At 69.1% G+C, this 57671-nt stretch carries 44 protein-coding genes and 1 pseudogene; 24 read left to right on the forward strand and 21 right to left on the reverse strand.

Annotated features, from left to right (window positions below):
• Positions 1 to 444 (forward strand): annotated as a pseudogene (locus D7X12_RS03520) (aquaporin); the annotation flags it as partial.
• Positions 445 to 461: 17 nt separating this feature from the next.
• On the opposite strand, the gene D7X12_RS03525 reads toward D7X12_RS03520, so the two are convergent.
• Together D7X12_RS03525 and D7X12_RS03530 are read right to left on the reverse strand one after the other, a co-directional pair.
• Positions 462 to 1958 carry an ATP-binding protein gene (locus tag D7X12_RS03525; RefSeq protein ID WP_120623847.1) on the reverse strand — a complete coding sequence of 499 codons (1497 nt, stop codon included), beginning with the start codon at positions 1956 to 1958 and terminating at the stop codon, positions 462 to 464.
• Positions 1955 to 2674: a GTP-binding protein gene (locus D7X12_RS03530; RefSeq protein WP_120623848.1), complete on the reverse strand. Its 720-nt coding sequence runs from the start codon at positions 2672 to 2674 to the stop codon at positions 1955 to 1957. Before D7X12_RS03530 ends, D7X12_RS03525 begins: the two co-directional genes overlap by 4 nt.
• A gap of 276 nt (positions 2675 to 2950) precedes the next feature.
• On the opposite strand from D7X12_RS03530, the gene D7X12_RS03535 reads away from it, so the two are divergent.
• From D7X12_RS03535 to D7X12_RS03555, 5 genes are all read left to right on the forward strand, one after another.
• Positions 2951 to 3487 carry a GNAT family N-acetyltransferase gene (locus D7X12_RS03535; RefSeq protein ID WP_120623849.1) on the forward strand — a complete coding sequence of 179 codons (537 nt, stop codon included), beginning with the start codon at positions 2951 to 2953 and terminating at the stop codon, positions 3485 to 3487.
• 178 nt (positions 3488 to 3665) lie between these two features.
• A complete protein-coding gene (locus D7X12_RS03540; RefSeq protein ID WP_120623850.1) occupies positions 3666 to 5483 on the forward strand; it encodes a type IV pilus twitching motility protein PilT in 1818 nt (605 codons plus the stop codon).
• 1 nt (position 5484) lies between these two features.
• Positions 5485 to 6591 carry a type IV pilus twitching motility protein PilT gene (locus tag D7X12_RS03545; protein ID WP_120623851.1) on the forward strand — a complete coding sequence of 369 codons (1107 nt, stop codon included), beginning with the start codon at positions 5485 to 5487 and terminating at the stop codon, positions 6589 to 6591.
• Between the two features lie 119 nt (positions 6592 to 6710).
• The gene (locus D7X12_RS03550; RefSeq protein WP_120623852.1) at positions 6711 to 7130 is read left to right on the forward strand and encodes a DUF5684 domain-containing protein; all 420 of its coding nucleotides are present in this window, start codon (positions 6711 to 6713) and stop codon (positions 7128 to 7130) included.
• A gap of 160 nt (positions 7131 to 7290) precedes the next feature.
• Positions 7291 to 9618, forward strand: a complete 2328-nt coding sequence (locus tag D7X12_RS03555; RefSeq protein WP_439329343.1) for a TonB-dependent receptor — start codon at positions 7291 to 7293, stop codon at positions 9616 to 9618.
• On the opposite strand, the gene yoaA is transcribed toward D7X12_RS03555, so the two are convergent.
• The 3 genes from yoaA to D7X12_RS03570 form a co-directional block, all read right to left on the reverse strand.
• The gene (gene yoaA / locus D7X12_RS03560; protein ID WP_120623853.1) at positions 9572 to 11569 is read right to left on the reverse strand and encodes a DNA repair helicase YoaA; all 1998 of its coding nucleotides are present in this window, start codon (positions 11567 to 11569) and stop codon (positions 9572 to 9574) included. The genes D7X12_RS03555 and yoaA overlap by 47 nt on opposite strands.
• Positions 11570 to 11701: 132 nt before the next feature.
• A complete protein-coding gene (locus tag D7X12_RS03565; protein WP_120623854.1) occupies positions 11702 to 12475 on the reverse strand; it encodes a hypothetical protein in 774 nt (257 codons plus the stop codon).
• Positions 12472 to 13476, reverse strand: coding sequence for a site-2 protease family protein (locus D7X12_RS03570; protein ID WP_120623855.1), 1005 nt, complete (start codon positions 13474 to 13476; stop codon positions 12472 to 12474). Before D7X12_RS03570 ends, D7X12_RS03565 begins: the two co-directional genes overlap by 4 nt.
• 213 nt (positions 13477 to 13689) lie before the next feature.
• Between D7X12_RS03570 and D7X12_RS03575 the strand changes: the two genes are divergently transcribed.
• The 3 genes from D7X12_RS03575 to D7X12_RS03585 all read left to right on the forward strand — a co-directional run bounded on the left by D7X12_RS03575 (position 13690) and on the right by D7X12_RS03585 (position 15697).
• Positions 13690 to 14037 carry a hypothetical protein gene (locus D7X12_RS03575; protein WP_120623856.1) on the forward strand — a complete coding sequence of 116 codons (348 nt, stop codon included), beginning with the start codon at positions 13690 to 13692 and terminating at the stop codon, positions 14035 to 14037.
• Between the two features lie 77 nt (positions 14038 to 14114).
• Complete coding sequence (locus D7X12_RS03580; protein WP_120623857.1) at positions 14115 to 14936, forward strand: hypothetical protein; 822 nt, start codon at positions 14115 to 14117, stop codon at positions 14934 to 14936.
• Between the two features lie 47 nt (positions 14937 to 14983).
• Positions 14984 to 15697 (forward strand): HAD family hydrolase, encoded by a 714-nt coding sequence (locus D7X12_RS03585; RefSeq protein ID WP_120623858.1) that lies wholly within the window; start codon positions 14984 to 14986, stop codon positions 15695 to 15697.
• A 75-nt stretch (positions 15698 to 15772) separates the two neighbouring features.
• Here D7X12_RS03585 and D7X12_RS03590 read toward each other — a convergent pair whose 3' ends face one another.
• Positions 15773 to 16207 (reverse strand): transcriptional regulator, encoded by a 435-nt coding sequence (locus D7X12_RS03590; protein WP_120623859.1) that lies wholly within the window; start codon positions 16205 to 16207, stop codon positions 15773 to 15775.
• Between the two features lie 302 nt (positions 16208 to 16509).
• Here D7X12_RS03590 and D7X12_RS03595 point away from each other — a divergent pair, with 302 nt between their 5' ends.
• Positions 16510 to 17430 (forward strand): lipid kinase, encoded by a 921-nt coding sequence (locus D7X12_RS03595; RefSeq protein ID WP_244224327.1) that lies wholly within the window; start codon positions 16510 to 16512, stop codon positions 17428 to 17430.
• Between the two features lie 20 nt (positions 17431 to 17450).
• On the opposite strand, the gene hrcA is transcribed toward D7X12_RS03595, so the two are convergent.
• On the reverse strand, positions 17451 to 18482 hold the full coding sequence (gene hrcA, locus D7X12_RS03600) for a heat-inducible transcriptional repressor HrcA (RefSeq protein WP_120623860.1): 1032 nt from the start codon (positions 18480 to 18482) through the stop codon (positions 17451 to 17453).
• Positions 18483 to 18690: 208 nt separating this feature from the next.
• Between hrcA and yedA the strand changes: the two genes are divergently transcribed.
• The 3 genes from yedA (at position 18691) to D7X12_RS03615 (ending at position 21303) form a co-directional block, all read left to right on the forward strand.
• Positions 18691 to 19584 carry a drug/metabolite exporter YedA gene (gene yedA, locus D7X12_RS03605; protein ID WP_120623861.1) on the forward strand — a complete coding sequence of 298 codons (894 nt, stop codon included), beginning with the start codon at positions 18691 to 18693 and terminating at the stop codon, positions 19582 to 19584.
• Positions 19585 to 19759: 175 nt separating this feature from the next.
• On the forward strand, positions 19760 to 20392 hold the full coding sequence (locus tag D7X12_RS03610; protein ID WP_244224328.1) for a hypothetical protein: 633 nt from the start codon (positions 19760 to 19762) through the stop codon (positions 20390 to 20392).
• Entirely contained in the window at positions 20389 to 21303 is a 915-nt protein-coding gene (locus D7X12_RS03615; protein ID WP_120623863.1) for a type VI immunity family protein, read from the forward strand. The genes D7X12_RS03610 and D7X12_RS03615 overlap by 4 nt, the downstream gene beginning before the upstream one ends.
• On the opposite strand, the gene D7X12_RS03620 is transcribed toward D7X12_RS03615, so the two are convergent.
• Entirely contained in the window at positions 21293 to 23242 is a 1950-nt protein-coding gene (locus D7X12_RS03620; RefSeq protein WP_120623864.1) for a sulfatase-like hydrolase/transferase, read from the reverse strand. The genes D7X12_RS03615 and D7X12_RS03620 overlap by 11 nt on opposite strands.
• A gap of 296 nt (positions 23243 to 23538) precedes the next feature.
• On the opposite strand from D7X12_RS03620, the gene D7X12_RS03625 reads away from it, so the two are divergent.
• Positions 23539 to 24792 carry a type 2 periplasmic-binding domain-containing protein gene (locus tag D7X12_RS03625; protein ID WP_208718801.1) on the forward strand — a complete coding sequence of 418 codons (1254 nt, stop codon included), beginning with the start codon at positions 23539 to 23541 and terminating at the stop codon, positions 24790 to 24792.
• A gap of 84 nt (positions 24793 to 24876) precedes the next feature.
• Here D7X12_RS03625 and D7X12_RS03630 read toward each other — a convergent pair whose 3' ends face one another.
• The 3 genes from D7X12_RS03630 to D7X12_RS03640 all read right to left on the reverse strand — a co-directional run bounded on the left by D7X12_RS03630 (position 24877) and on the right by D7X12_RS03640 (position 35443).
• The gene (locus D7X12_RS03630) at positions 24877 to 26853 is read right to left on the reverse strand and encodes a hybrid sensor histidine kinase/response regulator (protein WP_120623865.1); all 1977 of its coding nucleotides are present in this window, start codon (positions 26851 to 26853) and stop codon (positions 24877 to 24879) included.
• Positions 26854 to 26971: 118 nt separating this feature from the next.
• Complete coding sequence (locus D7X12_RS03635) at positions 26972 to 34399, reverse strand: HAMP domain-containing protein (protein ID WP_120623866.1); 7428 nt, start codon at positions 34397 to 34399, stop codon at positions 26972 to 26974.
• 201 nt (positions 34400 to 34600) lie between these two features.
• The gene (locus D7X12_RS03640) at positions 34601 to 35443 is read right to left on the reverse strand and encodes a hypothetical protein (RefSeq protein ID WP_244224329.1); all 843 of its coding nucleotides are present in this window, start codon (positions 35441 to 35443) and stop codon (positions 34601 to 34603) included.
• 295 nt (positions 35444 to 35738) lie between these two features.
• Between D7X12_RS03640 and D7X12_RS03645 the strand changes: the two genes are divergently transcribed.
• Entirely contained in the window at positions 35739 to 36488 is a 750-nt protein-coding gene (locus D7X12_RS03645) for a hypothetical protein (protein WP_120623868.1), read from the forward strand.
• 78 nt (positions 36489 to 36566) lie between these two features.
• Here D7X12_RS03645 and D7X12_RS03650 read toward each other — a convergent pair whose 3' ends face one another.
• The gene (locus D7X12_RS03650) at positions 36567 to 37304 is read right to left on the reverse strand and encodes a MerR family transcriptional regulator (RefSeq protein ID WP_120623869.1); all 738 of its coding nucleotides are present in this window, start codon (positions 37302 to 37304) and stop codon (positions 36567 to 36569) included.
• Positions 37305 to 37664: 360 nt separating this feature from the next.
• Here D7X12_RS03650 and rsgA point away from each other — a divergent pair, with 360 nt between their 5' ends.
• The 4 genes from rsgA (at position 37665) to D7X12_RS03670 (ending at position 43861) form a co-directional block, all read left to right on the forward strand.
• Positions 37665 to 38756, forward strand: coding sequence for a ribosome small subunit-dependent GTPase A (gene rsgA / locus D7X12_RS03655; RefSeq protein ID WP_120623870.1), 1092 nt, complete (start codon positions 37665 to 37667; stop codon positions 38754 to 38756).
• Positions 38757 to 38968: 212 nt separating this feature from the next.
• Positions 38969 to 40795: a hypothetical protein gene (locus D7X12_RS03660; RefSeq protein WP_147443510.1), complete on the forward strand. Its 1827-nt coding sequence runs from the start codon at positions 38969 to 38971 to the stop codon at positions 40793 to 40795.
• Positions 40796 to 40847: 52 nt separating this feature from the next.
• Positions 40848 to 43079: a hypothetical protein gene (locus D7X12_RS03665; protein ID WP_120623872.1), complete on the forward strand. Its 2232-nt coding sequence runs from the start codon at positions 40848 to 40850 to the stop codon at positions 43077 to 43079.
• On the forward strand, positions 43076 to 43861 hold the full coding sequence (locus D7X12_RS03670) for a hypothetical protein (protein WP_120623873.1): 786 nt from the start codon (positions 43076 to 43078) through the stop codon (positions 43859 to 43861). Before D7X12_RS03665 ends, D7X12_RS03670 begins: the two co-directional genes overlap by 4 nt.
• 60 nt (positions 43862 to 43921) lie before the next feature.
• Here the strand turns inward: D7X12_RS03670 and D7X12_RS03675 are convergent, their stop codons facing one another.
• The 3 genes from D7X12_RS03675 to D7X12_RS03685 form a co-directional block, all read right to left on the reverse strand.
• Positions 43922 to 44467 carry a hypothetical protein gene (locus D7X12_RS03675; RefSeq protein WP_120623874.1) on the reverse strand — a complete coding sequence of 182 codons (546 nt, stop codon included), beginning with the start codon at positions 44465 to 44467 and terminating at the stop codon, positions 43922 to 43924.
• Positions 44468 to 44583: 116 nt separating this feature from the next.
• Positions 44584 to 44814, reverse strand: a complete 231-nt coding sequence (locus D7X12_RS03680) for a hypothetical protein (protein ID WP_120623875.1) — start codon at positions 44812 to 44814, stop codon at positions 44584 to 44586.
• Positions 44815 to 44843: 29 nt separating this feature from the next.
• The gene (locus D7X12_RS03685; protein ID WP_120623876.1) at positions 44844 to 45686 is read right to left on the reverse strand and encodes a 2-oxo acid dehydrogenase subunit E2; all 843 of its coding nucleotides are present in this window, start codon (positions 45684 to 45686) and stop codon (positions 44844 to 44846) included.
• A gap of 76 nt (positions 45687 to 45762) precedes the next feature.
• Between D7X12_RS03685 and D7X12_RS03690 the strand changes: the two genes are divergently transcribed.
• On the forward strand, positions 45763 to 46719 hold the full coding sequence (locus tag D7X12_RS03690) for a DUF1684 domain-containing protein (RefSeq protein WP_120623877.1): 957 nt from the start codon (positions 45763 to 45765) through the stop codon (positions 46717 to 46719).
• Between the two features lie 25 nt (positions 46720 to 46744).
• On the opposite strand, the gene D7X12_RS42785 is transcribed toward D7X12_RS03690, so the two are convergent.
• The 3 genes from D7X12_RS42785 to D7X12_RS03705 all read right to left on the reverse strand — a co-directional run bounded on the left by D7X12_RS42785 (position 46745) and on the right by D7X12_RS03705 (position 48916).
• Entirely contained in the window at positions 46745 to 46984 is a 240-nt protein-coding gene (locus tag D7X12_RS42785) for a hypothetical protein (protein ID WP_158619948.1), read from the reverse strand.
• A gap of 116 nt (positions 46985 to 47100) precedes the next feature.
• Positions 47101 to 47937: a hypothetical protein gene (locus D7X12_RS44030; protein ID WP_244224330.1), complete on the reverse strand. Its 837-nt coding sequence runs from the start codon at positions 47935 to 47937 to the stop codon at positions 47101 to 47103.
• Between the two features lie 400 nt (positions 47938 to 48337).
• Complete coding sequence (locus D7X12_RS03705) at positions 48338 to 48916, reverse strand: type 1 glutamine amidotransferase domain-containing protein (protein ID WP_120623878.1); 579 nt, start codon at positions 48914 to 48916, stop codon at positions 48338 to 48340.
• 165 nt (positions 48917 to 49081) lie between these two features.
• On the opposite strand from D7X12_RS03705, the gene D7X12_RS03710 reads away from it, so the two are divergent.
• Positions 49082 to 50254, forward strand: coding sequence for a PQQ-dependent sugar dehydrogenase (locus D7X12_RS03710; RefSeq protein WP_120623879.1), 1173 nt, complete (start codon positions 49082 to 49084; stop codon positions 50252 to 50254).
• Positions 50255 to 50258: 4 nt separating this feature from the next.
• Here D7X12_RS03710 and D7X12_RS03715 read toward each other — a convergent pair whose 3' ends face one another.
• Positions 50259 to 51062: an ABC transporter permease gene (locus D7X12_RS03715; protein ID WP_120623880.1), complete on the reverse strand. Its 804-nt coding sequence runs from the start codon at positions 51060 to 51062 to the stop codon at positions 50259 to 50261.
• Positions 51059 to 51820 carry an ABC transporter ATP-binding protein gene (locus D7X12_RS03720; RefSeq protein ID WP_120623881.1) on the reverse strand — a complete coding sequence of 254 codons (762 nt, stop codon included), beginning with the start codon at positions 51818 to 51820 and terminating at the stop codon, positions 51059 to 51061. The genes D7X12_RS03715 and D7X12_RS03720 overlap by 4 nt, the downstream gene beginning before the upstream one ends.
• A gap of 180 nt (positions 51821 to 52000) precedes the next feature.
• On the opposite strand from D7X12_RS03720, the gene D7X12_RS03725 reads away from it, so the two are divergent.
• From D7X12_RS03725 to D7X12_RS03735, 3 genes are read left to right on the forward strand one after another with little or no spacing between them, the layout of a single operon-like run.
• Positions 52001 to 53590 carry a cation:proton antiporter gene (locus D7X12_RS03725; protein ID WP_120623882.1) on the forward strand — a complete coding sequence of 530 codons (1590 nt, stop codon included), beginning with the start codon at positions 52001 to 52003 and terminating at the stop codon, positions 53588 to 53590.
• Positions 53587 to 54729 (forward strand): NAD-binding protein, encoded by a 1143-nt coding sequence (locus D7X12_RS03730; RefSeq protein WP_120623883.1) that lies wholly within the window; start codon positions 53587 to 53589, stop codon positions 54727 to 54729. The genes D7X12_RS03725 and D7X12_RS03730 overlap by 4 nt, the downstream gene beginning before the upstream one ends.
• 28 nt (positions 54730 to 54757) lie before the next feature.
• Complete coding sequence (locus D7X12_RS03735) at positions 54758 to 55819, forward strand: SDR family oxidoreductase (RefSeq protein ID WP_120623884.1); 1062 nt, start codon at positions 54758 to 54760, stop codon at positions 55817 to 55819.
• Positions 55820 to 55974: 155 nt separating this feature from the next.
• Here D7X12_RS03735 and D7X12_RS03740 read toward each other — a convergent pair whose 3' ends face one another.
• Positions 55975 to 57507 (reverse strand): Fic family protein, encoded by a 1533-nt coding sequence (locus D7X12_RS03740; protein ID WP_120623885.1) that lies wholly within the window; start codon positions 57505 to 57507, stop codon positions 55975 to 55977.
• Between the last annotated feature and the right edge of the window lie 164 nt (positions 57508 to 57671).

Below are 57671 nucleotides of genomic sequence, written 5' to 3' on the forward strand. Positions count from 1 at the left end.
GCCCCCGCCCCCCTGGAGACCGTCGTCTTCGAGTGCGCGGAAGCCGGCCCCGCGCACCTGGCCGCCGCGCTCTTCAACACGCTGGCCCACCCGGAGCGCGCCCGCGCGGTGGTGACGCCTCCTCCGGACGGCGAGGAGCGGGTGCCCCCCGCCGTGGAGGCGCTGATGCGCGACCTGCACCTGCGCCCCGCGCCCCCGAGGGACAGGAGCGTGCCCGCGTCCCACTACGTCCTCCTCGAGGTCGCGGGCCAGGCGCCGGGCATGGACGCGCGCGTGCGCGAGCGCTGGCCGCTGCCCGCGCTGTCGCTGTTGGACGAGGCGAGCGCGCGCGCGTTGCAGGCGGCCCTGCGGCCCCGGCTGCACCAGCTGCTCGCGCGCCGGGGGTGGGAGCGGCTGCACGTCGTCAGCGGCCCGGCCCCGGAGGGCCCGCGCGCCTTCACCTGAAGGCCGCCCCGCGCTGGCTAGAAGCGGTCCGGCTCCGGCATGGGCGGCGCGGCGGACAGCCCGCGGTCCGCCATGGGCGGGTGCAGGGGCAGCATCACGATGAAGCGCGAACCGTGGCCGTATTCGCTCTCCACGCGCACGCGCCCGCCGTGCCCTTCCACCAGGCTCTTCACGATGGCGAGCCCCAGCCCCGCGCCGCCGAACTCGCGCGTGGAGCTGCCGTCCACCTGGTAGAAGCTCTGGAAGATGCGGTCGAACTCCTCCGAGCGGATGCCCACGCCGGTGTCCTCCACGCTGATGCGGTAGCCGGGCACGCCCAGCTCCTGCTGCATCGCCGCGTCCGACAGCGTCACCTTCACCCGGCCGCCGGACGGCGTGAACTTCACCGCGTTGGCCAGCAGGTTCACCACCACCTGGCGCAGCTTGTCCAGGTCGCCCGCGAGCCGGGGCTGGGGCGTGTGCGGCAGCCGCACCTCCAGCTCCAGGCCCTTCCTCTGCGCCTGCGGCAGCACGCTGGAGACCGCCGTCTGGATGATGTAGCCGGGGTCCACCGGCGCCATGGACAGCCGCAGGCGGCCGGCTTCAATCTGGCTCAGGTCCAGCAGCGAGGAGATCATCGAGAGGAGCGTCTCGCCCTTCTCCACGATGGTGCGCACGTACTGGAGCTGTTCGGCGTTGAGGGGCCCCGCCAGCCCCTCCGCCATCATCTCCGAATAGCCGAGGATGGACGCGAGCGGCGTGCGCAGCTCGTGGCTCACCGTGCCCAGGAAGGACGACTTCAACCGGTCCAGCTCCTTGAGCCGCGCGTTGGCCTGGATGAGCCGCGCGTTCTGCGCCTCCAGCTCGCGGTGCACCTCCAGCGTGGACTCCAGGTGCAGGTGCGTGGCGAGGTACGCCTTCTGGCCGCTGGCGACGAGCGCGCCCAGCACCTGACCGAAGTGGCCCAGCACCTGGGCCGCGGTGCGCTCCGGCACGCGGCGCACGCGCGCCAGCAGCTCGTGCGCGCGCTCCAGGTCCAACCCCTGGATGCCGGTGAGCGTGGCCGGGAAGTCCGTCAGCTCCTCGGGCGTGAAGGGCCCCAGGATGACGCGGCCCAGGAAGTCGCCGTCCCACCGCACGGGCATCACCACGTAGCGCAGGCCGGTGAAGCACGGCAGGGCGATGAGCCCCGAGCCCTCCGACAGGTCGCCCTCCGCCACGCGCGCGCCGGCCTCCGGGAGCACGGGGCCGTTCTTCACGCGGCCCACCATGGCGGTGCACGCGTGGCGCCCGTCCGGGAAGGAGAAGACGTAGGCGCAGAAGTCGCCGTGCCCCACCTTCACGTCCGCCAGCTTGGTGCCGCGCGCGTCCAGCACCTTGATGCCCACGCGGTACAGGTCGCTGAAGCCCTTCACCACCTCCGCGAAGGACGGCAGGTCCAACAGGTCGCCGAGCGCCAGCCGCCGCTGGAGGACGGACTCGCGCCGGTGCGAGCCGGACGTGTCACGGGGTCCTCCCATCGGCGGGCCGCTCATGGAGGGCTCCCGCTCGCGCCGCCACCGGGCAGGATGCGGTAGCGGCCCTCCAGCGCCGTGCCCGTCAGGTCCACCTGGCGGAAGATCTGCCCCAGGAACTCCTCTTCCGTGAGCCCCACGTTGCGCGACAGGTGGGCGCGGTTCTCCAGCGCGCGCCAGGCCGCCTGCGCCACGGCGTGGAAGGTCTCCACCACGCCCTCGCCCCGCACCGCCACCGACCCGACGACGGGCTGGGTGCCCTTCTTCTGGATGTCCGCCAGCTCGGCGTCCGTGAGGCTGTCCGGCAGGTCGCGCTTGTTGAACTGGATGACCACCGGCACCTGCGCGGGGTCCAGCTCCATCTCGCGCAGGTTCTCCTGGAGGTTGCGCCAGTAGGCGTTGTTCTCCTGCGACGCGTTGCGCCGGCTGTCCGCGATGAACACCACCGCGTCGGTGCCCTGCAGCACCACGCGCCGCGTGGCGTTGTGGATGACCTGGCCGGGGACGGTGAAGAGCTTCACCTTCACCTTGAAGCCCGCGGAGGTGGAGAAGAAGACGGGCAGCAGGTCGAAGAAGAGCGTCCGGTCGTCGTGCGTGTCCACCGACAGCAGGCGCCCCCGCACGTCCGGCCGCGCCCGCGCGTGCAGCTTGCGCAGGTTCGTCGTCTTCCCGCTGAGCCCGGGGCCGTAATAGACGATCTTGAGCGTCAGCTCGCGCTGGGCGTGGTTGAGTTGCAAGAGGGGGGCTCGAAACCCGAGGGGGAACCGGACCTTCTTTTTATAATGGGCCCACGCTCCGCGCGGAAGGCCGGTTGCACGCCGGACGGCGGAGCGGAGCGAATCCTTCCTCCCGGAATGACGTCCCCCCGGGTGGCGTTTCGAGAAGTTCCCGCTCCTCGACCCAAGAGGAGGACGTCTCCCCACACGGAAAACAGGACACTGTGCGCGGAATGATCGCGTGCACGGGTAAGGGGGGACCGGTTAGGATCGCGGACGCGACGGAGGAGCAAGGCGATGACGATGAAGCAGGTGGAACCAGGCGTCGAGGTGGCCCCCACGCCAGTGATGGACGTGGCGACCCTCTCCAACGAGCTGGTGAACGGGGTCAAATTCGGTGTGGCCACCGACGAGGACCTGACCACGGTGTCGGCCCTGCGCTCCAACTCCGAGCCCTGGAAGGGCCGTGGGGAGAGCCAGGAGGACAGCCTCAAGGCTCTCACCCAGCTCAAGCCGTACCTCCACGTGGCCCGGCTGCAGAACCAGATCGTGGGTTACGTGACGGTGGAGCGCGACGGCCCGGTGCCCGGCGCCGCCTACCTGCGCAACATCGTGGTGAAGCCGGAGCTGCGGCGCCACGGCCTGGGCGCGCTGCTGCTGAACAAGGCGCTGGACGCGGCCCGTGACATGTACCGCAAGACGATCGCGCTGCGCGTGGATCCGGCGAACGCGCCCGCGGTGGGCTTCTACCGCAAGGCGGGCTTCACCACGGTGGCCACGGTGGTGTCGAAGAAGTCCGGCAAGCTGCGGCTCCTGATGTCGCGCGAGCTGTAGTCGCACGTCCGTCACAGCCAGTGGTAGCACCCGACGGGAGGGGCCCTCACACGGCCGCTCCCGTCGTGCGTTGGAGACAGGCCCCCCGGGTGTCCCGGCGCGCGGCGGTCGACTATCCTTCCGCGGGCTCCACCCCGCCGGGCCTGACGCACGGCAGCGGTGGGGCCACCCCCTCGGCATGAAACCGCTCGCAGAGCTGCTGCGTCACCTGTCACGTCCCGGAATCACCGAGCTGGCCCTGGCCAGTGGCCGCCCGCCCATGGTGCGAAACGCCACCGGCTATGAGCCCGTGGATCCCGGCGCCCTCACCACCGACGATCTCGTGAAGGCCCTGCAGGCCATGGTGGGCCTCGCGCGCGCCTCCACGGTGTCGGAGACCCCCGTGCAGTGGACGGTGAACGCCACCGGCCTGGGCTCGCTCAGCATCGCGGCGGTGCGCCGGGGTGATCTGATGAACGTGCGCCTCACGCGCGCCACGGAGGGCGCCACGCAGGCGGCTCCCCCAGCTCCGGCGGCCTCCGCGGCTCCGGCGGCTCCCGCGGCCCCTGGCCGGACGCCCTACGCCGCGACGCCCGGTGCGTCCGCTCCGGCCGACGCCGTGGCCCGCACCGCCCAGGCCGGTGGGCCTGCTTCCGTGGAGGCCCCCGCACGTACGGCCCCCGTGGGAGCGGCCTCCGTGCGAGGCGTCCCCGTGGGCTCGGTCACGGCGCCCTCTTCCGCACGCGCACCCGTGGCCGACGCGGCGCCCGCGCGCCCGCCCCCCGCGAGCGCGCCGTCGTATGTCGCCGACGCGGCGCCCGCGCGCGCCATCCCCATCTCGCGGCACACGCCCGCGCCGGGCCGCGACCTGGCCGTGCTGCTGGAGCAGGCGCGCAGCATGCACGCCAGCGACCTGCACGTGGTGGCGGGACGGCCTCCGCTGTTCCGCCTCGCCGGAGAGCTGCAACCGCAGGACACGGTGCTGGCGCCGGAGCTGGTGGAGCGGCTCTTGCTGCCCATCATCCCGGAGCGGCTGCGCCACGTGCTGGAGCGCGACGGCAGCGTGGACTTCGCGCTGGACTCCGAGGAGACGGGGCGCTTCCGCGTCAACGTGGGCCGCCAGCGCACGGGCCTCAAGGGCGTCTTCCGCGTCATCTCCCGCGAGATCCCGACCCTGGAGTCGCTGGGCCTGCCGGCGGACATCGCCAAGGCGACGCACCACCACCAGGGCCTCATCGTGCTCACCGGCCCGTCCGGCCACGGCAAGACGAGCACGCTCGCGGCGCTGGTGGACATCATCAACCGCGAGACGACGCACCACGTGCTCACCGTGGAGGACCCGGTGGAGTACGTGCACCCGCGCAAGCGCGCCCTCATCAGCCAGCGCGAGGTGGGCACCAACACCCGCACCTTCGCGAGCGCCCTCAAGGGCAGCCTGCGCGAGGACCCGGACGTCATCGTCGTGGGCGAATTGCGCGACACGGAGACGGTGCGCATGGCGCTCGCCGCCAGCGAGACGGGCCACCTGCTCATCAGCACCATGAACACGCCCAGCGCGGCGAAGACCATCGACCGGCTCATCGACCTCTTCCCGCCGGCGGATCAGCAGCAGGTGCGGCTGTCGCTCTCCAGCGGCCTGCGCCTCATCGTGAGCCAGCGGCTGATGCCCTCCACGGACGGCAAGCGCATGGTGGCCGCCGCCGAGGTGCTCACGGGCTCCGTGGCGCTGGGCAACCTCATCCGCGACAACAAGACGTATCAAATCCCGTCGCTCCAGCAGCGCGGCAAGTCGCTGGGCATCATCCGCTTCGAGGACTCGCTGTCGGACCTGGCGCGCTCGGGCAAGGCGACGCTGGAGACGGTGAAGGGCTTCGCGGAGAACCCGGACGAAATCGAGGCCATGGTGACGGGCAAGCGGCCCGGCGCCGCTGGCACCGTGCCCCCACCCGCCACGCCCCAGGAGGGCGCGCGGATGCTGTCCAAGGTGGGCTCACTGCTTGGCAAGAAGGGCGCCTGACATGACGGAAAATCCCCGCATCGCCAGCTGGTTCGACGTGCTGCTCGACAAGAAGGGCAGCGACCTGCACCTGGGCGTGGGCTACCCGCCCCTGGGCCGCATCCGCGGCGAGCTCGTGCCCTTGCGCGAAGAGCCCCTCACCCAGGAGGAGCTGGAGCCGCTGCTCTTCGAGATCTGCTCGCCGGAGCAGAAGCGGCAGATCACCGAGGAGCTGGACCTGGACTTCGCCTATGGCTACGGGACGAAGGCCCGCTTCCGCGCCAACTACTTCTACAAGATGACCGGCATTGGCGCCGTCTTCCGCACCATCCCCAGCAAGGTGCTGACGCTGGAGGACCTGAAGACGCCGGAGGTGGTGCGCAAGCTGGCGGACCGGCGCAGCGGGCTGGTGCTGGTGACGGGCCCCACGGGCAGCGGCAAGTCCACGACGCTCGCGGGGATGATCAACCACATCAACAAGACGCGCGCCTCGCACGTGCTCACCGTGGAGGACCCGGTGGAGTTCGTGCACGAGTCCCTCAAGGCCCAGGTCACCCACCGCGAGGTGGGCCCGCACGCGTCCAGCTTCGCCACCGCCATCCGCTCCGCCGGCCGCGAGGACCCCAACGTCATCCTCATCGGCGAGCTGCGCACCAACGAGACGATGAAGCTGGCGCTCCAGCTCGCGAGCTTCGGCGTGCTCGTGTTCGCCACGGTCCACACCAACAGCGCGCCCGCCACCATCGACCGCATCATCAACGCCTTCCCCGCGGACGAGCAGGGCCAGGTGCGCGGCATGCTCGCGGAGTCCCTGGCGGGCATCGTCGCGCAGCAGCTCATCAAGACCGCGGACGGCAAGGGCCGCGTCGCCGCGCTCGAAATCCTGGTGGGCGGGGCCGCCATCGCGTCGATGATCCGCGAGGGCAAGGTGTTCCAGATCGCCTCCAAGATGCAGGCGGGCCAGGGCCAGGGCATGCAGACCCTGGACATGCACCTGGAGCGGCTGGTCAAGGACGACGTCATCCTCCCCGACGCCGCCCTGGAGAAAGCCCAGGACAAAGAGAATTTCGTGAAAGTCATCCAGCGGCTCAAGCCGGACTGGGTGGTGCCGGAGACTCTCAAGGCCTGAGACGGACGACCCAAAGGGGGAGGGAATTTGCATTCACCCCCCTACTTCGCGAATTGTTCGGGATTGAACCTGGACCGGCGCTCGCGCCTGGGTCCCACACTTCCGAGGGGGAAGTACTCATGGATGAACAGCAGCTTGAGATGATTCGGCAGGCGTCGGAGCAGCAGAGCGCGGGCCCGGGCCCGTTGTTCTACATCTTCTACTTCGCCTTCATCGGCGCGATGATCGCGGGCCTGTGGAAGACGTTCACGAAGGCGGGCGAGCCCGGGTGGGCGGCCATCGTCCCCATCTACAACGTCTACATCATGACGAAGATCGTCGGCCGCCCGGCGTGGTTCACGGTGCTGGCGCTCATCCCGTGCGTGAACATCATCGCGCTCTTCATCATCGGCATCGACATGGCGAAGTCGTTCGGCAAGGGCATGGGCTTCGGCATCGGCCTGGCGCTGCTCGGCCCCGTCTTCTACGCCATCCTCGGCTTCGGCGACGCGCAGTACCAGGGCCCGGCCGCCGCCAGCGGTGGCATGTCCGCGGCGTAGTGTCCGCGCAAGGCAGGGCCTCCCGGCCCTGACGTGACGGCGGTGGAGTGGCCTGTTGTCCGGCCCTTCACCGCCGTTCGTGTTTCTGGAGCGTCCCAGGGAGCCGGCCTCTGCGAGCGAACCTTCCCGCGAGGGCGGGAGATCCGATAGAGCGGCGGGGATGACCGGCCCGCGCGCTCCCTCCCGTCCGCCTGTTCCGCCGCGCTGGCGGCGTGCACGACTCCGGCGCCTCGGGGTCTGCCTCGGACTGGTGCTGCCCGGCGTCGCGGCGGCGCAATCCGAGTCGCCCGACGTCCCCGTGACCGTCGGCTCGCAGGCCCCCGATGCAGACAGCGCAGCCCCTGCCGCGCCTGCGACAGGAGCACCTGATGGCGGTGCATCGGATGCCCCGGACGGCGCGTCGCTCGCGGGCGCGGCTCAAGCCTCCGACACGGGAGCAGAAGCCCCGACCGGGGAGCCCGGGCCTCCCCGCGAGACCCAGACGGTCGTCACCGCGACGCGCCTGCCGCGCCCGCTTCGCGACGTGCCCGCCACCACGGTGGTGATTCCCCGCGAGGAGATGGAGCGCAGCCCCACGCTCACGCAGGACGCGCTCGTGCGCACGCTGCCCTCCGCGTCCACGTTCCGCCGCACGCCCTCGCTCGTCGCGGACCCCACCGCTCAGGGGCTCAACCTGCGCGGGCTCGCGCCTTCGGGGGTGGCCCGGGGGCTGGTGCTGCTGGACGGCCTGCCGGTGAACGACCCCTATGGCGGCTGGGTGTTCTGGCGCGCCCTGCCCCGCCTGGGCCTGGACCGCATCGAGGTCGTCCCCACCGGCGGCTCCGCGCTCTACGGCAGCGCCGCGCTGGGCGGCGTCGTGCAGCTCATCTCCCAGCCCATTGGCCCCGTCATCGACGCCGACGTGTCGGTGGGCAACCTGGGCACCGGCTTCGTCGCCGCGCGCATCGCGGACCGCTGGAAGCGCGTGGGTGTGTCGCTGGAAGCCGAAGGCCTCACCAGCAACGGCTACCGCATCGTCCCCGAGGGCCAGCGCGGCACCATCGACGGTGACACCCCGTCGAAGCACGTCACCGCGCAGGCCCGCGTGGAGGTGAAGGCCACCGACGCCCTCTTCCTCTCCACCCGCGCGGGCTACTTCCGCGAGACGCAGAACGGCGGCACCCGCTACACCGCCGCCAGCGTGGACCTCACGTGGTTTACCGGAAGCGCCCGCCTGCGCACGGAGGACACCGGGACCTTCGAGCTGGGCCTCTACGGCCGCACGCAGCACTTCGCCCAGGACCGCGCCCGCGTCACCCCGGACCGGAACTTCGAGGTCCGCTCCGCGCTCCAGGACGTTCCCGCCAACGACCAGGGCGGCTCGCTCGTGTGGACCGGCCCGGAGCTGACGCTGGGCGGCAGGCACGTGCTCGCCGCGGGCGTGGACGCGCGCCGGTCCGCCGGCTCCGCGGAGGAGCTGCTCTTCCCCTCCACCGTCACGCCCACCTCGCTCTACTCGCGCGCCACCCGGGGCACGCAGCTGTCCGGCGGCGTCTTCGTGCAGGACCTCTACACCGTGTCGCCCGCGCTGGAGCTGGCCGGCACGCTGCGCTGGGACGCGTGGCGCAACCTGGACGGTTCCCTGCTGGAGAGCCGCGCGAACGGCACCGCCACCGCCACCGACTTCGCGCCCCGCACCGCCGGGCAGCTCAGCCCGCGCCTCGCCGCGCGCCTGCGCCCGGTGGACGGGCTCACCCTGCGCGCCTCCGTGTACCGCGCCTTCCGCGCCCCCACCCTCAACGAGCTGTACCGCCCCTTCCAGGTGGGCACCGTCCTCACCGCCGCCAACCCGGACCTGGGCGCCGAGCGCCTCTGGGGCACCGAGGCCGGCGTGGAGGCCGTGGGCCCACGCGGGCTCACCGGCCGCGTCACCGGTTTCTGGAACGTGCTCGACGCGCCCATCACCAACGTCACCCTGGCCACGCCCCTGCCCGACGGCACCACCCGCCAGCGCCAGAACCTGGGCCAGGCGCGCGTGCGCGGCGTGGAGCTGGGCACGGACTGGCGCCCGGCCCGACAGTGGACGCTGCTCGCCGCCTACACCTTCGTGGACCCCGTCGTCACCGAAGCGCCCGGACAGCCCGACCTCGTGGGTCGCCAGCTTCCCCAGGACCCCCGGCATCGGGGCTCACTCAGCGTCACCTTCGACGAGCCGTCGCTCCTCACCGCCACCGCGCAGCTCCGCGTCGTGGGCCCGCAGTACGAGGACGACCTCAACACGCGCGGCATGGGCGGCGCCGCCATCGTGGACCTGTTCGTGAGCCGCCACCTCTTCTGGAAGGTGGCCGCCTTCGCCGCGGTGGAGAACCTGTTCGACCGCGCCTGGCTCGCGGGCCGCGCGGGTGTGGACACGCTCGCCCCGCCCTTCCAGGCGCGCGTGGGGCTGCGCCTGCGCGACGGGCTCAACGAACGGTTCTCAGAGGCGGAACGGGGCGTACCGGTCCATTGAACCAGCGGCTCAGCTCCGTCGTGTCCTCCATCCGCTTCGCGGGCGGCAGGCTGGAGAGGAACACGCGCCCGTAGCCCTTGGTCACGATGCGGCGGTCCAGCATCGCCACGATGCCCCGGTCCGCCTGCGTCCGGATGAGCCGCCCGAAGCCCTGGCGCAGGGCCAGCGCCGCCTGCGGCAGCTGGTACTGATCAAACGGCTCCTCCCCGCGCGCTTCAATCTGCCGGATGCGCGCGGCCACCAGCGGGTCCCCCGGTGACGCGAAGGGGAGCCGGTCGATGATGACCAGGCTCAGCGCGTCCCCGGGCACGTCCACGCCCTCCCAGAAGCTGTGCGCGGCGAAGAGCACGCTGGGCGTCTGGCGGAAGGACTCCAGGAGCTGCGCCTTGGGCCGCTCGCCCTGGAGCAGCGCCTGGTAGGGCAGCCGCGTGGCGGTGAGTTCGTACGCGCGCACCATGTTGCGCAGGGACGTGAAGAGCACGAAGGCGCGCCCGCCCGTCACCTCGCACAGCTTGATGATCTCCTCCGCCGCCGCCTCGATGAAGCCCGGGGCGCTGGGGTCCGGCAGGTGCGTGGGCAGGTACAGCGCGGACTGGCGCGGGAAGTCGAACGGGCTGGGCACCGCGAGCGTGCGCACGCGCGTCACCGGCTGGCCCTCGTCGTCGTACATGCCCATGCGCTTGGCGAAGAAGTCGAAGCGGCTGTCCGCCGCGAGCGTCGCGGAGGTGAACACCACCGTGTCCAGGGCGCCGTAGAGCCTGTCGCGCAGCTCCTTCGCCACGTCGATGGGGTTCGCGCGCAGGAAGAGGCCCTTGCCGCGCGCCTCCGCCCAGTAGACGTGTTCGGACGACTCCGCCTTCTCCAGGAAGGTGAGCTGCTCCACCATCTCCTCGGCGCGGCGGTGGATGGCGGCCAGCTCCGCCTCGCGCTCGCTGCCGGAGAAGGACGCGAGCGCGGACAGTCCTTCGCGCACCTGCTCCAGCGCGCCGGACAGCTTGCCCATCGTCTCCGGGCGCAGCGCCACGGTGGACTCCTGGCTGGACAGCCCCAGCGCGCGGGGGGCCTGGACGAACAGCGCGTCCGAGTGCGCGCGCACCCGCTGGGCCAGCGCGGACAGCGTCGGGTGCCGTTCATCCTTCGCCGGCAGGGCCGCCACCGCGTCGCGCGCCAGCTCCTCCAGCCGGTAGTTGGAGACGCTGTAGCCGAAGTGGCTGCTGGCCACGTCCTCCAGCGCGTGCGCCTCGTCGAAGACGACGGCGTCGTAGAAGGGCAGCACCCCTTCGCTTCTCTTGCCGGAGCTGCGCAGCGCCAGGTCCGCGAAGAACAGGTGGTGGTTCACCACCAGCAGGCTCGCGGTCTCCGCGCGCTTGCGCATCTTCGTGACGAAGCACGTCTCATACTGCGCGCAGCGCGAGCCCAGGCACGTCTCCGACGTGGTGGACAGCCGCGACCACGCGGCGAAGGACTCCGGCAGGTCCAGCTCCGCCCGGTCCCCCGTCTCCGTCTGCGTCACCCACCGCTTGAGCAGCGGCCACTGCTTCGCTTCGTCCTTGGAGATGAACTGCGGATCCTTCTCGAAGGACTCGTAGCGGTGCAGGCAGAGGTAGTTGCCCCGCCCCTTGAGGTAGGCCGCCTCGAACTGGAGCCCCAGCTTCTCGCTGAGCAGCGGCAGGTCCTTGAAGAACACCTGGTCCTGCAGCGTCTTCGTGGCGGTGGACACCACCACCTTGAGGCCGGACAGGAGCGCTGGCACCAGGTAGGCGAGCGTCTTGCCCGTGCCCGTGCCGGCCTCCGCCAGCAGGTAGCTGCCTTCGGAGAAGGCCCGCTCCACGGCGCGCGCCATCTGGAGCTGCTCCGGACGGTGCTCGTACGAGGGCAGCGCCTGCTCCAGCGCCCCACCAGGACCCAGCAGGCTGTCGACAGAGGGAGGACGGGGCGCGGGCGCGGACATGCGTCGTTTCGGGGCAGGAGGACAGAAGACCGGCCCCCCAGGATAACAGCGCCCGGCGCTGTACGCGCGTTCCTGTCCACCCCTTCTCACGCCTGCCCGGGAAGTGGGCCGGCCAGCGCTTCCCCGCCCCGCCTAGAAGGAGCCGCGCAGCATCTGGAAGAGCACCAGGACCAGCACCAGCGCGACGACCAGCACCGCCCCCATCACCGTGTTCTTCACCTTGCGGGCAAGCTCCGGCGAGGGGCCGTCGGACGTCAGCGGCACCACGGAGGTCACCCGACGCACCACCTCGTCCCGCCCCCGCAGCGCCTTGGCGTCGCCCGGCGTCCGGGCCAGTCGCAGGCGGTACAGGCGGCCCGCCATGGCCAGCTCTCCCCGCCCCACCGCCAGCGTGAGCAGCCGGTCATGCGCCTCGTCGTCGTCCCAGGTCTGGAGGAGCGCGCGCCACTCGGTGGCCAGCACCCCGGAGGGCAGGTGCTCATCCGGGAGGAAGTTCGCGTAGACGAGCCCGCACTGCGCGCACGCCCCTTCGTCCTCCCGCATGGGCGCCACGCACTTGGGACAGTGGCCCGGCGGGGCCTGGAACGGATCCCCGTCCAGGGCGGAGGCCGCCGCGGAGGGCGCGTCGGAGCGCACCACGCGCAGGGCGGTGGTGCTGACCCGGGAGGGCACGGGCGGCGGGGACGCGAAGGACTCCGGAGCGGGCACCGCCATCGCGACGCCCTCGCTCCCACCCCGCCCGCCGCCCCCTTCGCGGGGCATGTCTTGAGACGCGGACGCGGCTGCGGACGGAGCCGCGAGGGTCCGCGCGCCACACGCCCGACACGTCACGGACAGCACACCGTCCTCGACGCGGAAGGCCTCCACCGGGACCAGCCGCTCGCAGGCCTCGCACTGGTACTTCATGACAGCACCTCCCGCAGGGGGATGGGCATCGCGCAGCCGATGAGCGCCAGCAGGCACAGCGCGCAGATGAGCTTGCGCGCGGGGCTCAGGGGCTCCGTGGGCTCCACCACCTCCGGGTGACCGAAGCCCACGACCTTGCTGGCCACCAGCAGCCACAGGCCCCACGACACGGTGACGAACACCGTGAGGAAGAGCAGCACCCATGCCACGCCCTTGCCCACCGTGCGGGCGCGAGGGCCCCAGACCGCGAACGTCAGGTGGCCACCGTCCAACTGCCCCACCGGCAGCAGGTTGAGCAGCGTCACCAGCAGGCCGAACCACGCGGCGATCACCACCGGGTGTACCACCACGTCCTTGCCCTCCGGCAGGGGCCCCAGGGCCAGCCACGTCAGCGCCTTCATGATGAGGTTGTCGCCGAACAGCGTCTGCCGCTGGGTGATGACGGGCTCCAGGGCGGGCGGCGCGTTCGTCAGCTTCTCCATCACCCAATGCAGCAGGTCCTGTCCCAGCGCCCACAGTGACTGGTCACCCGGGAACGGCGAAGCCACCACGGGCGAGTCCACCACCGTGGAGTGCAGCAGGCCCCAGTAGAGCAGCGGCAGCGCCACCACCAGACCCGCCAGCGGCCCCGCCGCGCCAATGTCCACCAGCGCGTTGCGCGTGGGGATGCGCCCGCGCAGGCGGATGACCGCGCCCAGCGTGCCCAGGCTCCCGGGCACCGGCAGGGGGATGAAATACGGCAGCGAGGTATCCACCCGGTGCCACCGCGCCAGCACGTAGTGCCCCATCTCGTGCGAGCCCAGGATGCCCAGCAGCGACACGCTGAAGGCCAGCGCCTGCGTCCGGTCCTCGGGGGACAGCCCCCCCTGGCTGAAGGGGAACGACTGACCGAAGAGCAGCAGGTACGCCAGGAACGTCGTCCCCAGGGTCACCACGAACAGCAGCAGGTGCAGCCAGACGCGCGAGGGCGGGGCGGGACGTGGAACGGAAACCGGGTGCATGCGCGAAGATGCCTCTCGTCCGCCAAAGGGGCGACCTGTCCCCGGTCGCCGCGCGGATGAAGTGTAGAACACAACTCTGATTCACCGACCCGGGTCCTTGACTTGAAGTTGACTTCTGGTACGAACCGCGCCGCTTGAGGTTCCATCAAACGGCGGGACGGCTGTTCAGTCGCCCCTCCACCATTCAAGCCACCATCTGTTGGGGAGAAAACCATGAAGAAGCTCATCCTGTCCGCCGTTGCCGCCGCCTCCCTCGTGGGCTGCACCAGCGTTGAGTCCGCCGTCGTCTCCGGTTCCGAGATCGCCGCCAACGGCGAGGCCGTGGCCGTCATCCAGGGTAGCTCGCTGGGCCTGACCGCGATCTTCCACATCATCGACATCGTCCAGAGCGACCTGGACACCGTGGTCAACAAGCTCCTCATCTCCGAGGCGAAGGCCATGGGCGCCTCCAAGGTCGACCTGAAGTCGGCGAACACCACGCCCCGTCACGGCATCTTCGCCCTGCTCGGCACCATCATCGGCGTGACCAGCTCCTCCGCGACCGGCGTGGCGGTGAAGTAGTTCCGCCTGCCTCCTCACCGAGGCAGCCCAAGGCCCCCCTGGCGACAGTGGGGCCTTTTTCTTTTGGAAAGCCCCTCATGCGCGCCCTCCTCCTGCTGTCCCTGCTGAGTGTCCTCGCGTGCCGTTCGTCCTCCTCCGGAAGCGGGGATGGCGCGGAGTTGATGGCGCAGGTGCGCGAGCGGCTGGCCGCGCGCGACGCGAAGCTGCTGAACTACCAGTTGGAGGGCACCCAGAAGGAGGGCGACAGCCTGTCCGCGGGCTTCACGTTCGCGTACCGGGCGCCCCAGAAGATGCGCGGCAGCGTGTCCCAGCCCACGGCGCGCACCGTGTCCTGGGACGGCAAGCACCTGTACGAGCAGGTGGACGGGGACAAGCAGTTCACGACGTTCAAGTCCGAGGTCTCCCCGGAGAAGCTGTCGGCCTTCCTCACCGAAATCTTCACGCCCTTCGTGCCGGACGGCTTCCGCGCGCCGCTGCTCTTGCGCAGCACGAAGGCGAAGCGGGTGGCCAACCACCCCCAGGCGAAGGAGGCCGTGGAGCTGTCCATGGCGCTGGAGGGCGAGGCGGGCGCGGGCACGGAGGTGACGTACGTGCTGCGCTGGCCCACCCTGGACTTCCTGGCCCGGCGCACGCGCGCGGCGGACGGCACGCAGGCGGAGGTGCGCATGGAGGAGGAGCACTGCGACACGGCGCTGGGGCTGTGCGTGCCCAAGAAGCTCACGCGCCAGGTGGCCGGCGTGAAGCAGGGGGAGACGGTGCTGACGCGCGTGGACCTGAAGACGCCGCTGCCCAACGACGCCTTCACCCCCACCGCGCCGGAGGGTTACAGCGTGCAGACCCGGACACTCGTGGACAGCGCAACGCAGGAGAGTGGACCGAAGCCTCCCACGGGCGGTTGACCCGCCCGCCCGGCATCGCCACCTTGGGACGGCGGAGGGTGCTGCGCATGGTCGACAACGTCATCTTCGACGTGGACGGAACGCTGATTGATTCGGTGGACGAGCACGCCGAGGCGTGGCGCAGGGCGTTCATCGAGTTCGGCCGGGACATCCCCTTCGCCCACGTGCGCAGCCAGATTGGCAAGGGCGCGGATCAGCTCCTGCCCGTCTTCTTCAACGACGAGGAGCTGGAGCGCTTCGGCAAGGACCTGGAGGAGTACCGCTCCGCGCTGTTCAAGCGCGAGTTCCTGCCCAAGGTGCGCCCCTTCCCGCGCGTGAAGGAGCTCTTCCAGCAGCTGCGCAAGAGCAACCGCAAGCTGGCGCTGGCCTCCAGCGCGAAGGACGACGAGCTCAAGCGCTACGTGGAGCTGTGCGGCATCGACGGCCTGTTCGAGGCGAAGACGACCAAGGACGAGGTCGACAAGAGCAAGCCGCACCCGGACATCTTCGAGGCGGCCCTGACGAAGCTGGGCAAGCCGGACCCCGCCACGGTGGTGGTGGTGGGTGACACGCCCTACGACGCGCTCGCGGCTGGCAAGCTGCGCCTGGCCACGGTGGGCGTGCTGTGCGGTGGCTTCCGCCCGGACGACCTGCGCACGGCCGGCTGCCGCACCCTGGTGAAGGACCCCGCGGAGCTCTTGCGCCGCCTGGAGCAGGACCCCGAGGCCTGGCCGTGGGACGCGGCGTCGCGGGACAGCTCCAAGGACGAGGAGTCGCGCTGAGCGAACCTCCGCCGGGCGCAGGCGATGCGCCCGGTGCGTCCGGCGGCTCCCGGGCCACCGGCAAGCCCCCGAAACCTACTTGCGCGTGCCGCGCTTCGCCGTGCTCTTGCGGGCGCTGCTCTTGCGGGCCGGGCTCTTGCGCGCCGTGGAGCGCTTGCCGGCGGTCCCGGTGCGCGTGGCCTTGCGGCCCGTGGTGGCGCGCTTCGCCTGCGTGGGTGCGGCCTTGCGGCGGCTGGAGGTGGAGGTCTTCTTCGCGGTCGCGGCGCGGCGCTTGCCGCCGACCTTCCCCGCCTTGCGCGCGTTCTTGCGGGCCGCGGGTCGCTGCCGGGCCGCCTTCGCCTTGCTGCCGGAGCCGCCCTTCATCCCGCCGCCGGTGAGCTTGTTGACGGTGGCCCACGCGCGGGCTTCAGCGGTCTTCTCGCGGGTGCCCTTGTCCTCGTAGCCCTGCTCGATGTGCTCGGCCATGCGCTTCTGCTTTTCGGTGTATTGCGCCTTGCTTCCCCGTGCCATGCGTCACCCTCCTGGAAAAGGCTGCGGCGAGGCCCTGGAGCCAGCGCTGCCTTGAAGGTGAGCACGCCTGCCCGCCCGGGGAACCCGCCGGCCCCCTTCCCCTGTCCAGTACGGGAAGGCCCGAACCGGCGCAGGTGGGGAATGGACATCACCCCTGTCCTTTTCTCCGGGGTACGGCTGGCTTCACGGCGGGGCGGTGCGCATCTTGGGAAGCCGGTCACGTCAAGCAGAGGTGGCACCTGGAACCCGCACTGAATGCACCTCCCCGCCTTCGCCACCTGGATGAAGGCCCTGCGGTCCTCGTGGTCAACACGCGCTCGCGCTCAGGCCGTGAGGCCTTTGAAACCGCGCGGGCCATGCTGGCCGAGCGGGGCATTCCCCTGCTCGCGGCGCACGCGCTGTCGCGGCCCAAGCGCCTGCGCGCGGTGCTGGAGGAGGCCATCGCGGCGGGGGCCCGTCGCGTCTTCGTGGGCGGCGGCGACGGCACCATCAGCTGCGCGGCGCAGGTGTTGATGAGCCGCGACGTGACGCTGGGCGTGGTGCCCCTGGGCACCGGCAACGACTTCGCCCGCTCGCTGGGCATCCCGGACACCATCGAGGCCGCGTGCGACGTCATCGTCGGCGGCTACACGGCGCGGGTGGACGTGGGGCTCGTCAACGGGCGGCCCTTCCTCAACGCCGCCAGCCTGGGGCTGACCACCGCCATCGCGAAGCGGCTCACGCAGGAGTTGAAGCAGCGCGCGGGCAAGCTGGCCTACCCGATGGCCGCCGCCGCGGAGATGCGCACCCTGCAGCCCTTCCACGTCCGCCTCCAGGCGGACACGGAGACGCTGGAGCTGGACGCGCTCCAGCTCGTCGTGGGCAACGGCCGCTATCACGGGGCGGGCAACATGGTGTCGCCGGAGGCGACGCTGGATGACCGCAAGCTGCACGTCTACGCCATCACCGCGCCGTCCGCCGCCGACGGGAGCGGGGAGCGCACCGGGCTGGGCCACCTGCAGGACGTGGCCACGCTGGCGCGCGTGGCGCTGGGCATGCGCAGCGGCGGGCACCTGGAGCACGAGGCGGTCGTGCACCTGCACACCCGCCACCTCACCGTGGAGACGGACCCGCCCATGGAGGTGAACGCGGACGGGGAGAACGTGGGCATGACGCCCATGCGCTTCGAAGTGGCTTCCGCCGCGCTGCGCGTCTACGCCCCCGCGCCGCCCCTGCCCCAGTAGGAGGCAGGTCGTACGGGCCGCTAGGCCTTCTCCAGCACGCTGGAGAGCACCTGCGCGGTGAAGTTCACCAGGGGAATCACGCGCCGGTAGTCCATGCGCGTGGGCCCGATGACGCCCACCGTGCCCAGCACCGCCTCCGCCGTGCCGTAGGGGCTGGCGATGACGGTGACGTCGCCCGCGGCGGAGAACTCGCTCTCCGCGCCGATGAAGACGTGCATCTCCTTGGTGCGCTGCACGCGGTCCAGCAGGTGCAGCAGCTTGTGCTTCTCATCCAGGGCGCGGAACAGGGCGCGGATGCGCTCCACGTCCGCGAACTCCGGCTGCTCCAGGAAGGAGCCGGTGCCTTCGATGAGGACGCGCTCGGGCGTCTGGAGGTCGGTGGCCGCGGCGCCCAGCCGCAGGGCCTTGGCGGTGAGCGCGTTGTAGAGGGCCTGGTCCTGGTCCATCTCCGCGCGGATGCGCTCGCGCGCCTCTTCCAGCGGCACCTGGTGGAGCAGCTCGGAGAGGTAGTTGCTGGCCTTGACGAGCTCGTCGGACGTCACCGGGAAGTCCACGGTGAGGGCCTTGTTGTGCACCTGGCCGTTCTGGCCGACGAGGATGGCGAGGACGCGGTTCTCGCGCAGGCGCAGGAACTCGATGCGCTGGAACACCGCCGCGTCCGGCCGGGGCGTGAGCACCACGCCCGCGTGGCGGGTGAGCGAGTGCAGCACGCGGCTGGCCTCCGACAGGATGTCGTCCAGGTTGGACTCGTGGACGAGCCCGGCGTGGATGAGTTCGCGGTCGCGCGGCGCGGGGTCTCGCAGCTTCACGAGCGTGTCCACGTAGAAGCGGTAGCCCCGGTCCGTGGGCACGCGGCCCGCGGACGTGTGCGGCTTCTCCAGGAAGCCCAGGGCCTCCAGGTCAGCGAGGACGTTGCGCATGGTCGCGGAGGAGACCTCGAACTCCCCGCGGCGCGTCAGTTGCTGACTGCCGACAGGCCCGCCCGTGGTGATGTACTCCTGCACCACGGCACGGAGGACTTCCTTCTCGCGTTCACCCAGCTCGTCGGGCATTCCTGCTCACACTCCGGAAGCCGACGGCCCGGACCTTCCGGCCTCCGCGCTTCCTGTAGAATTCTAAGAGGGACGCCCGGGGCATTCAATCCAGGGAGCCCAATCAGCGGAGCAGGCAGGCGCCGCGCCGGCTCCCCGCCGAGCGTGGAGGGGGTACGGGAAAGCGCACATCGCTCCGGAAAACGGCCGGCGTTAGAAGGCCGCGGTCTTGACCACCGCGACGCCTGACGCCTTCGAGCAGGGCCCCCACCGGGGCTGGCTGCTGTTCAGCCTGTTCTCGCTCTACGTCATCTGGGGGTCCACCTACCTGGCGATGCGGTTCGCGCTGACGGGCTTTCCGCCGTTCCGCATGGCGGGCCTGCGCTTCCTGCTGGCGGGCGGGCTGCTCTACGCGGGCTTGCGGCTGAAGGGCCAGCCGGGGCCGGGAGCGCGGCAGTGGCGAGCGGGGGCGCTCACGGGCTTCCTGTTGCTGGTGGTGGGCAACGGCGGCATCGCGTTCGCGCAGAACCAGGGCGTGCCGTCCGGGGTGGCGGCGTTGGTGGTGGGCAGCATGCCGTTGTGGATGGCCATCTTCGGCGCGGCCTTCGGGCAGCGGCCCGGGCGCGCGGAGCTGGCGGGGCTGGTGCTGGGGTTCGCGGGCGTGGTGCTCCTGAACCTGGGCGGGGACATGACGGGTGGCGCGACCGCGGCGCTGGCGCTGCTGGTGGCGCCGATGAGCTGGGCGTTCGGTTCGGTGTGGAGGCGGCTGCTGCCGATGCCCACGGGGTTGATGGCGCCGGCGACGCAGATGTTGTGCGCGGGCGTGATGATGCTGGGCGTGAGCTTCGTGCTGGGAGAGCAGATGCACGGCGCGCCGCCCATGAAGGCCGTGGTGTCGTTCGCGTACCTGGTGGTCTTTGGTTCGCTGGTGGCGTTCAGCGCGTATGGCTACTTGTTGCGGCATGCGCGGCCGGCGCTCGCGACGAGCTATGCGTATGTGAACCCGGGCGTGGCGGTGTTGTTGGGCGTGGTGTTCGCGGGGGAGACCCTGGGCCCGCTTACGTTTGGCGCAATGGCAGCCATCCTGCTCGCGGTGATGCTGCTGGCCCGCGGCAAGCGCTGACGTCGTGCGTTCCGTTCCGGATCAGGTGGCTGTCTGGGGGGCCTGTGCCCTGCTCACGGCCTGTGCCGGCGGTCCACGGCACTCCGGGCATGGGGACCTGACGCTCGACACGAGGACCGTCGCGAGCGTCCGTCACGCAGCGCTTGTGGCGGAGCGGGCGGCCGCTTCGCGGGCCGTGGCTTCCCTCTTCGTCCGGTCCGCACCAGCCGTTCTTGCCTTGCTGCAGAGCCACGAGGCGGCGGGGGAGCTGGAGGCGCGCCTCGCGAAGTGCGCCGTCCAGGCCGAGCGACGGGGCAATGCCCTCTTCTTCCAGGACCGGCCGCCGACACGGGCGGAATGCGGCGAGGTGGTGGAGCAGGACGCCTGCGGCAAGCCCGTCACCCGGGCCATGCAGCTGGGACGGAAGAAGCACGTGCTCGCGCTGGAGTGCGCGCGCGAGGTGCTGGAGGCGCGGTGGCCCGCGCCCTTCAGCATCGAGCAGCGCTATCGCTATTATCCGAATGCCAAGGTCGTGGAGACCATCAGTCGGGAGAAGGAAGCGCGCCTCATCGCTGAGGACTGCACCGAGGAACTCCGGGGGACCCTCAAACCGGACCTCGTCCTCCATGCGGATCGCAACCTGCTGAAGGCCGCGCTCATCCTGGACTTCAAGTTCCCCTGTCCTGAGACCAATCCGCCGCAGTGGACGATCTATCGCGAGAGCAGCCCCTATGCCGGCAGAAGACAGGACGGCGTTTACGAAGAAGCCTTGGGCGGGAAAGCGCTGATGATCTCGCCACGCACAGGAGTAGGAGTGAAGCAGCCATGAGAGAGAACCCTCCCGTCATCCGGCTTCGAGACAGGGGCGGATGGCTCGCGGCGCGGGATGGTGTCGTGATCTCCTTCTTCATCCACCACGACCATGAGGAGGTGACTCCCGCCATCTGGCGCGCCTTGCAGCTCTACCTTCAAGCCATCCCTCCCAAGACATTGAACTGGTACGTGTCGGACGACGGCGACATGGTCGAGTTCGATGACAAAGGGTACGAGCATCATCGAAAGCTGATGCTTGAGTGCCCGTGGAAGGGAGCCTCGCGCATCGAGTTGTCGGAGAGCCCCAGTGAATCCGGTGGCTACCAGTTCGAATACTACGGCCGGAGAATCAGCGAGCCCTCCTGGCCCTACCCGAATGACCCAGCCACCGCGGTGGCCTTCACGTTCCCCACCGAGTACCTGCTGGAGCACGGGCCGGATCACCTGCGCGCCCTGGCCTTCAAGCTCGCGTGGGAGCTGCCCTTCAGCTTTGGCTATGCGAGCCTTGCCATCGTCGCGCCCCAAGGCCGCTGGGGCACATCGGACTGGGACCTGCTCGATACGCTGCGCGAGCGCTACCTGGGCCTGGACCTCTACGATGTCAGTGATACCGGCTCCGCCATCGGCACCCACGCCCGGAGCGCTTCCTGGCTCACCTTCGTGGGCCAACCCCTGCTCGGGCAGCTCGGCGGCGGCGAGGGCCTGCGGCGCGCACTGCCCTTCCCGGAAGTCTCCGTCCTCCCCCTGGACAGCCAACGCGTGATGATCTCCCTGGGGGAATGGCCAGACGCCATCGATACCCAGAAGGGCGGCATCCCGCCCCCGTACCGGGCCTTGGCGCTCAAGTTGGAACCCTTCGTCTACCAGGAGCGCACCGGCCTTTCCCCGCGCTACGAGTACTCCTGGCTCCGGCGGCTCAGCCAGTAATTCGAAGGCCTTCCGACGGCCAGGGCGACAGCTTCTCCGCTTCGTACTTCCCGAGCAGCGCGTGCGTCGCCTTCGCCGCCTCCTCCACCTCCGCGCGGCTCAATCCCTGGGGCAGCTCCGGAATCACGGTCGGGAAGGGTCCGTCGAAGACAAGCAGGTTCTCCATCTCCAGCGGGTCGTTCCGCATGTCGTAGAGCTCCCACTCGTCCGCGTGCTCACCGGACGGGTCCCACGTGCGCGCCAGCTTCCAGCGCGGCGTGCGCACGCAGCGGATGTGGTTCGGCTGGCACACCGCGCCCGGCCTCAGTCCCGGCACCTTGCCCGCCCGCGTGCTGCCTTCGCGCAGCGCCTCCACCGCGCGCGCGTACACGGAGAACAGCGCGTCGTCGTGCATCTGGTGCGGATCCCCGGTGCGCGGCAGCGGCTCCGTGATTTCATCGTCGGTGATGAAGAGCACACCTTCTCGCGGCGCACCGCTGGGCTCCGTGACGGTCTGCGTCTCTCCGCGCGCCAGCGCGCTCAGGTCCGCGCCGACAAAGGGCGGCACCGGCCGGTGCAATCGCAGGTCCGTGCGGATGGCCGCGAGTTCCTCGCGCGGGATGCCGGCCAGCCCCAGCAGCGTCGGCGCCACGTCCGCGTGGCTCGTGAGCGCGTCGATGTACCGCGTCTCCTGCGCCTGGGGAAACTGCACCACCAGCGGCACGTGCAGCGCCTCCTGGTAGGACGTGTGCCACTTCTCCAGCAGGTAGCCGTGGGCGGCGCCGTACTCACCATGGTCGGAGAGGAACACCACCAGCGTGTTCTCGCGCAGGCCGCTGTCATCCAACGTCTTCAGCACCCTCGCGAGGTGCCCGTCCACCAGGGAGATGAGCCACGCGTAGTACTGCTGGAAGCGCAGCGCCGCCTCGTCCGGGTCCTCGGTGAGCTGGAACGGAATGCCCGAGTTGAGCGTTACCGTCACCGGGTCGATGCCCTCCTTCGCCTGGTGCAGCGTCAGCCCCGTCTTCGCCGCGAGCGCGAGCCCCAGCTTGTACGCGTAGTCGCGCTGACAGCGGGGCTTGTTGGCCAGCGTGTCACGCAGGTTCGTCGGCAGGTTCGCGTTCTCCTGCGGGAACCCCAGCGGGTTCAGCGGGACCGTGAAGGTGCCCGCCACCGGCGTGACGGACCGCTGGCCCTCGGCCGGCACCACCAGCGGCCCCAGCTTGGGGCAGTTCGGATCCAGCTGCCGCGGCAGGATGGGATACGTCGCGATGTCGTGCGGGTTGGTGAACGACGCGACCGCGAACCACGGCTGCGCGCTCCCGTCCGGCGCCTGGGCCCGGGGCGCCGCATACGACTGGTTCGCGAGCGCGCGGTTGTAGGGCTGCCCCAATGCCATCCGTCGCAGGAAGTCACACGTCAGGTCCGCGAAGCCAACGTCGCGGAAGGCGCCCAGGTTGTTGATGGAGGCCCCGTGCGGCTCCGGATAGGACAGCTCCCAGTCGTCAAAGCCATACCGCTGGAGCGTGTGCTCCGGCGGATTGCTCACGTGCCACTTGCCGAAGTAGTGCGTGTGGTAGCCCGCCTTCTGGAACCAGTGGCCCAGCGTCGGAATCCCGTCCGCCGCGAGCCACGGGAAGGCCGCCGCATCCCCGCTCTTGAACAGGCCATCCGTCTGCGTGACACCCGTGCGCGTGCCGTACTGCCCCGTGTAGATGACCGCGCGGCTGGGCGTGCACGCCGACGCCGCGATGGTGTGGTTGCGGAAGACCGCCGCGTTCTGGCGCAGCGCCTCGAAGCCGGGGAAGAACTTCCGGAAGGGGTTGTCCTCCCCTCCCTCCGATACGAACCCCAGGATGTCCTTGAGGCCTGGCAGGAAGCCGCCGTCAGGGCCATAGGCGAACCGGGGGAACTGGAGCTGGTCGACGGTGAGCAGCAGGATGTTGGGACGCGTGGGCATGAAGCCTCCTGCGTCCCCCCTTGAGCACGCGCCGTGCCGGAAGCCCCAGGCGCAGCGTCCCCCTCGGAGCATCGAGCCCCTGGCTTCTCCGGCTGCGTCCCGCGCGAACGCAGCCGCGTCCCAGGGGGCGAACACGCCAAGGCCAACGAAACCCTACAAACCAGCAATCATTGACAGACACAAATCAGGCTGGTAGATGCCAGTCAATTGGCATGGCGCCGTGGGCACCTGGGCTTTGTCCCTGTGCGTCCGCGCAACCTCCTGCCAGGACATCCCACACTCGAAGCAGGTCTACCATGAATAGCAGATGGCTCTGCGCCCTCAGCGGTCTTGTCATCCTGATGGACAGCGGCACGGCGGATGCGAAGCATCCTCATGAGCCGAAGACAGTCCTCCGGGTCCCGCTCTATCCCTACATTCCTGACGCGGCAGGGGATCAACTCAAGGCCATGGGGGCGCGCATCGAAGCCGAGTTCGAGCGGACGCATCCGAACATCGACCTCGTGACGAACCCCTCATGCTTCTCGGATGACTTCTACGAGCCGTCACAGATTGCGCGCTCCCTGAAGGGCGAGGGTGAGTGCGGCTACGACGTCATCGAAACCGACACCATCATCCTCCAGGAGCTGGTCGCGGAAGGTGCCGTCCGACCGTGGCCCCGGCTCCCCCGGAGGCCGGACTGGCACCCGGCAGGCATTGCCGCCTCCACGCACCCGGACACGAAGGCCCTCTACGGTGTCCCGCATTGGCTGTGTGGTCACTTCATCGTTTCGCGCAGCGAAGCCGTGCGCCAGGCCCAGACCACCAGCAGCCTCACCCAGGCGCTGGACGGTTTGGGAACCTCCATGCCCGACATGGCCGTGAACATGCTTGGAAGCTGGAACCTGCCCTCCATGTATCTGGACGCGTGGGCTGACGCCAACGGCGCGCGCAACGTCAGCTCCGCCGTCACCACCGAGCACTACGACGCGGCGGTGCTCACGTCGATGCGTCACTTCGCACAGACCTGCCAGTCCTCCACGGGCAATCCCTGCGTCGACGGGACGTACGACGAGGATGCGAACTTCGACCTGCCCGCGACGCTCTTCGCTCAGAGCCAGGTGGATGCGACCATGGGCTACTCGGAGCGACTGCACGTCATCCTGAAGAACCTGCCGGCAGGCTCCAGTCCCTCGGACATCAAGCTGTCCTCCGCGCCGCTCGGTGAGGGGAACCATCCCGTCCTCTTCACGGACGCCTACTTCCTGGGAGTGCGGTGCACCGGCAAGTGCGAGGCCGCGGCCCTGGAGTTCGTGGAGTACATGAGTGACGCACGCACCTTCGAGTGGATCCTCATGAGCGAAGATGCGTCCGCGGAGACCCGCGTGCCTCGCTATCTGCTGCCCGCGACGCTCGACGCCTATCAAACCCGGAAGGTCCGCTCCGATGCCTTCTTCCCGGTCATGGATGCGGCGACGCGACGTGGAAAGGCCTTCCCGAACGGAGGCCTGTTCAACATCCGCAAGCAGATGCGCGACGACATCCTGCCAGCGATTACGTCCGAGCCTTGAGCACGTTCAGAGGCTGAACCCGAGGGACGCCTCAATGCTCCGGACCGCGCAGAGGGGTCCGGAGCTGCTTTCACAATCCAGGGTTCAGCTCGGCGTGCGCGACAGGTCCGCGGGCGCCGCCGCCTGCGACGCGGTGTTGCGGGGCAGCCAGACGTTGAAGGTGGAGCCCTGGCCGGCCTGGCCCGAGGACTCCGCCCAGATGCGGCCGCCGTGCTGCTCCACGATGCCCTGGCTGATGGTGAGCCCCAGCCCCAGGCCTCCGTACTTGCTGCCGTGCGCGCGGCCGAAGCGCTCGAAGATGAGCCGCTGCTTCTCCAGCGGGATGCCCACGCCCTGGTCCTTCACGCACAGGTGCACGCCGGTGTCGCCGTCCGCCACCAGGCGCACCACCACCTGCCCACCCTCGGGCGAGTAACGAATGGCGTTGGACAACAGGTTCGTCAGCACCTGGTCCAACCGCCCGCGGTCCCACGTGCCCTCCAGGTGCTCGGGCACCTCCACCTTCAGCTCGTGCGTCTGCGACAGCACCGCCATCCGGTCCCGCGTCTCCACCACCAGCTGGGACAAATCAAACGACTCCAGCTCCAATGACAGACGCCCGGCCTGCAGGCGGCTGATGTCCAGCAGGTCCTCCACCAGCTTCGCCATCCGGTCGATCTGCCGGTTGATGATCTGCAGCGACTTGCCGGGCCCGGCCTCCGTCTGCCCGCCCAGCTTGAGCAGCGCCAGGTGCGCGTGGCCCTTCGCGGCCGCCAGCGGCGTGCGCAGCTCGTGGCTCGCGGCGGCGAGGAACGCGTCCTTCGCCTCGCTGGCCAGCCGCAGCGCGGTCTCCGCCCGCTGACGCTCCGTGATGTCGCGCGCCACGGAGATGAAGCGGCCCGGGCCCTCGCCCTCCGCCACGTACTGGAGCACCACCTCCACCGGCACCTCCGTGCCGTCGCGGCGCCGGTGGTTCGTGGTGTACGTCTGCGACGGCAGCGTGCCGGACATCAGCGGCGCCAGCAGCTTGCGGAAGCCCGTCTCGTCGAAGGCGCTCTCCACCTCCAGCACCGACAGGCCCACCAGCTCGTCCACGCTGGAGTTGAGCTGCTTGGCCGCGCCCGCGTTGGCGTACGCCAGCACCAGCGTGTCCGGGGAGAACATCAGGACGCAGTCCAGCGTCGAGTCCAGCGTCGTCTTGAAGCGCGCCAGCGTCTCCTCGGCGCGGCGCTTGTCGTCGATGTCGGTGGCGATGGCCAGCCAGCCCACCAGCGCCCCGTGCTCGTCGTGCTCCGGCACCGCGCGCGCCAGGTGCCAGCGGTAGACGCCGTCCTTGCGCCGCAGCCGGAACTCGTTCGCGCTGCCCTGAATCTTGAGGGACACGGCCTCGCCCCACTCGCCGCGCATCCGCTCGCGGTCCGCCGGGTGCACGTCCTGCAGGAAGGCCGCGAGCGACAGCTCATAGCCCTCCTGGTGGCCGGTGTACTCGCGCCACGCCCGGTTGGCGTACGTCAGCGCCCCGTCCGCGCGGGCGGCCCACATGGGCTCCGGCAGGGACTCCGTAAGGCGCCGGTAGCGCAGCGCGCTCTGGCGCTCCAGCATCTCCCGGTCGCGCTGACGCAAGAGCGCCGCCTGGCGCTGGAGCTGCTGCTCCTTGAGGAACAGGTCCACGAAGACGCTGACCTTCGAACGGAGGATCTCCGGGTCGAAGGGCTTGAGCAGGTAGTCCACCGCGCCGTGCGCGTAGCCCTTGAAGACGTGGGCCGCGTCGCGGCTGAGCGCGGTGAGGAAGATGATGGGGATGGTGCGCGTGCGCTCGCGCTGCTTGATGAGCGCCGCCGTCTGGAACCCGTCCAGCCCCGGCATCTGCACGTCCATCAGGATGACCGCGAAGTCCCGCTGGAGCAGCTGCTTGAGCGCGTCCTCGCCGCTGGTGGCCTTCACCAGCTCCTGCCCCAGCGGCTCGAGGATGGCCTCGAGCGCCAGCAGGTTGGCCGGGTGGTCATCCACCATCAGGATGGCCGCGCGCGGCGCGTGCGCGGCATCCTGGGGACGTTCCGGAGTGGGTTCTGTTGAGTTCATGTGCGCAGCAGGAGAGCGCTTGTGCCTGGGGGCCAAGGCACGGCGGGCAAGGCTAGGGCCGCCCCCTTCCATACGGAAGTGCAAAGGGGGCCCGACGGTGGATCGCCGTCGTTGAGTATCAAGCACTCACCCACAAGCGCACGAGCTCCAGCAGCTTGTCGGTGTCCACCGGCTTGGGCAGGTAGTCGCTCGCTCCGGCCGCCATGCACTTCTCGCGGTCGTCCTTCAGCGCCTTCGCGGTGACGGCGATGATGGGGAGGCTCGCGTACTTGGGGTCCTTGCGGATGGCACGCATGGTCTCATAGCCATCCATCTCCGGCATCATCACGTCCATCAACACGACGTCCACGTCGTGGTGCTGGTTGAGCATCTCGATGGCCGCCCGCCCGTTCTCCGCGAAGACGACCTGCATGCTGTGGTTCTCCAGCACGCTGGTGAGCGCGAAGATGTTGCGCATGTCGTCATCCACCAGGAGGACCTTCTTGCCGGACAGCGGCGCGTCCTGGTCGTTGCGCTGCGCCAGGGCCGCGCGTGCACGGGCCGGGAGGTTCTCATCCAGGCGGTGCAGGAACAGCGCCGTGTCGCTCAGGAGCTGGTCCGGGCTCTTCGCGCCGCTCTTCAGGATGACGCTGCCGGTGTAGCGCCGCAGACGGGACTCGTCCTTGGGCGTCAATTCCCGGCCGGTGTAGACGACGATGGGCAGGTCGCGGAAGCGCTGCTGCGTCTTCACCTCCTCCACCAGCTTGATGCCGTCCATGTCGGGCAGCAGCAGGTCGATGACGAGGCAGTCGTACTCGTTCTCCTCCAGCTTCTGGAGGGCCTCCTGGCCGGTGGCCACCGCGGTGACCTGCACGTCGCCGCCGTCGCTGAGCAGCTGGGTGAGGCTGTTGCGCTGGACGTCGTCGTCCTCGATGACGAGCAGCCGCCGCTCGCGGCGCTCCAGGAAGCGCGAGAGCTGTCCGAAGACGCGCTCCAGCCCCTCCTTGCTCACGGGCTTGGTGAGGTAGCCGAACGCGCCCTGGGTGTTGCCCAGGTGCTTGTCCATCACGCTGATGATGTGGACCGGGATGTGGCGCGTGCGCGGGTTGCGCTTGAGGCGGTCCAGCACGCTCCAGCCGTCCACCACGGGCAGCTGGATGTCCAGGGTGACGGCGTCCGGCTGGTACTCGTGCGCCATCGCGAGGCCGCTGTCGCCACGGGTGGCGACCAGCGCCTTGAAGCCCTTCTCCCGCGCCATCTGAACCATGATGCGGGCGAACTTCAGGTCGTCCTCGATGATGAGCAGGGTGCGGTCGCCCGCGCGGATGTGCTCGCGGTCGTCCTCCACGACGACGGGCGCGTGCGTGCCCTCCACCGGCGGGGGCAGCGCGGCGTCCAGCACGTGCCCCTCCTTCTCCGCCACGGTCGGCGGCGGGGCGAGCACGGGCACCGGCGCCACGGCGACGGTCTCCGTCATGGCCCCCAGCGCGCGCGTGGCCGGGTCCACGGACTGCACGGCCTCGTCCTCGGAGCCCTGGTACTCGGGCGGCAGGTACAGGGTGAACGTGCTGCCCTTGCCGGGTTCGCTCTCCAGGCGGATTTCACCGCCCAGCAGCTTGGCGATTTCACGGCTGATGGACAGGCCCAGGCCGGTGCCGCCGTACTTGCGGGCGGTGGAGCCGTCCGCCTGCTGGAACGCCTCGAAGATGATGCGCTGCTTGTCCTTGGCGATGCCGATGCCGCTGTCCTTCACGGCGAAGGCGAGCACGTGGCGCGAACGGCGCAGCGCCTCGTGGTCGAAGCGCATGGACTTCTCCGCCAGGCGCACCGTGAGCTTCACCCCGCCCTCGTCGGTGAACTTGAAGGCGTTGGACAGCAGGTTCTTGAGCACCTGCTGCAACCGCTGCGGGTCCGTGCGCACGTGGCGCGGCGTGCCCGTGAGCACCTCCACCTGGAAGCTGAGGCCCTTCTGGTCCGCCACCGGGCGGAAGCTGCGCTCGATGAACTGGTTGAGCTCCGTGAGGACGATGTCCCGCGGCTCCACCTGCATCTTGCCGGCCTCCACCTTGGACAGGTCGAGGATCTCGTTGATGAGGGTGAGCAGGTCTCCGCCGGACGCGTAGATGGTGTTCGCGTACTCGACCTGCTTGTTGGACAGGTTGCCGTCCTTGTTGTCGGACAGCAGCTTCGCGAGGATGAGCAGCGAGTTGAGCGGCGTGCGCAGCTCGTGGCTCATGTTGGCCAGGAACTCGCTCTTGTACTTGGAGATGATGGTGAGCTGTTCCGCCTTCTCCTCCAGGCTGACGCGCGCCAGCTCCACCTCGCGGTTCTTCTCTTCGACGCGGGTGTTCTGGTCCGCCAGCTCCTTCGCCTTGTCCTCCAGCTCGATGTTCGTGCGCTTGAGCTCGTCCTGCTGCTGCGTCAGCTCACGCGACTGGCTCTGGAGTTCCTGCGTCAGGCGCTGCGACTCGGAGAGCAGCGTCTCCGTGCGCATGTTCGCCATGATCATGTTCAGCACGACGCCGATGCTCTCCGTCAGCTGATCCAGGAAGATCTGGTGGATGGCGCTGAACGGGTGGAACGAGGCCAGCTCGATGACCGCCTTGACCTCGCCCTCGAAGAGGACGGGCAGGACGATGATGTTGAGCGGCGCGGCCTCGCCCAGGCCGGACGCGATGGTGATGTAGTCCGACGGCACGCGCGTCAGGAGGATGGTCTTCTTCTCCAGCGCGCACTGCCCGACGAGCCCCTCGCCCAGCCGGAACCGGTTGGCCAGGTGCTTGCGCTCCCGGTACGCGTAGGTGCTGGTCAGCTTGAGCGCGGGCACGCCGCCCTCGCTGTCGGCGAGGAAGAAGGCGCCGTGGTGCGCGGACACCAGCGGCGTCAGCTCGCTCATGATGAGGCGGCTGACGGCATCCAGGGACTTCTGGCCCTGCATCATGCCGCTGAACTTCGCCAGGTTCGTCTTGAGCCAGTCCTGCTCCTGGTTCTTCTGCGTGGTCTCACGCAGGTTGACGATCATCTGGTTGATGTTGTCCTTCAGCGCCGCGACCTCGCCTTCGGCGACGACCGTGATGCTGCGGGTCAGGTCGCCCTTCGTCACGGCGGTGGCCACGTCGGAGATGGCGCGCAGCTGGCTGGTCAGCGTGCCGGCCAACTGGTTCACGTTGTCGGTCAGCTGCCGCCACGTGCCGCGCGCACCGGGCACGCGGGCCTGGCCGCCCAGCTTTCCTTCGATACCGACCTCGCGGGCCACCGTGGAGACCTGCTCCGCGAAGGTGCCCAGCGTGTCCGTCATGTTGTTGATGGTGTCCGCGAGCGCGGCCACCTCGCCCTTCGCATCGACGATGAGCTTCTGGGTCAGGTCACCGTTCGCGACCGCCGTCACCACGCGCACGATGCCGCGCACCTGCGTGGTGAGGTTGGAGGCCATGAAGTTCACGTTGTCCGTGAGGTCCTTCCACGTGCCGGCGACACCGGGCACGCGGGCCTGTCCCCCCAGCTTGCCTTCCACGCCGACCTCGCGGGCCACGGAGGACACCTGCTCCGCGAAGATGCCCAGCGTGTCCGTCATGTTGTTGATGGTCTCCGCGAGCGCGGCGACTTCGCCCTTCGCGTCCACCACCAGCTTCTGCTTCAGGTCGCCGTTCGCCACCGCGGTCACGACCTTGACGATGCCGCGCACCTGCGTGGTGAGGTTGCGGGCCATGAAGTTCACGTTGTCCGTGAGGTCCTTCCACGTTCCGGACACGCCCTTCACTTCCGCCTGCCCACCCAGCTTGCCTTCGGCGCCCACCTCGCGAGCGACGCGCGTCACTTCGGAGGCGAAGCTGTTGAGCTGATCCACCATCGTGTTGATGGTGTTCTTCAGCTCCAGGATTTCACCCTTCGCGTCGACGGTGATCTTCTTCGACAGGTCACCGTTCGCGACCGCCGTTGTCACCAGCGCGATGTTGCGCACCTGGCTGGTGAGGTTGGACGCCATGCTGTTCACGTTGTCCGTGAGGTCCTTCCACGTACCGGCGACCCCCGGCACCGCGGCCTGACCGCCCAGCTTGCCGTCCGTACCGACTTCCTTCGCGACGCGGGTCACTTCGGAGGCGAACGCGCGGAGCTGGTCCACCATCGTGTTGATGGTGCTCTTCAGCTCCAGGATTTCACCCTTCGCCTCGACGGAGATCTTCTGCGACAGGTCGCCGTAGGCCACCGCGGTGGTGACCTTCGCGATGTTTCGCACCTGGTCGGTGAGGTTCGCGGCGAGGACGTTCACGTTGTCGGTGAGGTCCTTCCACACGCCGGCCACACCGGGCACCGCGGCCTGGCCGCCCAGCTTTCCTTCGGTACCGACTTCCTTGCCGACGCGCGTCACTTCGGAGGCGAACGCGCGGAGCTGGTCCACCATCGTGTTGATGGTGTTCTTCAGCTCCAGCACCTCGCCCTTCACGCTCACCGTGATCTTCTGGGACAGGTCGCCGTTCGCCACCGCCGTCGTGACCTTGGCGATGTTGCGGACCTGATCCGTGAGGTTGCCGGCGAGGACGTTCACGTTGTCGGTGAGGTCCTTCCACACGCCGGACACGCCCTTCACGTCGGCCTGACCGCCCAGCTTGCCTTCGGTACCGACTTCCTTGGCGACGCGGGTCACTTCGGCGGCGAACGCGCGGAGCTGGTCCACCATCGTGTTGATGGTGCTCTTGAGTTCCAGCACCTCGCCCTTCGCATCGACGGTGATCTTCTTCGACAGGTCGCCGTTCGCGACGGCCGTGGTCACCTCGGCGATGTTTCGCACCTGGGCCGTGAGGTTGTTGGCCAGCAGGTTCACGTTGTTGGTGAGGTCCTTCCACGTGCCGGCGACGCCGGGCACTTCCGCCTGGGCGCCCAGCTTGCCTTCCACGCCCACCGTGCGTGCCACGTCCGTCACCTGCTGCGCGAAGACGGACAGCGTCTGCGTCATCGCGTTGATGGTGTCCGCGAGCGCGGCGATCTCACCCTTCGCCTCCATCACCAGCTTCTGGGACAGGTCACCGTCGGCGACCGCCGTCACCACCTTGACGATGCCTCGCACCTGCGTGGTGAGGTTGAAGGCCATGCTGTTGACGTTGTCCGTGAGGTCCTTCCAGACGCCGGACACGCCCTTCACGTCGGCCTGGCCACCCAGCTTGCCGTCCGTACCGACTTCCTTCGCGACGCGGGTCACTTCGGCGGCGAACGCGCGGAGCTGATCCACCATCGTGTTGATGGTGCTCTTGAGCTCAAGGACTTCGCCCTTCGCATCGACGGTGATCTTCCGGGACAGGTCGCCCTTCGCGACGGCCGTCGTCACCTCGGCGATGTTACGGACTTGATCGGTGAGGTTGTTCGCCAACAGGTTCACGTTGTTGGTGAGGTCCTTCCAGGTGCCGGCCACCCCGGGCACCACGGCCTGGGCGCCCAGCTTGCCTTCCACGCCCACCGTGCGCGCCACGTCCGTCACCTGCTGCGCGAAGATGGAGAGCGTCTGGGTCATCGCGTTGATGGTGTCCGCGAGCTCCGCCACCTCGCCCTTCGCCTCCATCTTCAGGCGCTGGGTGAGGTCGCCGTTCGCGACCGCCGTCACGACCTTGGCGATGCCTCGCACCTGGGTGGTGAGGTTGGACGCCATGAAGTTCACGTTGTCCGTCAGGTCCTTCCACGTGCCGGACACGCCCTTCACGTCGGCCTGACCGCCCAGCTTGCCGTGCGTACCGACCTCGCGCGCGACGCGGGTCACTTCCGAGGCGAAGCTGTTGAGCTGATCCACCATCGTGTTGATGGTGTTCTTCAGCTCCAGGATTTCACCGCGCGCATCGACGGTGATCTTCTTGGACAGGTCACCCGTGGCCACCGCCGTCGTCACCAGGGCGATGTTTCGCACCTGGGTGGTCAGGTTGGAGGCCATGCTGTTGACGTTGTCGGTGAGGTCCTTCCACGTGCCGGCGACGCCGGGCACCGCGGCCTGACCGCCCAGCTTGCCGTCCGTACCGACTTCCTTCGCGACGCGGGTCACTTCGGAGGCGAAGGCGCGGAGCTGGTCCACCATCGTGTTGAGCGTGCTCTTGAGCTCCAGCACCTCGCCCTTCACGTCCACGGTGATCTTCCGCGACAGGTCGCCATTGGCGACGGCGGTGGAGACCTCCGCGATGTTTCGCACCTGGCTGGTGAGGTTGGACGCCATCAGGTTCACGTTGTCCGTGAGGTCCTTCCACGTCCCCGCGGCGCCGGGCACCTGGGCCTGGGCGCCCAGCTTGCCCTCGACACCCACCGTGCGCGCGACGCTGGTCACCTGCTGCGCGAACACGTTGAGCGTGTCCGTCATGTTGTTGAGCGTGGCGCCCAGCGCGGCGATCTCACCCTGCGACGGCACCATCAGCTTCTGGGTGAGGTCCCCGTTGGCGACCGACGTCACCACCTTCACGATGCCGCGCACCTGCGTCGTGAGGTTGGACGCCATGAAGTTCACGTTGTCGGTGAGGTCCTTCCACGTGCCGGACACGCCGGACACGGCGGCCTGACCGCCCAGCTTTCCTTCGGTACCGACCTCGCGCGCGACGCGCGTCACTTCGGAGGCGAAGCTGTTGAGCTGATCCACCATCGTGTTGATGGTGCTCTTCAGCTCCAGCACTTCGCCCTTCACGTCCACGGTGATCTTCCGCGACAGGTCGCCGCGGGCGACGGCCGTGGTGACCTCCGCGATGTTTCGCACCTGCGCGGTGAGGTTGCCGGCGAGGACGTTCACGTTGTCCGTGAGGTCCTTCCACACGCCGGACACGCCCTTCACGTCGGCCTGACCGCCCAGCTTGCCCTCGGTGCCGACCTCCTTCGCGACGCGCGTCACTTCGGCGGCGAAGCTGTTGAGCTGATCCACCATCGCGTTCACGGTGGTGCCGATGCGGAGGAACTCGCCCTTCACGGGCTGGCCGTCGATCTCCAGCGCCATCTTCTGGGTGAGGTCGCCTTCGGCCACCGCCACCAGCACGCGAGCGACTTCCGTGGTGGGCTGCACCAGGTCGCCGATGAGCGCGTTGATGGACTGGACGCTGGTGGCCCAGTCGCCCCGCACGTCGCCCAGCGTCACGCGCTCGCCCATGCGGCCCTCGCGGCCGACGACGCGCTCCACCCGGACGATTTCGTGGGTGAGCGTGGAGCTGAGCGTCACCACCGCGTTGAACGCGCGGGCGATCTCATCCATCACCACGTCCTGCGCGCCCGACGGCAGCCGCACGGAGAAGTCACCGCCCTGCACGGCCCGGAGCGCCGCCAGCAGCTGCTGGAGCGGAGGCGGACCGCCGGCACGCAGGCCGTCGTCGGGCGTGATGCGACCGCCGCCGTTGCCATTGCGACCCCGGGCGGGAGGGCGACGGGTGGCCGCGGATTCAGCGGCGCCGCGGGGCTCCACCGGATTGCTCAGCCGGTTGCTCGCGACGTTGGGGGTCGTGGGCGTACGTGTCCCCGACCTGCCAGCCTCCGGTGCGGCGTCTGTCCCCGCTGCCTTGCGCCCATTGGCGCGCTTGCGGGGAGAGGAGGAGCTGGAAACCTTGGTGTCATCCACGAATGAAACCCCTGAGCGGGAAGGCGCTGCGGCTGGAGCTGAAAAAACAGCCCGCGATCTCATGAACTTCCAATGAGTTCGCGGACTTGTCGAATCCAAAGCCGGAAGGGGAAGGCATTTTCTGTCAGGCACTGAACGACCTGCCTGGACGTGGATCACGTCATCCCTGGAAGCCCTGGAGCGGGCTTCCAGATAACAGGTTCAGGGTGGCGTGGCTGTACACGGGAAGCCGTCGCAACCCTGCACATACAGTGCTCGGCCCGGGAGTCGCCGGGCAGGCGCGCGCGTCCGGGCAGGCACCGCCTGATGGGTGCCCGTTCGCACATCGAAGCGGAGCGCGGCCGGGGCGGGCACGCCCTCCTGGGGAGGCGCCGCGCCACAGGCGAGCAGGACCTGATCCGCGGTGTCCAACCACCACAGGAACTCGACGGGGCACGGGGCTTCCGCGCGGACGAGCGCCAGGGTGCGTGCCTCGTAGACGAGCACTCCGCCGCCCCACTCCACGGCCGCCAGCAGGCCGCCCGGCCCCACGGAGAGCCGCCCTCCGGTACCGGGGACCTGCGCCTGTCCCAGCACCTTGCCGTCCGGGGCCACGGAGACGAGCTGTCCGGCGGCATCCAACGCAATCACTCCGCCCGCGTGGCCGATGAGCCACTCCGGTGGAGTGATGTCGCCGACCGGTTGGAGGGTGCCGTCGCGCTCCCGCAGCAGGTGGCCGCCGGTGGCGACCCAGAGGTGGCGCTCCCCATCGAAGGCGAGCGCGGTGGCGCCGGGGAGCTCCAGCCGCGCGTGGGTGCCGTCCTCGCCGCAGACGGCGACGATGCGGGGCCCGAACACCGCCGCGCGCGATGCATCCGGCGCCACGGCCCAGCCCAGCCGCGTGGCTCCGGCGAGCTGCCGCGACAGACAGTCATTGAGCGCGCCCAGGTAGGCGTCACCGACGGGTGAGGCGATGAGGTACGGCAGGCTGGTGGTGGCGACGTAGAGCAGCAGCCCCAGGCCCGCGGCGATGACGAGCGTGAGCGGCCACGCGCGGGCGCTCACGCCTCGCAGGAGTCGTGCGCTTTTGCGGCCCGTAGCCAGAGGCCCTCCCCGTCCGCCCACGCACGCTCCCTTCCGGACCGGAGGACAGCACAGAACTGGCGCGAAGAGGCGCCTGCGATGCCTGGAAGGTCTCCAAGGGAGCTTGCGCCGTCCCCCCCGCTGCCGCCCTGCGGGCGTCCCTCCAGGCTGCCGACCTGCCATGAGCCGGCTTCTTTCCCAGGGTTGCGGTGTCCGGTGATGCACACACCTTTACGACACCAAGCGCCGGTCCAAGCACCGGAAAGGGATTCCAGACATGCGACGCTCCATCACCACCGCGGCCCTCGCCTTCAGCTTCATGCTCTCCACCACCGCGCTCGCGCAGCAGACCGGCAGCGGGTCCAGCGCCGGCACGACGTCCGGCTCCACGGGCACCTCGTCGGGGATGACCAGCCCCGGGCAGACCGGGAGCGCGGGCTCCAGCGGCACCTTCACGCCGGGCAGCACCAACTCCACGGGCGTGGACACCAGCGGCTCCGCGACCGGCATCGGAGGTTCGGGCACCACCGGCACCGGGAGCACTTCCGGCACGGGCGGCACGTCGCCCTCCACCGGGACGGGCACGAGCACGGGCACCGGCGGCTACACGTCACCCTCCACCGGGACGGGCACGAGCACGGGCACCGGCGGCTACACGTCACCCTCCACCGGGACGGGCACGAGCACGGGCACCGGCGGCTACACGTCGCCCTCCACCGGCACGGGGACCAGCACCGGCACCTACGGTGGCTCGGGCACGAGCACCGGGACGATTGGCGGTAGCGGCTCCAACAGCACCGGCACCATGGGCGGCAGCGGGACGGGCACCACGGGCTCCACCGCGCCCGGCACCGAAGGCACCACCGGCACGGGCGGCGCGGGCACCACGGGAGCGCCGGGCACCGCCGGCGGCGTGGGAGGCAGCGGCACCAGCGGCTCCGGCGGCACCATGGGCGGCGTGGGCGGCACCGGCACCGGCACGGGCGGCGCCACCGGGACCTCCTCGGGCGGCGTGGGCGGCCAGTAACCCACCCTGTGACACACCTTGAATCACGGCGCGGCCGCCAGCGGATTGCCCGCTGACGGCCGGCGCCGTTGTCTGTCTTTACTTCGACGCGTCCAGACAGGCCATGGCCCGGCCCACGTACTCCATCAGCCGGGGGTCGCGGCCCTGGCGCCAGGCCATCTGGGGCTCCTGCTGGGACATCGTCTGGAGCGACTTCTCGATGCCGGGGTTGCCGCCGGTGAAGGCGCGGATGAGCTCACGCCAGCGGGTGGCCAGCGCGCGCACCGGCTCGATCGCGGGGTCGGTGCCCTTCTCCATCTCCTCGCGCATGCGCGCGATGAGGCGGGGCCACTCGGCCTCCACCTCCTTGATGGCGTCCTCGCCCAGCGCCTGGCGACGGGCCTCCAGCTCCTTCAACTGCTCCGGGGTGTAGTGCTTCTCGAACATGGTCATGGCCTCGATGGTCTGAAGGAAGTCGTCGGCGGAGACGGGCTCCGCCGCGCGCAACTGTCGTGCGATGGCATCCAGGCGCTCGCAGAGCTGCCGCTGCTCCGCCAGCTGCTCCCGTGCCCGCTGGAGCCGCAGCTCCACCACGCGCAGGGCGGAGAAGTCCGCCCGGCCCAGCGTCCCGGCGATCTCCTCCAACGAGAACCCGAGCTGCTTGAGCGACAGGATGTGATGCAGGCGGGCGATGTCCGCCGCCGTGTAGAGCCGATGCCCCGACGCGGTGTGCGCCGAGGGCTCGAGCAGTCCAATCTCGTCGTAGTGATGCAGCGCGCGGATGGAGAGCCCCGTGCGCCGGGCCAGTTCACCGACCTTCAGCTCCGTGTGCTGCATGCCTCACCCCTTTCCAGCCACGTGTTCCCAAAGTGACTGGATGAGCTGGGTACAACCTCACGTCGCGTGAGGTGCAAGGGGGAAAGCACGGGCCGTTGCGGAGGGGGTCGCCAAGAGGCAACGTCACTTGGTAGGGTCCCCCCCGGTCCGGCGATGGCCGCCGGCTCCGCGCACCTCCAGGAGGCTTTCCAAATGAACCTGCCCCTTGTCGCCGACGCGGTCCCTGCCCCTTGCGTTCCGTGGGCGCTCGCCAGCTGAGCCGGTCCGAAACACCCTCCGTCGCAGCGCGAGCCCCGTTCCCGCCAGGCGTCCCGGCATCCCCCGGCGCGCCAAGGCACCGCTCTGCCCGGAGTTCCTTCCGTGTCTCTTGAATCCCTCGGCTGGGGTCCCGATTTCGACCTCGCGCTGTCCACCTCGCAGTCCGCTTCCAACACCCCCCTCGTCCCCGGGCGCGTCGTGCGCCAGCACCGGGGGCTGCTCACCGTCCAGACGGCCGACCGGGCCTTCCTCGCCCGCGCCGCGGGACGCCTCCTCCACCAGGCCGAGAGCGCCGAGTCCCTGCCCACCATTGGCGACTGGGTCCTGCTGCAACCGCCGTCCGGTGACGGCGAGGCCCTGATGCAGGTCGTGCTGCCCCGCCGCAGCGTCCTCAAGCGACGCGAAGCGGGCAGCGAACACGACGGGCAGCTCATCGCCGCCAACGTGGACGTGGTGTTCCTCGTGGCGGGGCTGGACGCCAACTTCAACCCGCGCCGCATCGAACGGGCCCTCACCCTGGCCTGGAACAGCGGCGCCACCCCCGTCGTCATCCTGAGCAAGGCGGACCTCGCCCCGGACGCCGCCGCGCGCGTGCTGGAGGTACAGGCGCTGGCCCCCGGCGTGGACGTGCTCGCGGTGAGCGCGAAGGCGGGCCTGGGCATCGAGGAGGTGCGCGCGCGGCTCCCGGCCGCCAGGACGGGCGTGCTGCTGGGCTCGTCGGGCGTGGGCAAGTCCACGCTCGCCAACAAGCTGCTGGATGCCGCGCGGCTCGTCACCCAGCCCGTCCGTGAGGACGACGACCGGGGCCGGCACACCACCACGCACCGCGAGCTGTTCGTGTTGGACCAGGGCGGGCTCATCATCGACGGGCCCGGCATGCGCGAGCTGGGGCTGTGGGGCGAGGACGAGAAGGTGTCCCTGGCCCAGGCCTTCGCGGACGTCTTCACGCTGGCCGAGGGCTGCCGCTTCAATGACTGCGGGCACGGCAACGAGCCGGGGTGCGCGGTGACGGCGGCGGTCAAGGCCGGCACGCTCCCCGAGGAGCGGCGCGCGAACTTCGAGAAGCTCCAGCGCGAGCAGGCCTTCGCCGCCCGTCAGACGGACCCGGCCGCGCAGCGCGAGCACAAGCGCGTCCAGCGCAACCAGTCGCGGCAGGGCGCGCAGCGGGCCCACACGAAGCGGCGCGGCGACTGAGTCGCGGCAAGAGCCCTGCCTGGCATCCCCCGCCCGGCAGGGCTTCCTCATGGAATCCGCCAAGGTGAAGCCAACCCACCTCACGTCAGCTCCTTCACCCTGGGAATGACTTGTCCATGACAACCCGGGGACACCAGGGTTTTTGAAGTCGAGCGAAGCCAGTACAAGCGGGGGCTTCAATGACTCAGCCGGAACGGTCCTGGATGCCGTGGATGTTTTGCGCCCTGGCGATGAGCATCGCGACGACCGTCATGGCTGCGGAAGGCAAAAAAGCTCCGCCACCGAATTTCTCCGACATACAGACGGATCCGGAGAACCTGCTGTCCCCCGACAGAGGAATCGACATCACCGGCTACGTTGGACTGAGCGACTTCCGAGAGACCTTCACGCTCGTCTCAGAGCAGCAATCACTCCAGGCCTGGTTCTATCACTCAGCGTTCTCTCACTCACCGTTCTCTTACTCACCGTTCTCTTGCTCACCGTTCGCAAGGCTTGACCTGCCCGGGCCCGCAGGCTGGGAAGGAGGCGGCGGGAGCAATGGACCTACCCTCATTGCCAGGCTCAAGATCGAGCGTGGTCGCCTGCTTGAAAAGGGTGCTCATGAAATTATTGAAGTGGAAGCCCTTGGGGTCACCAAGAAAGGGTATTACACGGGCAGTCTTATCGTAGTATTGGAGACTGTAGAGCCACAGCCCAACGGCGGCTCCCGCAGCATCACGATCCCCGTCCGTGTGCATGCGTTGACCCCACCGGGATTCAAGGCGTTTTCCGAAATACCCCCCCTCCGCGGGACACGCTGCTGGGCCTGCTGGCTCCGGGACCTGCTTCCCCTGGCCGACGATGTTCCGGGCATGCGTCAGTTCCGCATCCTGTTCAATTCGCCCGAACTGGAGCGCTTCACGGAGGATTTCAAGCTGGAGTTGGTGCGCCCTGAGTCTCCCAAATCAAAAACCGCGAGGACATTGACGACGGCTGCATTGGGCGCACCGCGACTGATACGCCAGGGGGATGAGGTCTACCTGTTCACGCAAGTGGACCCCAACGAACTGACGCCCGGCCGCCATGAAGGCACCCTGCGGCTCATCCTTCCGGATGGACAGGCCCTGGCAAACCTCCCGGATGAGGAAACGCGCATACTCGTCTATATCCGGCAGGGGCCCGGCGTCTTATGCGGGTTCGTCTTCCTGGGAGCCCTGCTGTACCTGACGCTTCGTGCACTGCTCACGCGCCGGACCGCGTTCAACCGGCTCACGGAGCAGATCAAACAGAGGGTCGGCACGAAAGCACTTGAAGCCCTGGAGGCGAAAGCCCTTGGGTTGACTTCCGACGCTGTCCAGGAGTGCTACAAGGAAGATCTCCTGAGTCTGGAGCACCGACTGAAGCAATTGGAAGATCCTGCTTCGCTCCATCCCTCCCGGCATGTCCTGCGCAGACTCATCGTCCTCTACCGACTGACCGAACTCCTGCAACAACTCAGGCAGCAGCAGGAACTTCTCGAGACGAACCCCGGGCTCTTTCCAGAACCTCAGCGCGGCTCCATCATCCCCATCCTCAACAGCACCTGCAGGGCGCTGTGCTTCGAAACCGAGCCTGCACAGGTTCTTCAGCACCTGGCGATCCTTCGCTGGAACATCTCAAAGCAAGAGCAAGAGGCCATCCGCACTCAGCCCGGCGGGCGGCCCACCGGGCTGGCCTTCACCATTGAACGACTTCGAGCTCTTGAGGAGTTCGCCCGCGCCAACCTGTTGCGCTCGCCCATCACCTGGTTCTCCTTTGGGACGGTGGACGTTGTCGGGTTCATCATCTGCCTTGCAATCAACCTGACAGTCGCAGGCGCCTTGTACGTTCAAGACGATTTGATCTACGGCGAATCCCTGACCCACTACGCGCTGACCACGGCCTTGGCTGCGTCCGCCTTCGTCCTGGAGTCCTTCCTCTTCCAGCTCATCGTGCGCGCATTCGGTTCGGCGAAGGGCCGGGGCGGGTTCGGCTCCCCATCAGGGAGCCCCTCGCCAAGCCCTCCCCCCAAGCCAACCTGAAGCCCAACCCCTGAGCAGTGACTTCTCCCGATGAGGCCGGAGGAATTCCAGAATGCCTGAGTCCAAAGCGGGCTGGGGAGGTCCTCTCCAGGGCCTGGTGACGGCAATTCAAGCGGGGTGGCAGACCCTGCGGGAAGAACGCCTCTTCGAGGCTTTGGTGTCGCGCGTCCGGAGCGCGTTTCGCACGGGGCTCGTTCCCTACCTGATGGCCCTGCTGTTCTTGAGCGTGGCACTCATCACAGGGCGGATGGTGGTCATGGCCTTCATCCAGTATCACAACGAACTGCGACAGGAACTGTCAGCGACGCTCAAGGGCAAGCATCAGGCGGGACGGGAGGACGTTCACTTCGGTGTCGTGGCAGCCTTGCTCCGAGACGTCAATTCCCCCCACGACAGTACCGCGACCCTGTGCCCACCCCAGCATGTGGGCTGCACCCGCGTGGATCAGTTCCTCAAGCTCTTCAATGAACTCGCGAAGGAGGTCCCGGAGGTCAAGGAGGCCCCGGAGGAGTCCACCGTCGTCGCCCAGCCCAAACTCCAGCGGATTGACGTGGCCCCCGAACCCGAGACAGAGGAACGCGCCGCCGAGTTGGCGGAGGAGTTGCATAAGAGCCTGTCCGCGAGCCTGCTGAGACGGGCAGATCGGGAGTGGCAGCAGCGCACGGCCCTCGACCTTCAGCTGGCCAGGCACCCACAGGACAGACTGCCATTGAAGCTCTGTCCCGCCAAACATCGCGGGTCGACTCAGCCGGATCCCCACCACGACGACGACTTCGGTCCCATGCTGTGTGAACAAGAGGCCTGGAGCCAGAAGCTGACACAGCTGTTCATCCCCTCCCTGGAGAACCTCTCTGCGGGCGCACCGCTCCAGGAAGTCCGCGTCAAGCGGCGACTCCAAAGGGCCTACTGGCTGTCCCGGCTGATGGACGATGCCCTCCTTCCCTTCATCCCCGAGACCTGTCCTGCGGCGAGCACGGAAGCCTATGCCTTCGTCCAGGCGTACTTCGTCTCGCCCGACAACCTCATCCGCATCTGGCAGTGCCAGAAGGACAGCAAGGTTTCCCCTGAACTCTTTGAGCGCACCCGCCAGTGGTCCGCCGCCAGCTACTTCCAGGCGCTCCTCAAGTCGGAGGCTTCCGAGTTCAATTCAGCTGCCTATTTCGACTACGGCGGACTGGGCCTCATCCGGACGCGCTGCCAAAGCATCACCCAACCCTTCAGCCCGGAGGGACATGGGCAAGACCACCTCCTGGGCATCATCTGCGCGGACTACACGGTCCCCCTGACGTCCTTCAGCGAGGACCTGGCCCGCAGCCGCTTGCTGGAAGTCCAGCAGGTTTCGGCGACGCTCTCCCAGGAAGGCCGCTTCACCTCAGGGTCGGTGAGCCATCGGCCCCTGCAAGGCCCCCAGGCCGGCCCTTCCCCGGAAGTCTCGTCACACGCCACCGCCGCGCTCGTGTCGGCCCTCAACGCGAAGCTGGTCGAGAAGGAGGGCTCCGGCGCCCGGGGCAGAGACCTGCTCATCAAGGCACTGGGGCAGCAGGTTTCGCGCCTCGACCTGGATCAGGAGACCTCAGCCTTCTTCATCCCCCTCAAGGTGGAGGCGCAGCAGATCCAGGGGCTGCTCACCACGCCGCGAATCCAATATCCGGACGCGCAGATCCCATTCCTCATCACGCTGTTCTGCCTGGTCAGCAGCATGGCCCTGGTCGTGACAGGCCAGGCGCGGGCCCGCCTGGAGGGAGAGGCCGCGACCATCACACAGCTGCTCAGGAACCTGGAGGTGGGAATCATCATTGTCAACGAGCACGAGCGGGTCGAGGCGGCCAATGACCGTGCCGAAGACGTCCTGGGCCTGCTGCTCCCCAAGCTGGGCAAGCTACGACTGGGCAGAGGTCTCCAGACACGCGCATTGATGGACGAAGCAGGCGTCCAGGTCGACTACCTGGAGATCATCGACACCCACATCGTCCGCGTCGATGAACACGGCAGGCCCTGGAACAAAGCCGAGCCCTATCAGGATGTCATCCCCGCCCAGCGACGGGATCACGATTCGTCGACCTACTACGCGAGGTTGCGAATGGGCCTGTATGCCAACCAATGGGTGTGCATCTCCGCGTCCCCCATCACCCTGAAACGCCAGTGCCTGCCGCAGCAGGCGGCGACCCAGCCGCGAACCTTTGGCATCGTTTCCCAAGTGCTTGAGCAGTCCCTGAGAGACACCCTGGAGAGGTGCTGGCAACAAGCGCGGGGCAATGCATCCGCCACGGAGAGAGCCTCATGAGCGCGGAGTTCTATGGCTATGCAGCGGCCCTCCTCGCCCCCGCCATGCTCGTGGTCGCCATCATCCGGCTGGCGCTGCGCACCGACATACAGCTCCTGGCGCGCCGGCATGTTGACTCGGACCGCATCCGATACACCTTCGCGCTCCACAACGCCGAGGAGTACGCATTGGAGGGGCGCATCACCATCCGGGTCGAACCGGTCCTGGAAGAGGGCCGGTTCATGGAGATGCCACAACTGCTCTGTGGACCCCACGCCCGGACAACGCAGCAGACCTTCGACGACCGGGAACGACGTTGCTACGAGGTCGTGACACCACGGCTCCGGGCGCTGAGCACCTGGGTCCTCCACTGCAACACGAACGGGAAGGAAGGAGACCTGCGCCTCCAGGTCACCTATTCACCCGAGGGCGCGGTCGATGGAGGTGGGCGAGCATCCCGCAACGTCTGGGTACAGCTCGGTGCCCAGAAATGCGGACGACAGCGGTCGTCGCAAGGGTTCTGGATGGTGGTGGGCACCCTTCTGTCGCTGCTCACCTATCTGACCCCCATCTTCTTCCGGCTGCAATGGCCCCAGCAGGTTCAGGAATGGTGGCCCTCCGTGGATGGACCCTTCATCGTCTTGTTGTTCGTCTGTTCCGCGCTCGCGTTCTGGCTATGCCGTCAGCGTCCGGGGTTCATCGTCATGGGCCACCTGGGATGGGAGCGACAATCGGAAGGACGCTTCTCGACCAAGGACGAAGTCCAAGGGATGACTGCCGTCCAGGGTCGGCGCGGCGAATAGACAGACATCCTCCGGGCGTGGCGCGGGCCTGCGTGTTCCGCGCCACGTCCCGGGCGTGTCTCAGAGGCCGGGGTTCGTCTCCGGCACGGAGCCGGACGGCGGGAGCGGCGGAGGGGTAGGAGACCCGGGCGGAGGGGCGCTGTCTTCGTCCGGAACACGGGCCGGCAATTCCTGGCGCGAGCCCGTGCCCGGCAGCAGCACCCCGCTCTGGTCGCTCGCGGCGCAGGCATAGGTCACCGTGCGCGAACCGATGAGGAGGGGGGGAATCAGCGCGCCCACCGCCGCGCAGTTGCCCCGCTCTTCGTCCGTCGTGCCGGAGCCGGAGCACGCCGCCGCGCCAATCAGGGAGCCCGCGATCACCAGGCCCGCTTCGATGAAGAAGTCCGTGGGGAGCACCCGGCTCTGCGCCCAGGCAATGCCGTTCGTGCACTCGGTGCCCGGCGCCTTCGACACGGGCAGCAGCCCCGCCGCCGTGAACCACTGCCGGTCCGTGTGGGGCCTGCCCTCTTCGGGCCTCAAGTTCGTGACGATGCTGGTGCGATAGCAGCCCGTCTGCCCCAGCAGCAGCGCCGCCATGGATGCCGCCACCACGTGTGCCTTCCGCATGCGTTTCCCCGTCCCGGTGAGTGACCGCGTGGATTCCGGTCAGGCCCGTGCCTAGCCCGAAGCGGCGTGTCGCGGGAAGGGGGGAAGGTCCGCGAACCCGGGGTTCGCGGGACCGCTCAGCGCGCTCCGCCCTCGGGGTCCGACCCGCCCAGCTTGCGCAGCCTCGCGGCGAAGGGGCTCTCGCCGTTCACCGGCAGGGGCCCTCCGGACTGGCGCTGGCGGCGCTCCAGCGCGAGGGGACCCTCGGGGGGGCCTTCCAGCGCTTCCTTCTCGAAGCGGTCCTGGCCGCCCAGCACGCGCCCCACGGGGCGGGACGAGCGGACACGGCGGTAGGGATCCACGGACATGGCATTTACCTCCGGCTGACGGCTCCGTTCTACCGCGCTTCGCCCACGGGTGCATCCCACCCCCGGGGGTCCTCCAGCGCCCCGCCGATGTGCCGGAGCACCCGCGCCGCCAGGTCCACGTCGAGGAGGCGCGCGTCCCACGTGCAGGTGAGCGTCATCACCTTGCCCGGCACCAGCGCCCCTGACTCCACCACCGGTTCGTCCCGCACGCGCCCCGGCGCTAGCAGCAGCGGCACGCGGGTGTAGGGCACCATCGCCACGTAGCCCTGCTCCAGCCCCAGCGAGCCCAGGTTCGTCACCGCCACGGAGCCGAACGGATCAAAGGGCATCCCCACCCGGCGCAGGTTGACGTTCAGCCCGTACCAGACGAACGACAGCAGCCGCAGCGCGGGGCCCATCAGCCACCCGGGCAGGAGCGACGAGCGGCGCTTGCCCCGCTCAATCTCCACGTCCTGGCGCGCCCGCACGCGCGACACCTTCGCCTCCAGTGCGTCCGCCAGGGACTCCAGCGACAGCGCGTCCGCGCGGTGCACGGTGGCGGTGGTCAGGTCCACCCGCGACGACCCCTGCGCCGGTTGCACCACCAGGACGCAGACGCCCACGTCCTCGCGTTGCCAGGGGCGCTGGCCGCGCAGCACGACGTTGGCCTCCGGGTGGCGGCGCAGCGCGTCCGCGGCGGCCTTCGCCACCAGGTGGGTCACCGTCAGCCGGCGGCCCGTGCGTGCGCGGTGCTCCGCCATGAACGCGAGGGCCGGCTCCATGCGCAGCTCCAGCGACGCATAGGCCGACGGGTCGCGCGGCGTCCGCCATGTCCCCAGCGCGAGCTTGCGGAAGGCACCGGCGGGCGGCGCGGGTCTCAGGTCCAGGTTCACGGGAGGAGGCTGGGGCCATCGCACGCGGGAGGACGGGGTGCAACCAGCCGCCCGCCCCTGTTAGACATCACACCCCATGAGCACCCTCGCCCTGGTCCTGTCCCTGGCGCTGCAGGCCGCGCCACCCGCGAAGACGCCTCCCAAGCCGGCCGCCCCCTCCGCCGAGAAGAAGAAGATGACCTCCGAACCGAAGGACAAGGCCGCAGCCAGGGAAGACGTCGTCGCCGCCACCCGCGCCTGGCATGCGCAGCGCCTGGAGCGGCTGTCTTCGGAAGAGGGCTGGCTCACGCTGGTGGGGCTCACCTGGCTGGAGGAGGGCGAGCAGGCGGCCGGCTCCGCGCCGGACAGCGCCGTGCCCCTGCCCGCGTCTGTCCCGCCCCGGGCGGGCACCTTCAAGCGCGCGGGTGACAGCGTGAGCTTCCAGCCGGCGGCGGGCGCGGCCTTCACGCGGGAGGGAAAGCCCTTCACGGGAGGCGCGCTGAAGACAGACGAGAAGGGCGCGCCGGACGTGCTGCGCCTGGGCAGCGTGAGCTTCCAGGTCATCCGCCGGGGAGACCGGCTGGGCGTGCGCGTGAAGGACTCCGCGGCGGAGGCGCGCAAGAAGTTCCAGGGCATCCCCCTGTATGAACCCAGCGCCGCGTGGAGGGTGGAGGCGAAGCTGGTGCCGGACGCCACCCCGCGCACCGTCACCGTGCCCAACGTGCTGGGCATGCAGGAGGAGATGAAGTCCCCCGGCACGCTCGTCTTCACCGTGGCGGGCAAGGAGCACCGCGTGGTGCCGGTGCAGGAGGGCGGCTCGGACGAGCTGTTCATCATCTTCGGCGACGAGACGAACCGCGACGCCACCTACGGGGCCGGCAGGTTCCTCTCCACGCCGCTGCCGGACAAGGACGGGCGCGTCGTCGTGGACTTCAACCGCGCCTACAACCCGCCGTGCGCCTTCTCCCGCTTCGCCACCTGCCCGCTACCTCCGCGCGGCAACCGTCTGGCATTGCGCGTGGAAGCGGGCGAGCAGCGCGTGGGCGAGCACTGACGGCTCGCCCCAGGGGCCGGGGCCGCTATTCGGCGGCTTCGCGCGCGGCCTTGCCCTTGCCGCCGCTGCTGGCCTTGCCCTTGCCCTTGCCCTCCTTGGGCGCCTGCGCCTCCTTGCCCTTGCCGCCGCCCTTGCCCTCGGAGGCCGCCGAGCCCTCCTTGCCCGGATGGGCCGCGGAGTTCGACTCGTCACCCTTCTTCACGGGTTGGCCCGCGGACGCGGACAGGGAGGCGGTGACGAAGAGCACGGCGAGCAGACGCTTCATGGAGTGACTCCGACTGCCGGACGCCACGGGGTTGCGGCATCGTGAGGCAGGAGTCCCACCATGGCATGCCCGTGCGCCAGCACGAAAGATGTCTGGCATTGCACGGGCGCAACGACTCAAACCTGGAGGGTCTTCTCCAGCTCCGCCAGACGGAAGCGCGCCATCGCCAGGTTCGCGCTCGAGCGGTGCAGCGCGATGTAGAGGAACAGGCCCTCGCGCGTCGCGAGCGGACGGATGATGTGGTACTGCTCGCCCAGGGTGATGAGGATGTCCTCGATGCGGTCCTTGATGCCCACCGCCTGCATCGTCTTCATCTTGGCGCGCACGACCTCCGTGTTGCCCGCGGCCGCCGCCTCGATGTTGAACCCCGGGGAGCCGGCGCTGCCCAGGGTCATGCCGCTCTTCGCATCCGCGAGACACACCGCGAAGGCTCCATCAATCTTCAAGGCATCTTCCAGCGACTGCTTCACGTTCGCCATGGCTTCTCTTTCCAGTAGGACGGGGGGAGGGGGGGAAGGCTGGGACTGCGGTGCTTCAGCAGACGGGGTGGCGGCAGCCAGCTCGTCCAGCACGAAGGTCATCTCGCTGGAGTAGGAGCGAGGTTGGGGAACGAAGAGGGCCTGCGCCTCCGACACGGACAGCAGCGCGTCCAGCTGGCCCCCCAGGTGCCGGCACAACAGGTCGCGCAGCGTGGCGCGCTCCACCAGGCCCCAGGACACCAGCGTCTCGCAGAAGTTGCCGCCGTTCTTGCGGCACTCCGCCATCACCTGGGCGACGTCCTCCCGGCTCACCAGCCGCTCTTCCACGAGCACCGTGGAGAAGCTGCGCGCGCCGGGGCCCGTGAGGACCGTCCAGGCCACCTTGCGCTCCACCACGAAGATGCGCCCGGAGATGGAGGGGGACTTCACCACCACCTCGCCTCCGAGCTTGCTCTCCAGCGCCTCGTGGAGCACCGCTCGGACAACCTGTCGAGGCGGAAGGGTCACGGTTCGGGATGCCAGGGTCATGGAGGGGGGTCCGCTGGCACCGCATGGCGCGGTGCGTCCGAGTCGCTTCGGACCAGACTATAAACAGCTCAGCTGGATAATGGCAACTCAGGTGTAAAATACAGGAAAAGGCGGATGCATGTGAGGTACGGGTAACCCACTAAAGATGTTTCCGACCCCTCCCACAAGAACGATGTGAAGGAACAATTCCAGAACAACGGAAAGACAACCCTTGGCATCACAGCGCGGCGCGTCAAGTCACAAAGGTTGAAGGGCTGACAATCCAAGCCCCCGGGCGCGCGTCGCGTCCCGAGGGCCTGGGGCCTTCCATTGCTGACATCGGACCGTGGGTGTTGGCCGGGAGCGCTCAGTGCATGGGCGGCGAGCGGTCCGCGGTGGCTTCCGGGGGCTGGGGCGCGCCGATGCGCGGGGCGATGCCGTTCTGCACCTGGCGCAGCAGCGCGGCGCAGAAGGCCTCCAGGTCATCCGGCTTGCGGGAGGTGATGATGTTGCCGTCCTCCACCACCTCGCGGTCCACCCAGCGCGCGCCGGCGTTGATGAGGTCCGTCTTGATGGAGGGGAACGACGTGACGGTGTGCGCGTCCGCGATGTCCGCCTCCACCAGCATCCACGGCCCGTGGCACACGGAGGCGATGGGCTTGTCCGCCTTGAAGAAGTCGCGCACGAAGCCGACCATCCCGATGTCCATGCGCAGGTGATCCGGCGAATAGCCCCCGGGAATCACCAGCGCGTGGAAGTCGGCGGCCTTCACCTCCTTCACCGCGCGCTCCGTCTTGATCTCCGTCCCCTTCTTGCCCTTGAGGGACTTGCCTGCTTCCACGCCGATGATGACGGCCTCGTGCCCTGCCTGCCTCACCTTGTCGTAGGGGACGCTGAACTCCGAATCCTCGAAGTCGTTGGCCACGATGAATGCGATGCGCGCCATGGGATTTCCTCCTGCCTGGATGGGATGCCTTGGGTGCTGATGAACCCGCCCGAGCAAGGTGCCCACGACGGGGGCCAAGACAACGCCATCCCGGGTCTCATCCCCCGGGGGGGTGCGCCCGCCTGCCCCCCTTCCAGGTCCGTGGCGTGCGTTAGATTCTCCGGCATGCGCTCCCGCCGCCTGCTGCTGTCCGCCGCCGTCACCCTGTTCGGCGTGCTCGCCGCCCCCGCCTGCCGCAAGAGCCAGGCCCAGGGCACCGCCTCCGCCGCCGACTGCGTCCTGGTGGAGGACGGCTGGGGGCAGGCGGGCACCGTGCCCATCACGGTGGACGTGGTGGCGGAAGGGTTGGAGGTCCCCTGGGGCGTGGCCTTCCTGCCGGGGGGCGATGCGCTGCTCACCGAGCGTCCCGGCCGCGTGCGCCTGCTGCGCGGGGGCACCCTGCAACCCCAGCCCGTGGCCACGCTGGCCGTCGCGAGCAGCGCCGAGGGAGGCCTGCTGGGCATCGCCGCGCACCCGGACTTCGCGACGAACCGCCAGTTCTACCTGTACGTCACCACCGAAGCGGACGGGAAGGCGCAGAACCGGGTGGAGCGCTGGACGCTGTCCCCGGACGGCACGGTCGCGACCTTCGAGCGCGTCATCTTCGGCGGCATTCCGTCCGCGACCTACCACGACGGCGGACGGCTGCGCTTCGGCCCGGACGGCATGCTGTACGTGGGCACGGGGGACGCGCGCGAGCCGGACTTCGCCCAGGACCCGGCGAACCCCGCGGGCAAGCTGCTCCGGCTGACGCCCGACGGCGCCGTGCCGCAGGACAATCCCTTTCCGAACTCCCCCGCGTTCCTCCTGGGCGTGCGCAACACGCAAGGCTTTGACTGGAAGGACGCCCGCACGCTGTACCTCACCGACCACGGGCCCAGCGGCGAGACCATGCGCCGGGCGCACGACGAGGTGAGCGTGGTGCAGGCGGGCGACAACCTGGGCTGGCCCGGCATCTACTCCTGCGAGACACAGGAGGGCCGCATCACCCCGTCGCTCACCTTCGACGACGCGATGCCCCCGGGCGGCGCCGCCGTCTACACCGGCACCGCGATTCCGGAGTGGAAGGACTCGCTGCTCGTGGGCACCCTGGGCTCCACGCACCTGCACCGGGTGGTGTTCGACGCGCAGGCGCCGCGCCGGGTGGCCCGGCACGAGGTCTACCTGCAAGGCACCCACGGCCGCCTGCGCGACGTGCTGATGGGCCCCGACGGCCACCTGTACGTCACCACCAGCAACTGCGATGGCCGGGGCAGCTGCGGCGCGAAGAAGGACCTGCTGCTGCGCATCCGGCGCTGAGGCGTCAGGTCACGCTTTCGGCGCTGTAGCGGGCCAAGAGGCCCGTGCGCACCGCGTAGCGGTAGACCCACTGGAAGCACAGGCCGGCGAGGATGATGTCCAGCACGGCCAGCGCGAGGCCCCACCCGAGCGTGGCGCCGGAGAACTCGCCTCCCGCCACCAGCGTGCGCACGCCCTCGAAGACATAGGACGGGGGCAGCGCGCGGGCCACCCACTGCATCCACTCCGGCAGCGTGGACAGCGGATAGAAGACGCCCACGAAGGGCGACAGCAGGCTGGGGATGGGCCAGACGAACCACTCCGCGGCAGGGCCCAGCCGCAGCACCAGCGCGCTGCTGAGGATGCCCAGCGCGATGCCGAACAGGAACAGCACCAGGACGAAGGGCACGAACATCACGCCGTAGGCCGCGAAGGACAGGCCGAACACCGTGGTGGACAACAGGAGCATGACGAGCAGGCCAATGGCGCTCGTCGCGATGCTCGTCAGCACGAGGCCGCTCACGTACTCCGGCAGGGACAGCGGCGTGGCGAAGACGTTGAGGAAGTTGCGCGACCAGACGTCCTCGAAGAACCCCATGGTCACGCCCTGCATCACCCGGGCGAAGAAGTCCCACAGCAGCACCGCGCCCAAGAGCGCCGGCACGAAGTCATAGCCGGACGTGCTCACGCTGTTGAGGTACCGGGTCATGAAGCCCCACAGCACCATGTCGATGGCCACCCACGCGAAGAGCGGCACGACGCGCGCGAAGTTGCCCTTGTAGAGGTAGTACTGGCGCAGCGCGATGCCCGCGACACGGCTCGGCTTCATGGCAGCGGCTGCCTTTCCAGGGCCAGGGGTTCGTTGGCCACGGCGATGAACAGCGCTTCCAGGGACGCCTTGCCGTGCTCGCGCGGGAGCGTCTTCGGGTCGCCCTGGAGCAACACCCGGCCGCGCGCGAGGAAGAGGACGCGGTCACAGACGGCCTCCACCTCGTACATGTTGTGCGACGTCCACAGCACGCCGCTGTCCCCCCGCGAGGCGAAGGCCTGGATGCGGGTGCGGATGTCCACCGCCGTGGCGGGGTCCAGCGACGCGGTGGGTTCATCCAGGAGCAGCAGGCGGGGCTGGTTCAGCATGGCCTTGGCCAGGGACACGCGCGTCTGCTCGCCCGAGGACAGCACGCCGCACTTGGTGTCGCGGAAGCGCCGCAGGTCGTACTCCTCCAGCAGCGTCTCGATGCGGGCGGACAGGCCCTTCACGCCATAGATGAGGCCGAAGACGCGCAGGTTCTGGGCCACGGTGAGGTTGCCCGGCAGGGGCGCGTAGACGGCGGCGAAGTTGGTGCGCTCCAGCGCCTGCACGCGGTGCGACGCCAGGTCCACGCCTTCAATGTGGATGGTGCCGGACGAGGGCTGGAGCACGCCCAGCAGCATGTTGATGGTGGTGCTCTTGCCCGCGCCGTTGGGCCCCAAAAGGCCCACGATTTCACGGCGGCCCACGCCGAAGGAGATGCCGTCCACGGCCACGCGCTCGCCGTACGTCTTGCGCAGCGCCTGGACCGAAAGCACCGGGGGAGAGGGGGTCATCAGTGGCCCAGCTGTACCACGCGGACGCCGTCCCGCCAGGGTCCACGTCGGGCGTGGGAAGGCAGGCGGACGGGCCATGGACACCCATCCAGGCCGGGTGACGAAAAGGGCACGGTGCCCGTGCACCCGCCCCCCGATTCTGGAAAACTCCACCATCCCCTGGCGCTTGATGGAGTCGACGTGCTGCCGGAAGTCCCCATCCTCATCGGCCTGATGGTTGCGGCCATCGCGTTGGCGATCGCCGCCAAGCGGGCCAGCGTGCCGTACAGCGTCGCGCTGGTGCTGGGAGGCCTGGTCATCTCCGTGGGCCACCTGCTGCCCGGGGTGCCGCCGCTCAACCCGCAGGTGGTGTTCCTCATCTGTCTGCCCTTGTTGCTCTTCGAGGGTGGCATCAGCGCGGACCTCAATGGCATCCGCGCCAACGCGGTCCCCATCGGGTTGCTGTCCACGCTGGGGATGGTGCTGGCCATTGGCGCCACCGGCGCCGCGCTGCACCTGATGCTGGGATTGGCGTGGGGGCCCGCGCTGCTTTTGGGCTCCATCCTGGCCGTCACGGACACGGTGTCCATCCTGTATGCCTTCCGCCGCGCGCCGGTGCCTGGAAGGCTGGCGGGCATCATCCAGGGGGAGAGCCTCTTCAACGACGGCACCGCGCTGGTGGCGTACACGGCCATCGCGGCGGTGGTGGCCGGGGGCCAGGCGCCCACGCTGGGCTCGGTGGGCGGCCACGTGCTGCTCGCGTCGGTGGGCGGCGCGATGGTGGGCCTGGCCATGGGCCTCTTGGGCGGCTTCATCATCCGGCGCGCGGAGGATCCGCTCGCGGAGATCATGGTGACGACGGCCGTGGCGCTGGCGTCCTACGTGCTGGCGGAGGAGGTGCATCTGTCGGGCGCCATCTCCGCCGTCATCGCCGGGCTGGCGGTGGGCGTGACGCTGCGGCGCGAGGTGGCGCCGCAGAGCCAGGTGGCCATCCACTCCTTCTGGGAGTACGCCACCTTTGGCGTGAACACGTTCCTGTTCCTCTCCGTGGGCCTGGACACGCGGCCGGAGGCGCTCCAGGGACACCTGCCGGGCGTGGGCATCGCGGTGGTGGCGGTGGTGCTGGGGCGCGCGGTGGCCATCTACCTGCCCTTCCTGCTGCTGCGCTGGCTCAGGCCCTCGGAGAGCATCCCGTTGCGCTGGCAGCACGTGTTCCTGGTGGGCAACATCAAGGGCGCGCTGTCCATTGGGCTCGCGCTGGGCCTGCCGCCGACGACGCCCGCGCGCGAGCAGCTCATCGCCATCGCGTTCGGCGTGACGCTGGTGTCCATGGTGGGCCAGGGGTTGATGCTCACGGGCGCGCTCAAGTGGCTGGGATTGTTCCAGCAGGACGCGGTGGCGCTGGAGATGGCGGGACAGCGGGGCCGGCTCATCGCCAGCCGCGCGGCGCACGTGGAATTGGAGGCGTTGCACACGCAGGGCCTGCTGCCGCGCGCGGCCTATGAGCACCTGCGCAGCGAGTACCAGGTGAACATCGCCCGGGCGGAGCGGGAATTGCGCCGCATCAGCCAGCAGCACCTGGCGGAAGGGGCGAAGGACCTGTTGAGCATGCGCAGGCGGCTCATCGACGCGGAGCGCACGGCGTTGCAGGGCGCGCGGCGCAACGGGCTGATCCCGGAGGCGACGGCGGAGGAGATGCTGGCGCACCTGGACGCGCGGATGTTGGACCTGGAGAAGGTGTTGCACGGCGGCAGCGCGAGCAAGGACAGCAAGGAGCACAAGGCGTCATGAAGATCGTCATCGCGGGGGGAGGACGGGTGGGCGGCGCGCTGGCGGCGCGGCTCGTGTCGGAGCAGCACACGGTGACGGTCATCGAGCGTGATGCAGGCATCTGCGCGCGCCTCTTCGAGGAGGTGGGCGTGGTGACGGTGTGCGGCGACGCCACCAACCCGCGCGTGCTGGAGGCGGCGGGCATCGGGAACGCGGACGTGGCGGCGGCGGTGCTGGCGCACGACCCGGCGAACCTGGCGTTCACCATGCTGGTGCGTTCGGTGTCCAGCGCGCGCCTGATGGTGCGGATGCTGGACACGAACTACCGCGAGGCGTACCGGCTGGCGGGCGTGAAGGAGCTGGTGGCGGAGGCGGATGTCGTCGTGGCGAAGATGACCACCGCCATCGACTTCCCGCAGGTGTCCGGGTCGCTGCCGCTCAGCAGCGGCGACGCGCTCCTGTTCGAGCTGGCGATTCCGTCCCGCGCGCGGGTGGCGGGGCAGACGGTGGCGCAGGTGCGGGCCCTGGAGGGCTTCCCGCGCGAGTGCATCTTCATCGCGCTGGTGGATCCGCAGGGGCACACGGCGCTGCCGGAGGGCAACACGCAGCTCAAGGCCGGGCACAACGTCATCCTGGTGGCGCGCCGCACGCAGGTGGCCAAGGCGGTGGAGTTCCTCACGGCGGAGCCGCCGCTGGGCGCGGGGCTGGCGTCCACGCTGGCGCAAACGCTGCGCAAGCTGGACTTCCTGGCGCCCCTGAGTGACGAGGAGCTGGAGAACGTGGCGCGAGGCGCGGAGCTGCTCCAGCTGCCCGCGGGCACGGAGCTGTTCCGCCAGGGCGACGCGGGAGAGACCTTCTACGTGGTCGTCACCGGCGAGGTGGCGATGAAGGACGGCGCCCGGCAGACGGTGGCCACGGTGAAGCAGGGCGGCTTCTTCGGGGAGCTGGCGCTGCTCACCGGCGAGCCGCGCAACGCCACCGCCGTCACCACCGCGCCCAGTGAGCTGGCCGCGGTGGGCCGCGAGGACTTCCGGGGCGTGATGATGGCCAACCCCGCCGTCGCGCTGGAGATGAGCCGCATCCTGGGCCAGCGCCTGTCGCGCGTGCAGGGCGGGCAGCAGGCCACGCCGGCCAAGCGGCGCGGGCTGTTTGGCCGCTGAAGACAGACATCTTTCGGAGAACCTCTCCATGACGACGAAGCACACGGCGCTGGTGCTGGGCGCCACTGGCATCATTGGCCGCAACCTCATCACGCACCTGGACACGCGGCCGGACTGGAAGGTGAAGGCCGTGTCGCGCGCCGCGCCGGACTTCGCCACGCGCGCGGAGGTGCGCTCGCTGGACCTCCAGTCGCCGGACTCGCTCGCGAGCGCTTCGGAGTGGCTCCGCGACGTCACCCACGTCTTCTTCGCCGCGTACCAGGAGCGCCCGGACGCCGCGGACCTCACCAAGGTCAACGTCGCCCTGCTGCGCAACACCGTGGAGGCGCTGGAGAAGCACGCGCCGGGCTTCCGCCACGTCTCCTTCATCCAGGGTGGCAAGGCGTACGGCGCGCAGTTCGGTCTCTACAAGACGCCCGCGAAGGAGACCGACCCGCGCCACTTCCCGCCCAACTTCTACTACGACCAGGAGGACTACCTGCGCGACGCCTCCAAGGGCCGCCGCTGGAGCTGGACCGCCCTCCGGCCCGACATGATGATGGGACTCGCCGTGGGCAACCCGATGAACCTGGGCAACCTCATCGGCGTGTATGCATCACTGTGCAAGGCGTTGCGCGTGCCGCTGCGCTTCCCCTCCACGCCGCGCGCGTACTCCATCCTCGCCAACGTGACGGACGCCACGGTGCTCGCCAAGGCCATGGAGTGGTCCGCCCTCAACGAGGCGTGCGCAGGGGAGCTCTTCAACATCACCAACGGCGACGTCTTCCGCTGGAGCCAGGTCTTCCCACGCATCGCGGACGCGTTCGGCATCGAGTGCGCCGACCCGCAGCCCTTCTCCCTCACCGAGGCGATGAAGGACAAATCCCCCGTCTGGGAGGCGCTGACGCAGCGCCACGGCCTGCACCCGCACGGCCTGAAGAAGCTGGCCAACTGGGCCTTCGGCGACTTCATCTTCCACGTGGAGAACGACGCGTTCTTCGACGTGAACAAGGCCCGCCGCTTCGGCTTCCAGGAGATGCACCTGGACAGCACCGAGTCCATGGTCGCGCTGATGCGTCAGCTCCAGGCGGAGAAGATCATCCCCGCTTGAGGCGCCAGCTCACGTGGCCCGCTTGAGGCGGCCCCCCCTGGGTGAAAACCCCCGGGCACCGCCGAGACAGTGTCCGCCGCTGAGAGCGGAGCCAGTAGCGCGACCCTGGCGGCGAGGACACGGGCCCGCCGCGCCCCCACGCGCGAGGCGCCTTCTCAAATCGGGCGGGGACCGGCGCGAGTCATCAGGAGCTCCTGAACGACTTGCTCCAGGGCCCGCACCTCGTCGTCGGTGAGGGCGCTGAAGTATTTGGCCCTTTTGCCTGCCGACAAGCGGCCTCCATTTTGGAGACAGAACTGAACGAAGCGATTGCGCGACGTATCCGGCATCTCAACGAGGTCATCCAGCTTCTCGCGGGCTTTGCGGTAGCGAACGATGAAGTCCAACTCGTCGCGAAACTCCGTGCGGATGGTCTCCTCGGTCCATAGATAGAGGTCCTCCGCCATGCGCGTGAAGTCGACGTAGCGATAGAAGCCGCTCGTCCTTCCTTTCACCGAAAGGTGTCCATCCTCGTCCACCGTGTAGTCCAGCAGGGTCATCAGCGGCTTGGAGAAGGACTCAAGGCAGGCATCGTACTGCTGTCGCTTCTGCAACATGACCGCGGAGATGGGAAAGATGAGCCCCTTGGGGGTGAATCCCGCCCTGGAGAGAATGTAGTGGATGAGCAACCGGTGGAGCCGACCGTTGCCATCCTCGAAGGGGTGGATGAAGACGAAACCAAAGGAGATGGCGGCCGCATGAACGACGGGCTCCACCTGGGAAGCCATCATTCGCTCCAACGAGGAGAGCAGTCCCCGCATCAAGCGGGGGACCACCTTGGGACGCGGCGGAACGAAGTGGACTCGCTGACGCAGTCCTACTCCCACGGACTCGCCCACGTAGTTCTGCGCCTTGCGGTAGCCCCGCTCCCCAAAGCGCTCCTCCACGATCACGTTCTGCATCTGGACCAGCGCGGCTCTATTCAGTGAGGTCCTATCGGGAAGCTCACGCAGGAGGGCAACGAACCGCGCGGCGCGCTTCTGGCTGGGCTTCTCCCGCTCGATGTTGAAAGAGGAGCGGGTTTCCTTCGTGTAGAGATAGTCGACCGCACGGCGGAGGGCATCCTCGTCGTAGGACGCAACAATCTGGGCGGCCTCACTCGCAAGCCGTTTTGCCTCGAGTTCTTGGAGGGCAGGTATCCTGCGTACCATGGGGCAGAAGTTCACATTGCCCAGAAGGTTGTCGCGCACCCGGTGCCGCCGACTGTTCACGGGCGCTGCTGTGTAGTAGCGCTCGGGATCCAGCAGTTCGACGTAGTTGCCCTGGGCCACGTCCTCCAGGGGCAGCTCACGCCCCGTGAGGAACTCGTAGAGAAACCACAGCCGGCGGGTGTTCTGCCCCGTGGGCCGCGCCTGGATATGGCGGCACAACTCGTCCTCGAACGGCCCTTGATCCACCGCACGGAACAACGCGGCGAGAACCTCCAGGGAAACGCCTTCGTGCTTGAGCGCGAACTCCAGATGGTCACAGAGAGAAGGGCCCGGATTGTAGGAACTCGGGTAGGTGACGAACTCGCGCCCCTCCTTGCGCTCCACGTGCTTGCCCGCCACCGCCGCGCAGGACGAGAGTTGATGCGGAGGCATGACCGCGAGGTTGTGATCCGCGATGGCTTTCGCGTAGCCGATGGGGGTGCCTCTGCCCGAAAACATTCCTGGAGCCCTTCAACCTACAGGTGTAGAAATCACCTACACTCCCTGCACTCAATTGCATGTTCCAGGGCGTGTTGAAGAAATCGATAGTGAGGGGCCTATAGCGCTTAGCACCGCTACATTTTTGTAGAAACCGTTAGAAAACGGCCCTTTTGCCCCAAAAT

The sequence above is a fragment of the Corallococcus sicarius genome, assembly GCF_003611735.1.
GTDB classification, from domain to species: Bacteria; Myxococcota; Myxococcia; order Myxococcales; family Myxococcaceae; genus Corallococcus; species Corallococcus sicarius.

Bases quoted from the DNA above. Each gene is read 5' to 3' on its own strand.
- D7X12_RS03525 (WP_120623847.1), bottom strand. From the start codon at position 1,958: ATGAGCGGCCCGCCGATGGGAGGACCCCGTGACACGTCCGGCTCGCAC.
- D7X12_RS03535 (WP_120623849.1), top strand. From the start codon at position 2,951: ATGACGATGAAGCAGGTGGAACCAGGCGTCGAGGTGGCCCCCACGCCA.
- D7X12_RS03540 (WP_120623850.1), top strand. From the start codon at position 3,666: ATGAAACCGCTCGCAGAGCTGCTGCGTCACCTGTCACGTCCCGGAATC.
- D7X12_RS03545 (WP_120623851.1), top strand. From the start codon at position 5,485: ATGACGGAAAATCCCCGCATCGCCAGCTGGTTCGACGTGCTGCTCGAC.
- D7X12_RS03550 (WP_120623852.1), top strand. From the start codon at position 6,711: ATGGATGAACAGCAGCTTGAGATGATTCGGCAGGCGTCGGAGCAGCAG.
- D7X12_RS03555 (WP_439329343.1), top strand. From the start codon at position 7,291: ATGACCGGCCCGCGCGCTCCCTCCCGTCCGCCTGTTCCGCCGCGCTGG.
- yoaA (WP_120623853.1), bottom strand. From the start codon at position 11,569: ATGTCCGCGCCCGCGCCCCGTCCTCCCTCTGTCGACAGCCTGCTGGGT.
- D7X12_RS03565 (WP_120623854.1), bottom strand. From the start codon at position 12,475: ATGAAGTACCAGTGCGAGGCCTGCGAGCGGCTGGTCCCGGTGGAGGCC.
- D7X12_RS03570 (WP_120623855.1), bottom strand. From the start codon at position 13,476: ATGCACCCGGTTTCCGTTCCACGTCCCGCCCCGCCCTCGCGCGTCTGG.
- D7X12_RS03575 (WP_120623856.1), top strand. From the start codon at position 13,690: ATGAAGAAGCTCATCCTGTCCGCCGTTGCCGCCGCCTCCCTCGTGGGC.
- D7X12_RS03580 (WP_120623857.1), top strand. From the start codon at position 14,115: ATGCGCGCCCTCCTCCTGCTGTCCCTGCTGAGTGTCCTCGCGTGCCGT.
- D7X12_RS03585 (WP_120623858.1), top strand. From the start codon at position 14,984: ATGGTCGACAACGTCATCTTCGACGTGGACGGAACGCTGATTGATTCG.
- D7X12_RS03590 (WP_120623859.1), bottom strand. From the start codon at position 16,207: ATGGCACGGGGAAGCAAGGCGCAATACACCGAAAAGCAGAAGCGCATG.
- hrcA (WP_120623860.1), bottom strand. From the start codon at position 18,482: ATGCCCGACGAGCTGGGTGAACGCGAGAAGGAAGTCCTCCGTGCCGTG.
- D7X12_RS03615 (WP_120623863.1), top strand. From the start codon at position 20,389: ATGAGAGAGAACCCTCCCGTCATCCGGCTTCGAGACAGGGGCGGATGG.
- D7X12_RS03620 (WP_120623864.1), bottom strand. From the start codon at position 23,242: ATGCCCACGCGTCCCAACATCCTGCTGCTCACCGTCGACCAGCTCCAG.
- D7X12_RS03625 (WP_208718801.1), top strand. From the start codon at position 23,539: ATGAATAGCAGATGGCTCTGCGCCCTCAGCGGTCTTGTCATCCTGATG.
- D7X12_RS03630 (WP_120623865.1), bottom strand. From the start codon at position 26,853: ATGAACTCAACAGAACCCACTCCGGAACGTCCCCAGGATGCCGCGCAC.
- D7X12_RS03645 (WP_120623868.1), top strand. From the start codon at position 35,739: ATGCGACGCTCCATCACCACCGCGGCCCTCGCCTTCAGCTTCATGCTC.
- D7X12_RS03650 (WP_120623869.1), bottom strand. From the start codon at position 37,304: ATGCAGCACACGGAGCTGAAGGTCGGTGAACTGGCCCGGCGCACGGGG.
- D7X12_RS03660 (WP_147443510.1), top strand. From the start codon at position 38,969: ATGTTTTGCGCCCTGGCGATGAGCATCGCGACGACCGTCATGGCTGCG.
- D7X12_RS03665 (WP_120623872.1), top strand. From the start codon at position 40,848: ATGCCTGAGTCCAAAGCGGGCTGGGGAGGTCCTCTCCAGGGCCTGGTG.
- D7X12_RS03670 (WP_120623873.1), top strand. From the start codon at position 43,076: ATGAGCGCGGAGTTCTATGGCTATGCAGCGGCCCTCCTCGCCCCCGCC.
- D7X12_RS03675 (WP_120623874.1), bottom strand. From the start codon at position 44,467: ATGCGGAAGGCACACGTGGTGGCGGCATCCATGGCGGCGCTGCTGCTG.
- D7X12_RS03680 (WP_120623875.1), bottom strand. From the start codon at position 44,814: ATGTCCGTGGATCCCTACCGCCGTGTCCGCTCGTCCCGCCCCGTGGGG.
- D7X12_RS03690 (WP_120623877.1), top strand. From the start codon at position 45,763: ATGAGCACCCTCGCCCTGGTCCTGTCCCTGGCGCTGCAGGCCGCGCCA.
- D7X12_RS42785 (WP_158619948.1), bottom strand. From the start codon at position 46,984: ATGAAGCGTCTGCTCGCCGTGCTCTTCGTCACCGCCTCCCTGTCCGCG.
- D7X12_RS03705 (WP_120623878.1), bottom strand. From the start codon at position 48,916: ATGGCGCGCATCGCATTCATCGTGGCCAACGACTTCGAGGATTCGGAG.
- D7X12_RS03710 (WP_120623879.1), top strand. From the start codon at position 49,082: ATGCGCTCCCGCCGCCTGCTGCTGTCCGCCGCCGTCACCCTGTTCGGC.
- D7X12_RS03715 (WP_120623880.1), bottom strand. From the start codon at position 51,062: ATGAAGCCGAGCCGTGTCGCGGGCATCGCGCTGCGCCAGTACTACCTC.
- D7X12_RS03720 (WP_120623881.1), bottom strand. From the start codon at position 51,820: ATGACCCCCTCTCCCCCGGTGCTTTCGGTCCAGGCGCTGCGCAAGACG.
- D7X12_RS03730 (WP_120623883.1), top strand. From the start codon at position 53,587: ATGAAGATCGTCATCGCGGGGGGAGGACGGGTGGGCGGCGCGCTGGCG.
- D7X12_RS03735 (WP_120623884.1), top strand. From the start codon at position 54,758: ATGACGACGAAGCACACGGCGCTGGTGCTGGGCGCCACTGGCATCATT.
- D7X12_RS03740 (WP_120623885.1), bottom strand. From the start codon at position 57,507: ATGTTTTCGGGCAGAGGCACCCCCATCGGCTACGCGAAAGCCATCGCG.